Below are 57029 nucleotides of genomic sequence, written 5' to 3' on the forward strand. Positions count from 1 at the left end.
GTGTTAAGCACGCCGCCAGCGTTCGTCCTGAGCCAGGATCAAACTCTCCAACAAAAACTTGTTGAAACAGTCATCCCGACAACAAAAAGTGTTGCCAAAGGAATCCAAACCAGCAAACCCTCCCAAAGGAAGGACCCACCAGTCCGGGGTATAAATCAATTTGGCACTGGCTTATCAAGCACCCTGTTGAGTTCTCAAAGAACAACCACACACCGCCCAGAAACCCCACCAAGTGGAGCCCCCAACCCGGGGTATTTCGTACACAATCCCCGCCGCTCTCGCGCCGGGCACTTTTACTACGTTACCTCACCGTTTTCCCCGTGTCAACCGGTGTGTCCCGGCCTGTCACGCTTCGTACGGGTTGGCGCCGCTGAACACGCACAGCAGCGAACCGCTGCGCTTGGTCATCGGATTCGGCAGGACGGCCGCCGCAGTCTCCCGCGAGCTCGCCCGTTTCCCTGCCGATCGAGAACCTTACCCGGTCGCTTCCGCTCCGCCAAATCCGCCTCGCGGCCGATCCGTCGAGCCCCGCCCGGACCGTGTCGTCGAGGGGCGAACCCCTGTCTGACCCGGCGCCAGTCCGGTTCGGAGCTTCAGGTCTTTCGTCCTGTTTGCCCCGTTCCGCGCTGGCAGAGAGAAAGTTACGCGTCTGCGGGTTTGATCGTCAAATCCGTGGGTGGCGTCCCGCGTCACATCATCACCCATAGCCTATTTCCGCTGGTCAGGGGCGGTCGCGGGCGGGCCGTGGCCCAGGCTCGGGGGCCGAAGGGCCCGCAAACAGGGGAAGCGCAGCCCTCACCGCACGGCCGGTCCGGCATGACGAGCGGGGCGCCGCCTTCAGCAGCGTGGACCGGATGTCCCACATGCCGCCCGGCGGTCAACCGGTCCTCCGACGGCGTCGACCGGGGGAAGCCGGGAGCGTTCGGTCAGGCGGACCGACGACCGGCGCGCCGGCGGGCCGCCAGCCAGCCCCGGACACCGAGCACGCCGACGGTGGAGCCGATGGCCAGCGACGCGGCGATCAGCAGCGCGTGCACCCAGAGGAAGGCGGTGGCGGAGCCCTCGCCGACCGTGCCGGTCGACCAGGCGCGCGGGTCGTTCCAGATGGCCACCGCGAACCGCGGCCAGATCACCCAGGTCCAGACCCCGACCCCGACCAGGAAGAGCGACCAGCCACGTGACAGCACCATGGCTGGTCAGTATGCCAGCGGGGCAGGTCAGGGCCCGACGGCGAGGCCCGTACCGGGGCCGCCCGGCGGGGAACGGTCAGAAGCAGGTGACGATGCCGCCGTGCAGCAGGTAGACGGTGCCGAGCCGCTCCCCGATGTCGGTGTTGCGGATCGGGTCCTGGTCGACCGTCGCGTAACCCAGCCGCCAGGGCTGACCCCCGAGCGGACGACCGGCCGGCTACCGTGGAGCCATGGTCCGGCCGAGCACCAGCGCCCCGGAGACCGTCCACGGTCTCCCGGCGGCTGCCGCTCCGGTTCTCCCGCTCCGCGTCGACGACGGTCGGGAGCAGATCCTCGACGTACTCCGTGCCGGTGGGTTGCGGTACCGCGCCGGCGGGCGATGGCGGTTCGCGCTCTGACGAGCCGACCGCACTGATCCGGGCCCGCCCCGGGTCTCTCCGCGCGCCCGCGCGTCCCTCCACCGTTCTCCTCGGCACGAATGGGGTATCACCATGTCCGCACCACGAATGCTCACCGGCGACCGCCCGACCGGGCGGCTGCACCTCGGCCACTACGTCGGCAGCATTCCCAAACCTGGTGCAGCTGCACCAGCGGTACGAGAGCTTCTTCATCATCGCCGACCTGCACATGCTCACCACGAAGAACACCCGCGGGGACATCGAGCAGGTCACCCGCAACGCCCGCGAGATGGTCACCGACATCCTCGCCGCGGGCGTCGACCCGGACCGGGCCACCTTCTACCTGCAGTCGGCGATCCCCGAGGTCGGCGACCTGAACACCCTCCTCCAGAACCTGGTCACGGTGCCCCGGCTGGAACGGGTCCCGTCGCTGAAGGAGATGGCCCGGGACGCTGGCAAGGAGGAGATGCCGTACGGGCTGCTCGGCTATCCCGTCCTCCAGGCCGCCGACATCCTCTGCGTGAAGGCGCAGGTCGTCCCGGTGGGAAAGGACAACGCGGCGCACGTCGAGGTGACCCGCGAGATCGCCCGTCGGTTCAACCACCTCTACGGCGAGGTCTTCCCGGTGCCCGAGTTGATCATGTCGGAGACGCCCACCCTGGTCGGCACGGACGGCCAGGGCAAGATGAGCAAGAGCAAGGGAAACGCCATCGTGCTCTCCGACGACCCGGCGACGGTCCGCCGCACGGTGATGCGGATGTACACCGACCCGAATCGGGTCCGCGCGGACGTGCCCGGAACGGTGGACGGGAACCCGGTCTTCGCGTACCACGACGTGTTCAACCCGGACCGGGCCCGGGTGGCGGAGCTCAAGGAGCGCTACCGGGCCGGTCGGATCGGTGACGTCCAGGTCAAGGAGGAGCTCGCGGTCGCGCTCAACCGTTTCCTCGACCCGATCCGGGAGCGCCGGGCCCGGTTCGAGGCCGAGCGCGGCCTGGTCGACCAGCTGATCTTCGAGGGCACCGAGCGGACCCAGGCCGAGGTGCGCCGGACCCTGGTCGGGGTCCGCCGGGCGATGGGTCTGACCAGCGCGTACAGCCAGGTGCGACGGCGGGCCGAGCGGTACCGCAAGGCCGCCGCCACGCCGGCCTGACCTTCCGGGTACGCGAACAGCCGGCCCGGGAACGGTCTTGCGCCGGACCCGGGCCGGCCGGTTAGGCTGCTCCCGTGACCAGCTCCCGCACCCTCGCACCGACGTCCTGCGACGTGTCGGTCGGTGCGGCGCGACGCCGGCGATCCGTCGACCGCCTGCGCTGAGCACATCCTTCCTGCGACCGGCGGATCGAGCCGCCGGTCTTCGCCGATCGTCCTCGGTCCGCCCGCATCCCCGTCCGGAGATCCGCGTGAGACGGATCCGAGCAAGATCGGCGTACCCATGGATCTGGAGAAGTTGCTGACCGACCGGCTGGCGCCGGCGTTCTCGGCGGTGGCCGGCGTACCGGTGGACCCGGTGGTGCGGCGCTCCCAGCGCGCGGACTTCCAGTCCGACGCGGCGCTGGCACTGGCCCGCCGGCTCGGCCGGCCGCCGCGGTCGATCGCGACGGAGGTCCTGGAGCGCGCGGAGCTGGCGGACCTCTGCTCGGCGGCGGAGGTCTCCGGACCCGGCTTCATCAACCTGACCGTCGCCGAGCGGACCCTCGGCGGGCTGGTCTCCGCGCTGGCCACCGACCCGCGGCTCGGCGTCCCGGCCAGCGCCGCGCCGGAGACGATCGTGGTCGACTACTCGGCGCCGAACGTGGCGAAGGAGATGCACGTCGGGCACCTGCGCACGACGGTGATCGGCGACGCGGCGGCCCGGCTGCTGGAGTGGCTCGGGCACCGGGTGGTCCGGGCCAACCACCTCGGCGACTGGGGCACGCCGTTCGGGATGCTGATCGAGCACCTGGTCGACCTGGGCGAGGCCGAGGCGACGCAGGAGCTGTCGATGGGCGACCTGGACTCGTTCTACCGGACGGCCCGGGCGAAGTTCGACGCCGACGAGGCGTTCCGGGAGCGGTCCCGACTGCGGGTGGTGGCGTTGCAGGGCGGCGACGAGGGGACGCTGCGGCTCTGGCGGCTCCTCGTCGCGCAGTCCGAACGCTACTTCCTGACCGTCTACGACCTGCTCGACGTGACCCTGACCGACCGGGACTTCCGTGGCGAGAGCAGCTACAACGACCTGCTCGCCCCGGTGGTGGCGGAGCTGAACCGGCTCGGGCTGCTCCGGGAGAGCGCCGGCGCCGCCTGCGTCTTCCCGCCCGGCTCGGTCGGCCGGGACGGGGAACCGCTGCCGCTGATCGTCCGCAAGTCCGACGGCGGGTACGGCTACCCGGCCACCGACCTGGCGGCGGTCCGGCACCGCGCCGGCGAGCTGGGCGCCACCCGGCTGCTCTACGTGGTCGGCCTGCCGCAGCGACGGCACTTCGAGATGGTGTACGCGGTGGCGGAACAGGCCGGCTGGCTGACCCCGCCGGCGCGGGCGGAGCACGTCGGGTTCGGTTCGATCCTGGGGCCGGACGGGCGGATGCTGCGCAGCCGGACCGGCGAGTCGGTGAAGCTGGTCGGCCTGCTCGAGGAGGCGGTGGCCCGGGCCACCGCGCTCACCCGGAGCCGGAACCCGGAGCTGGGCGACGAGGAGGCGGCCGAGGTGGGCCGGGCGGTCGGCATCGGCGCGATCAAGTACGCCGACCTCTCCAGCGACCGGCACCGGGACTACGTGCTGGACTGGGAGCGGATGCTGTCGCTGGACGGCAACACCGCGCCCTACCTGCAGTACGCGTACTCCCGGATCCGGTCGATCTTCCGGCGGGCCGGCGTGGCGGCCCGGCCGGGCGCGGGCGTCTCGCTGGCCGAGCCGGCGGAGCGGGCGCTCGCGTTCGAGCTGGTCGGCTTCGGCGCGGTGGTCGGCCAGGTGGAGCGGAGCCTGGAGTTCCACCAGCTGGCCGGCTACCTGCACCGGCTGGCCACCGCGTTCAGCGCGTTCTACGAACGCTGCCCGGTGCTGCGCGCCGACGAGCCGGTGCGGGAGAGCCGGCTGGTGCTCTGCGACCTGACCGCCCGGGTGCTGGGCCAGGGACTGCACCTGCTCGGCATCCGCACCCCGGAGCGGATGTGACGCTGGCGCGCAGGGTCGCCGGAAAGTCGTCGGCCACCACGCGCGCATGCATCGCCAGGCCGTGACCCTGGCAGGGCCGGTGGCGCCGCGCGGACCGCGCGGATTCAGCCGGACGGACGATCGCCACGGGGCAGCGACGACCCGCGCCCGCCGCTAATCTGAGCTGCCCCGGCGCCCATCGAGCACCGGCACCACGCCCGTTTCTCCGGGCCGTCGGACATCCCCCAAGGAGGGAAATCTTGGCTCCACAGAGGGCCCGCTCCGCCCTGCGCGCTCTGCTCGTGACCCCCCTGGCGGCGGCGCTCGCCGCCGGCAGCCTGACCGGACCGGCCGCCGCCGCGTCCACGCCGCGGATCACCTTCTCCGCGATCTCCTTCTCCGCCGACCAGGTCGACACCACCGCCGGCCCCGGCACGGTCAACCTGACCTGGACGGTGGCCGACACCAGCAGCACCGCCACCCAGGTGCACGGCGTCACCTGGTTGCAGCGCTTCGTCGGCACCACCCCGGTGGGGCCGGAACTGCCGGTGCACTACTCGCTCAGCACCGACGCGACGGCGCTGGTCTACGCGACCAGCGGCACGGCCCGCAGCTCCACCTACTCGTACGAGTTCGTCGTGCCGCAGTACGGCCCGGCCGTCGCCGCCACCTGGCGGGTCACCCGGATCACCGGGCAGGACGACAAGGGCACCACCGGCACCATCTCCGGCAAGGCGCTCGCCAAGTACGACGCCGACCTCGCGGTCACTGAACTGGCCGACTCGACCGCGCCGGAGCTGGACCAGTTCGGCCGGAAGGGGCAGCAGCCCGACGCGGTCTACGACGACGGCTCCGGCGTGAAGCTGCACTACGCACTCGCCGCGACCGACCCGGAGTCCGGGTTCTGGAAGGCCGACGTGGTCCTGGCCGGGCCGGGCGGCGCGCGGGTCACCACCCCCGTGACGCTCACCTACACCGGCGAGTACGCCCCGTACTGCGGGCCCTCGCAGGTCTGGGACATCAACTACTACGTCTTCTGCGAGGACGTCGCCGCGGAGCTGCCGGCCGGCAGCCCGTCGGGCACCTGGATCGTGGACAAGCTGGTGCTCGCCGACCGTGCGGGGAACACCCGTGAGCTCACCGACGTGCCGGAGTCGCCGATCCGGGTCACCCGCAACGATGTGCTCAGCGGCACCGACTTCGCGCTCACCCCGGCCGAGGTGGACAACTGGCGGGAGGAGCGGACGCTGACCCTCAGCGTCCGGCCCGTCGGCGCCCTGGGCGGCGTCGCCTCGCTCACCGCGCAGGCGCAGGGCTGCTTCCCCGCGACGACCACGCCGACCGTCGCGGCCGACGGGACCGCCTCGATCCCGGTGCGGATGCTGACCACCAGCGGCCGCTGCCAGATCACCGGCCTCGTGCTCACCGACGGCGCGGGCAACGCGGCCGTCTACGGCAGCGACTACGCCGCCCCGGCGCTGGACCTCACCGCCACCCGGGTGGCGGACACCACGGGGCCGGTGATCTCGTCGGCCCGGCTGAGCCAGACCACGGCGTCGGCGAGCAACCTGCCGTACGCGATCGGCGTCTACGTGACCGTCACCGACACCACCGGCGCGCCGGTCGACGGCATGTCGGTCACCATGTACGACGCGGAGGGCCGCTCGGTCTCCGGGGGGTACGGCGGTGTCTCGCCGCTCCCGACGGGCGAGTACACCGGAACGATCCGGACGAACGGCCTGGCGCCCGGCACGTACACCGTCGGGGTGACCCTGACCGACGCGGCCGGCAACAGCACCCTGATCGGCTACCCGAACGGGGCCGGCAACCCAGCGCCGAACGGGCCGCTGGTCTTCACCGTCACCGCGGACTGACGTACGACGAGGCCCGGGTCGCCGTGACCCACCTGATGGTGGACACGGCGGCCCGGGCCTCGGGTGTGTCCGGGTTCAGTTGACGATGGACTTCGGGGTGGTCTTCGAGTCCAGCCAGGTGTTGATCAGCTTGGTGAGGTCCCGGCCGGTCTGCTTGTTCACGAAGGCGATGAACGAGGCCCGGTCCTGCTGGGTGTTCTTCTGCTCCTGCACCCAGGCGGTGGCGAGCGCGAAGAACTTCTTGTCACCGATCAGGTTGTGGATCTCCCGCAACATGGCCTCCGGGCAGAGGTAGACGTTGCCTTCGGCAAAGTTCTTCGGGTTGGGCTTGCCGGGCGGGCCCAGCTTCTTGCGCAGCGCGGCGTCGGCCTGGCGCACATACCGGTCCAGGCTGGCCTCGCTGAACTTCATCGTCTCCTGGGTGTAGAGGTCCTGGGCGTAGGTGGCGAAGCCCTCGTTGAGCCACAGGTCGGTCCAGGTGGTCGGGGTGACCGAGTCGCCGAACCACTGGTGGGCGTACTCGTGGAGCAGGTCGATGCCCCAGCGGTCCCGCCGCGCCTTGGTGTTCTCGATCTTCCGGCCCATGGTGATCATCTGCTGGGTCTCCATGCCGGATTCCGAGTCCACCACCACGACCCCGCCGGTCGGGAACGGGTACGGCCCGAACCGCTTCTCCAGCCAGGCGATGTACTGCGGGGACTTCTTCAGGTACGGCAGCAGCTTGTCGTCGGTGCCCTTGCGGTACCAGTACGTCAGCGGGAGGCCGTGCGGGCCCTTGACGGTCAGCTTCTGATACTTCCCGACGGCCAGGGTGGTCAGGTACGCCGCCACCGGGTCGGCGCTGCGGTAGGTGAAGGTGGTGCCGGACTGCGCGGCGGGGGTGCCGCTGGCGATCGCGGACCAACCCGGCGGCACGGTGACCTCGATGTCGTAGAGCGCCTCGTCGGACGGCATGTCGTTCGCCGGGTACCAGGTGAACGCCCCGAACGGCTCCTGCATCGTCCAGAGGCCGCCCTCCTTGGTGACGGTCAGCCCCAAGGCCTCCACATCCTTGCGGTGCGACGGCATCGGGGTGGTCTTCGGCCTGCCGTGGTACTTCACCACCAGGGTGACCGGCTTGTCGGCGGTGACCGGGGCGGCGACGGTCAGCTTCTCCTTCGCCACCGTGCCGGTGACCGACGTGCCGTCCAGCGTCACCCCGTCCACCTGGTACGGCATGAAGTCGAGGACGAGGCTGGGCGCGTCCTTCGTGGGGCGGATCCGCAGGGTGGCGGTGCCGGCGAGGGTCTTCGTCGGTGGCGCCCACTCGAGGGCCAGGCCGTAGTGCAGGACGTCCAGCGCAGTCGTGCCGCGGGCCGGGTAGATCGGGTCGGCCACCGGGGTCGAGTTCCCGGCCCGCCAGGCCGTGTAGTCGACCGCCGGCACGGTCGGGCTCGGGCTGGCCGAGGGGGACGAGGAGTCGACCGCCGGGCCCGCCGGGTCAGACGTGCAGCCGGCGACGAGCAGCGGCGGCAGGAGCAGGGTCAGGAGTACTGGGTGACGCATCAGCGCACCGTACGGGAGAGCGCGCTTTCCGTGGGGGCACGGGCAGCGGTGGCCTCGCGCGCGAGGGCGTCGAGGTGACGTGCGATAGCGGCTTTCAATGAATGGGCGGTGTGGATGTCGGGCCGGATCGCCGCATGCACGGCGAGGCCGTCGAGCAGGGCGTGCAGCCGTCCGGTCTCAACGTCTATGTCGGTCGGCGCCAGACCGGCAGCCGAGAGGTCGGTGAGGATCGCTCGGCAGCCGGCCCGCAACGCGTCGTATCCCTCGTCGCGCAGCTCCCGCAGCGCCGGGTCGACCAGGGCTCGGGAGGTGAAGGCCAGCCAGAGCTCGTTCTCGACGCGCCGTTCGTCATCGAGTGGAAGCAGCTCAGCCAGCACGCGCTCTGCTCTTCGTCTCGGGTCGGGCTCGGGCTCCAACGTGGCGAGGCGGGACTCGATCCGGTCGATGACTGTCCGGAACGCGAACGCCATGAGTTCGGACTGACTCGCGAAGTAGTGGCGTAGCGAGCCCATCGACAGGCCTGCCTCACGGGCGACGTTGCGGACCGAGGCCTGCTCCAGACCGTCGCGGCGGATCACCCGCAGTACCGCTTCGACGAGCTTTCGGCGGCGTTCTATCGCGTCCACAACTTTGGGCACCGGTCTTTTATAGCACAGCCGTGCTAGCCTACCTCGTATTGGCACAGTCGTATTACGAAAGCGCTCGGAGACACAGTGACGCTCATCCAAAACCCTGAAGCGCAGCCACGACCGGCCCGCCGTGGCCTTGCCGCACTGCTCCGCCAACGCAGCGTCCACCTCGCGGCCCTGGGCTGGCTCGCCGCCAACGCGGTGGTCCTCGCCGTGGCGGGAGACGCGCTGCCGTTCGACTGGCCGACCGCTGCGGCACGGACTCCGGTCGACCGACTGGTGGACGCCAACCTGGCCCTCCTCGAGGTGCTCCTACTCACCGCGCTGGCCTACTGGCTCACCCGCAGAAGGACCCTGCCCAACCTCGCCGACCGCGCGCCGGAGCGCTCGGCTGCCGCCCGCGAAACGCTGCTCCTGCTTCTCTACGGGGCTGGCGGACTGGGGCTCGGCTTCGTCCTCGCGCGGCTCGCCGGATGGCACCCATTCGGCCTTCACCTCGCCGGCTCGATCTACGGAACACATGAACACGTCAGCCCCGCCGAGTCCATCGCCTGGGCCGCCTACAACCTCGTCGTCTACGCGGTGGTTCCACTCCTGTTCTTCCGGCGGCGCTACTCCGCCGAGGCGCTCAGCCTTCGCTCGAGCAACCGCCGCGCCGACGCCGTCCTCATCGGCGTGATCCTGGTAATCGAATCAGTCGTCCAGATCGCCGCGCTCGATCCGCAGATCTTCGACCTCACCGCCGGTCAACTCATACTCGGGCTCCCCCTCACCTTGACGCTGTATCTCGCCGGCGCCGTGCTACCCGCCATGATCTTCATCTACGCGATCCTGGTGCCCCGCTTTCTCCGACTCACCGGGTCGACCGCGACCACGGTGATCCTGGGCGGCCTCACGTATACCGCGCTGCATGTCTGGGACGCGTGGACCGTCTTCAACTCGCCCCGCAACGCCGCCCTGTCGATCGTCTTCCTGCTGCTGACCTACTTCGCACCGGGAATGTTCAAGACCGTCCTCACCGTGCGAACCGGCAACGCATGGGTCCACGTCTGGGCCTACCACGCACTAGCGCCACACACCCTCGCCGACACACCACACATGGTCCACGTCTTCCACCTCAGATAGAACGACCGCCCCCGGACGCCGGAGCGTCCGGGGGCGGCCCAGGATGCGGAGATGTCAGACGATGATCTTGTAGATGTTCCAGCCGGCGCTTTTCTGAACCCTTGCGGCGAAGGTGCCGTCGCCGCGGCCCGCGTAGAACCAGAGGACGCCGTTGCCGTCCCGCGCGAGCAGATCGTGCCGACCGTCCTGGTTGAGGTCGCCGATGGGTACGACGGTGTTGTAGATGTTCCACCCGGTGCCGACCTTGACCCGGCCGCCGAGACGGCCCGTGCCATCGCCGTTGTAGCGGTACAGGACTCCGGCGCTGTCGGCGCCGAGGAGGTCGCCGTTGCCGTCGCCGTTGAGGTCGCCGGTCCCGATGACCTTGGGGTAGATCCCCCAGCCCGAGCCGATCTGCACCCTGGCGTTGAAGCCGCCGTTGCCGGGGGCGGTGTAGAGCCAGAGCTTGCCGGTGGTGTCGACGCCGACCAGGTCGTCGCGCCCGTCGCGGTTCAGGTCACCGGGAGCGACCAGCAGCCGGTAGGTCATCCAACCCTTGCCCACAGCGATCGACTTGGTGGTGCTCTTCGGGAACCCGTTGCGACCCGTGCCGAGGTAGGCACGCAGGTTGCCGCTCCCGTCCCGGACCAGCAGATCCGGCAGCCCGTCCCCGCTGAAGTCGCCGAAGGGCACGAGGGCCGAGGTGCCGGCGGTGCCGGTGCAACTCAGGCACCAGGTGTCGGTGGCGCCGACGTCGTAGAGCCGGCCGAGTGGCTCGGCGCTCAGCGCCTCGCCGTACCAGTGGCCCTCGCCGTTGGACTTCACGCCGAGCAGCGCCTGACCCCCGTAGCAGTCCCAGGTGCGGTACTCGAACGTGCCGCACGCGGCGAGCACGGTGCCGGACCCGATGGTGGCCATGGGACCGCCGTCCACTCCGCCGGCGACGGTCCACCGGTAGCCGCCGTTGGCGGCCATCGTGCCGTCCGGGAGCCGGCCGTCCCAGTTCGCGCTGGCGCCCTCGCGAACGGCCCCACCGGACTTGAGGGGGAACGTCCGGCCGGTCGCCTTGTGGGTGATCGTCAGCTGCCAGGACGAGACCGGCCGGGTGAACCGGAGGTACGCGCCCCAAGACACCCCGTTCCGTGCGGCGGCCTCCCGGCCGACCTGGGTGATCCCGAGAGCCGGCGGGGCTGGCGGGACGCCGGTGTCGAGCACGTGCACCGCGTTCGCGCCGTCCACGTACGCCACCCCGGCGCCCAACCGGTCCACGGTCCACGTGATGCCGCGACCGTCGGCCGGGACACCGATGGGCAGGTTCGCCAACTTCACCGTCGGTTGCACGGTGCCGTCGTGGAAGTCCGTGAGCAGCAGGCTCGCGGTGGCGGTGTCGTGCCGTACCAGGAAGCCGTCGCCCAGGATGGCCGGGCCGCTGGGGAGGGAAACGTTCCGGTTGAGCGTCAGGTCGTACGCCCCGGCGCGACCGGTGGTGCCGCAGGCCCAGTACAGCCAGCGGGTGCTGACCTGCACCTCGGTGGGCACGCAGGCGACGCCGGTGGAGATGCTGCGCTCAGCCCCGTTCCCGCCCAGGCCGATCTGCTGGAGCTGCCCGGCGGTCGTGGTCGCCGTCCAGAGGGTGTCGTACCAGAGTCCCGCGCCGGTGATCGGGCCCGTCCGCTCGACCGTCTTCGCACTCGTGTTGACGACGTACTGGAGCGCAGGAGAACCGCCGTTGACGATCGCGTACCGGTGGTCCGCGTCGACGAGCCGGCCGTTGGCGGTCGGCAGCGCGGTCGTCCGGCTGGTCACGGTGTGCGTCGCGACGCTGGTTTCGCCGTTCGGCCCGTAGGTCAGGTACGCCATCCCGCCGTCTGCCCCGTCGAGCATCCGGACACAGGCGACCTGCGGCGTGCAGGGAGCCGTGTTGGTGAGCAGGGCTCCGGCGGAGGGGAAGTGCTGTCGACTGTTGCCGGAACCGTCGTCGGGGGCAAGGGCGTGGTTGAACAGGGCGTACTGAGTGGTCGACGACGTCGGTGCCACCTGCGTCTGGAGGTGGGCGACCACGCCGTGCCGGTAGCTCAGCCCCGCGTTGCCGACCGGGTCGCGTACCGGCAGCACCGGCACGTGGGTCGGCTCGGCGTCCGTCGCGGTGAAGCGGTGCACCGCCCAGTCGCGGGAATCGGTCCCGCCGACGAGCAGCGCGGTGCCGTCCGGCCCCTGGATCACGGAGTCGATGGCCAGGGCTGCCAGTGGCAGGCTACTGCTCTGGGCGCCGCCGCCGAGCGGCACCGTCACCGCCGGGCCCTCCCGTTTGCCGTTGCGCTTGTCCAGGACCGCGAGCACCCGGTCACCCAACACCGCCAGCCGCGACCGGTTATCGCCCGCGGTGACCGCCTTCGCAGCAGTATTCGTACCGTCCAGCAGCCCCTTGCGGGAGTACGCGTGCACTGAGGCGTCGGTCCCCACCCAGGCAACCGCGTCCCCGGAGAGCCTGAAGTCCGCCACCGTCTGGAGGTCGACGTCCGGAATCTCGACCACCCGGCCGGTCGCGACGTCCAGCAACGACCACCAGTACGCCTCCATCGTGGCGGCCTCGATGACCACCGACCGGCCGTCCCCGGCCAACACCTGGTCGCCGAGGTAGATCCCGGCCGGGAAGCCGGTCACGGGTCGGGCGGCGACGACGGTGCCGTCCGCGCCGACCGTCCGCAGTTCCAGCTTTTCGCCCTGCCGGACCAGCATGTCCCGGCCCTGGACGGCGTAGAGGCTCCCGTCGGTCGGCTTCTTCCACTGCTCCCAGCTCTGGTCACTGAGGTCGAGCACGTTGATGGTGCCGTTGGTGGGGTGGGCGGGCACCGGTTCCCAGATCGAGACGCTGTCGCCGCCAGCCGGCTGCAAGGCGGGAGGGCGGACCCCGTCCAGGTCCTCCACCACCACGGTTTCGCCGGTGTCGTACCGGGTCCACAGGTAGGTCTTGGACATGTTGTGCTGGTGCAGGAAGCCGGTCTTCCCGGCGAACGCCAACCCCTCGTGCGGCAGCACGGTCGGCTCGTTCTGCGGGATGACCGTGACCTCACGGGGTGCGGTCGACGTGACGGCGGTCGCCGGGGTAGCCGGCGTGACGAGCAGGGAAAGCGCAAGCGTCGCGGTTCCCACGAGAGCGCCGGCGGTGAGACTGCGGCCCAATACGGGTCCTCCTGAATCAGGGCTACGCGGAGATCTCGGCAGCATAGATCGGGTGGTACCGGCCTCGTGTGCCGCCGAACGGTTGATTCGAGAGAGCCGGGAGCCGGGCTGTCGGCTGGCATCCCGGGCTTCCGACGGCGAAGCGGCATTCGATTTACCTGCACTGGATGAGACAAACGGCGTGGCACCTCGGCGTCGAGCCCGACCTCCTTGAACTGGCGATCTTTAAGACGCGGGGACGCTTTAGCGCGCCCGACGGAGCCGGTGCCGCTCCAACCGATCAGCTCGGTAGCGGTCGAGGGTGAGCGCGGCGTCATCGAGCCGAGGACATCCGCAGTCGGTGCACTTCGTGCACAGGTTCCGCTCGTGGAACTCGATGCAGTACGAGGCGAGGACGACTGCGAACGGGACTCGCGTCAGCAACTCCTCCCCCATCACTCGGCCCGACCCCGAGAGCGGTGCTGCTGGCCCAAAGTTGAGGAGCGGGGAGCGTTGGTACTCCAACGTCGGCTCGATTGCCCAGTAATGCGGACGGCCCGTGTTGCGGTGGGCTTGGACCTCGGAGGCGGCCTGCGGACCGAGGGCTCCGGAACGGTTCGGGTAGGCAGTCGCAGGGCCGGTCCGGTCGACCGGTAGCGGACACCGATTGATCGGCCAGAGCCTCATGAGATCCCCCTCCTGGTTGGGAGTTTGCGGACGCCTCCCGAGGGTAGGCCAACTCGTCCTACTCGTACAGCCCGTTCTAGACGTGCAGCACGTACCCTACGATCTGCTCAGGCTGCGCGTCCATAAGGTCCGGCTCATGGTTGACGAGATGTCCCCGGTGGCGCTCTACATCCAGCTCGCAGACCTCCTCGCCAAGCAGATCGAGGACGGGAAACTCAAGCCGCGCCAGCCAGTCCCGAGCGAGACCCACCTACAGCAGGAGTACGGCGTCAGTCGAGGAACGGTCCGGGCGGCTGTCCGTCTGCTTCGGGAGCGCGGTCTGGTCGTGACGCTGCCGGCTCGCGGTTCTTACGTCGCCGAGCGGAAGCCCTAGCCCTACATCCCGGCTACCGGCGAGAGCGGGCAGGGTCGTAGACGAATGCCCAGCGGTCTGAATGGGGGGTCGGCGCGGCCCGCTTGCGAGCCGCCTTGACAAGTTCAGTGAAGCCCGCCATCCACCGGGCACGGCACGCCTTGATCATCGCGCGGGCGCATCTCGAGTTCGCCCGCGCTGAGGCGGTCCGTGTGTCGCAGCGGGATCGGGTCGCGGACCTGGACGCGGTACGGCGTTCAGCCCATCACCAGAGGCCGCCTTATGGCGACTCTCCGTTACGACGAAGCAGCGTCAGCGTGCGGGCGCGTGCCCATGGGCGCACGAAAAACGCCCCCCTGGTCGACGTTTGTCGATGGCCAGAAGAGCGTTTTCCCTGCTCAACCGCTGTGCGCCCGAAGGGACTCGAACCCCTAACCTTCTGATCCGTAGTCAGATGCTCTATCCATTGAGCTACGGGCGCTTGCTGCTCGGCCAGTTTACACACCCGGCCTTCGCGCGGAGACTCCGGGATTCGAACCCGGGAGGGGCTTTAAAACCCCAACCGCATTAGCAGTGCGGCGCCATAGACCAGACTAGGCGAAGTCTCCCTGGTGGCCCGTAGACCACCGCGCCCGAGGATACAGGTCCCCAGCCACCCGGGGCAAAGCGACTACCCGACCGGCCCCCGACCCTGCGTTTCCGACGTGTGCCAGCTCACCCTCGGGTCTACGCTCCATCGATATGCAGGAGCAGCCGCCGAACGATCCGCCCCGCCCCGAGCCCGCCACCGGTGCCCGGCGGAGCCGCTCCCCGAAGCCGACCTTCGCCGCGCCGCCCACGCCCGAGCCGCCCGTCCCACCGGCCCGCCAACCGGAGCCGGAGAAGTCGCCGCAGTCCCAGGCGCGGCGACCGAAGGCCGCGCCGGCCGTGCTCTTCCAGCCGCCGGACCCCGCCCAGGTCGTTTCCCGCGCCCCGGCCAGGTCGGCCGGCGACGCCGACGGGGGTCACACCCGCCCCGCCGGGACCGCCGCGCCTCGGCCTCGTCCCGGAACCAGGGCCACCCCGTCTCCTACCGCCGAGGGCACGGCGACCCGAGCCACCCGGAGCCCTTCCGCCGACGACACGGCGACGGGTGCCACCGCGGCTCCTGCTCCCGAAGGCACCGCTACCGGGGCCAGCCGGACTCCCGACCGCGAGGACACGCCAACCGGGGCCGGCCCACGAGCGGTCCCGACGGGTCAACGGGCGGAACCGGACGGCCCCGAGCCGGATCCGGTCCAGCGGGAGTCGGCGACAGGCGAGGAGGCCCCGAAGCGGACGCGCCGCCCCCCGGCGAAGAAGGCGGCCCCGGCGAAGACGGCGGTTCCGGGGAAGGCGAGCCCGACGGCGCGCAGGCGCGCCGAGCCCGGCCCGGCGCAGCAGGCCACCGCGCCCGGGGCGGGCGGCCCGCGGGCCGCGCTCCCCACCCGTCCGGGCCCGGCCACGGTCGTCGTACGGGCGGTCGACGCGGCGGAGCCGGCGTCGGGGCGTACCGCCGGGGTGGAGTGGCGGGCGATCACCTCGCGCGTCCTCGACCACCCGGCCTTCGCGCCGGAGCTGCTGGCCCTGGCGGCGGTCGAGGCGCTCGGGCCGCGCGCCCGGGAGTGGGTCGGAGGGCTGCGCGGCGCGTACCCGGATGCGGACGCGGACGGGCTGGCCCGGCTGGCCACCCGGCGGTTCATCCGGGTGGCCGGGACCGGTGGCGCGGTCGCCGCGGGCGCCGGGCTCTTCGCGCCGGTGGCCGAGCTGGCGGCGGTGCTCTGGACGCAGGCCAACCTGGTGCTGCACCTGGCGGCGGCGTACGACCGCGACCCGGCGCATCCGGACCGGGCGGCGGAGCTGCTGGTGCTGACCCAGGTCCACCCGGACGCCGGGACCGCCCGCGCGGCCCTGGACGCGGCCCGGGCGGCCGACGGGCCGGGGGAACGGCCGTGGCCGCGGGCCGCCGAGGCGGCGTGGCGGCTGGCGGCGCCGCTGGCCGTGCAGGCCGGCGGCTGGCTGGGCCTACGGCTGGCGTCGCGGCTGCTGCCGGGGGCGGCGGTGCTCGCCGCGGCGGCGGGTGACGCGGCGGCCGCCGAACGGCTGGCCGCCCGCGCGATCACCGCCTACCGCCCGCCCCGGAAAGCGCGAGCTGCCGCAATCGGACCGGCGCAATCGGTTACAGCCAGCTGAACCAGTCCTTCGGCAGCAACGCGTAGCCGACGAAGGCGACCACGTCGAGCAGGGTGTGCGCCACGATCAGCGGCGCCACCCGGCGGGTACGCAGGAAGAAGAGGCTGAAGACCACACCCATCACCGCGTTGCCGAGGAATGCGCCGAAGCCCTGGTAGAGGTGGTACGAGCCGCGCAGCAGCGCGCTCGCCGCGATCACCGCCGGGAGCCGCCACCGGAGCTGGCGCAGCCGGGTGACCAGGTAGCCGACCACGATCACCTCCTCCAGCACGGAGTTCTGCACGGCGGCGAGGATCAGCACCGGCACCGCCCACCACAGGTGCGGCAGCGCGGCCGGCACCAGCGTGGCGTTGACGCCGAGCTGCGCCGCCGCCCAGAACAACGCCAGCCCGGGCAGGCCGATCAACGCCGCCAGGCCGGCGCCCCGGGCCAGGTCCGACCCGGGCCGCCGCAGGTCCACCCCGAGCGTCCGCGCCGGGTCGCCCGGGTCGCGGGTCAGCAGGTGTACGGCGAGCAGCACCGGCAGCAGCGCGAAGAAGATCCCGACCAACTGGTACGTCAGGTCGAGGTACGGCCGGGCCGACTGCGAGTTGTTCAGCGACGCGGTCTGCTTCGACAGCGGACCGGCGGCGGTCAGCTTGGCGGCCAGCGACACCACCGCGTAGATCGCCGACTGCCCGAGGGAAAGCCCGAGCACCAGGAACGTCTCGGTGCCCAGGGTCCGGCGGGACATCGGGCGGGTGAGCTCGTCAACCGTCACCGGACCACTGTGCCGCACGCCGGGGCCGCTCGGCACGCCCCGGGGGGCGGAATGAGCCGGTCGCACATTCTGTGCGACCGGTGCGCACACTCCGTGGACATTCTATGAGTGCCCGATCCGCCGTCAGGAGAAGGGGCGTGCCCTCGTGGAGAACTTCGCGCGGCTGCTGAAGGAGAGCTGGACCCTGGTCGAGAAGGACCGGGACCGGCTGAGCGCCCACTTCTACGCCCGGCTCTTCCTCCTCGACCCCGAGCTGCGCAAGCTCTTCCCGGTCCAGATGAGCGGGCAGGGTGACCGGATCCTGGAGGCGATCGTCACCGCCACCCAGACCGTCGGCGACCCGGAGAGCTTCGACGAGTACCTGCGCGCGCTGGGCCGGGACCACCGCAAGTACCACGTCGCGGCCACCCATTACGAGACCATGGGCGTCGCCCTGCTCGACGCGCTGCGCAGCACCGCCTGCGACGGCTGGAACCTTGAGTACGACCAGGCCTGGCGGGAGGCGTACGCGAGCATCTGCGAGAAGATGCTGGCCGGGGCGGAGGCGGACGAGAACCCGCCGTTCTGGCACGCCGAGGTGCTCACCCACGAGCGGCACGGGCCGGACACCGCCGTGCTGACCGTGCGTGCCCTGCAGCACCCGCTGCCCTGGAAGGCCGGCCAGTACGTCAGCGTCGAGGCACCCCGGCACCACCCGCGGGTGTGGCGGACCTACTCGGTGGCGAACGCCCCGAACGACGACAACGTGCTGGAGTTCCACATCCGTACGCCGAGTGGCGCGGCGGGCTGGTTGTCCGGGGCGCTGGTCCGCCGGACCAAGCCGGGCGACCTCCTCCGGGTGGCCGCCCCGATGGGGTCGATGACGCTGGACCGGTCGTCGACCCGGGACATCCTCTGCGTCGCCGGCGGGGTCGGGCTGGCCCCGATCAAGGCGCTGGTGGAGGAGCTGGCGAGCGTCAACCGGACCCGCTGGGTGCACGTCTTCTACGGCGCCCGCCGCCCGGAGGAGCTCTACGGCCTGGCCGGCCTGGCGGAGCTGGTGACCGCGCACCCGTGGCTGTCGGTGACACCGGCGTGCAGCGAGTCCCTGGACTTCGACGGCGAGCTGGGCGACATCTCCGAGGTGGTCACCCGGTACGGGCCCTGGACGACGCACGACTGCTACGTCTCCGGCTCGGCCCCGATGGTCCGGGCCACGCTGCGGGCGCTCGCCGCCGACGACGTCCCGCCAGAGCAGATCCGGTACGACACCTTCGGCAACCTGTAGACCTTCCTCCCCCGAGCCGGGTCGCGTGCCCCCGCCCGCTGGGGCACGCGACCCGGCCCCCCCCCGCCGGTGCGCGGGCCGGGCCGGCAAACCGGCCCGCGCACCGGAGCGGTCAGTAGCCCCAGGGGGTGCCGGTCTCGCGGTACTCCTCGACCGGCACCAACGGCACCCCGGGCGCCATCCGGTCGACGTAGAGCCGCCCCTCCAGGTGGTCGATCTCGTGCGCGGCCAGGCGCGCCATCGCGTACTCGAAGGACGTGATGATCCGGCTGCCGTCCCACTGGGCGTGTTCCACGTCGATCCGCAGCGGTCGGGGCACCAGGCCGCGCTGGTCGAAGAAGGAGAGGCAGCCCTCGTACTGCTCGTCGGTGTCCGGGGCCGAGTCGACCATCCGGGGGTTGAGCAGGACGACCGGCTCGGCCGCCCGGCCGGCCGGGCGCACCACGGCGGCGGCCCAGCCGAGCCCGAGCTGCGGGGCCGCGATGCCGACCCCCTTGCTGAACGGGTGCAGCTCGTCGAGACGGGCCAGGGTGGCGCCGAGCCGGTCGACCACGTCCCGGGCGGTGCGTTCCTGGCGGGGCAGGTCGAACTGGCGGGCGGGCTGGCGGAGCAGGTCGTCGCCGCGCTGCACGATGCCGATGCCGCGCATCCGGTCGCTGGCCAGGACCCGCACGCCGGCCACCGGCCCGTCCGGCTCGGCGTCCGGGGGGTGGTTGCGGAAACGCCACTGCAGGCGGTAGCGGGCGTTGAGCGGCGGGTCGTCGGTGGACCAGTCGAAGAGCGACCGGCCGCCCTCGTCGTGCCGCTGGATCTGGGTCCGCAGCGGCCCCTCCGCCGAGGAGAGGGAGGTCTCCACCCCCCAGACCTGCGGGTCCAATTCCACCGGGAGGTCCAGCCGGACGGCCAGGTGCCGGGTGGGCAGGCGGACCGCCCGCTGGAACCAGGGCCCCCACTTCTCCCGTCCCACCTGGTACGCGTACTCGATGGTGACCCGGTCGCCGGGGTAGAGCGGGAAGCGGCCCACCGTGTTCTCGAAGAGCAGCCAGATCTCCTTGAACGCGTCCCGGTCGTGCTTGGCCCGCCAGTGCATCGGCTCGCGCTCGCCGCCGTCGTCCCGGTACGCCCGCAGTTGCAGCTCGGCGAACGTGAGCGGGTGTTCCCGGTGGTGCCGGTTGGAGCGGCCCGGGTCGTTGGGGTAGCGGTCGACGGCGACCCGGACCAGGTAGCGGGTGACCGGCTCGGTCCCGGCGTTGTACAGCTCCCGCCGGATGACGCAGCGGTAGCCGTCGCCGACGTGGGTGAGGGTGGCCAGCTCCCGCTCCACCACCAGGCCGGTGCCCGGGGGCAGCCACTGGCCAGGGAGGGGTGACTCCCGGTGTGCTCCGCCGGCGCGGGCGTGCCGCAGCTCGTCGTACTCCCGGAAGCGTTGCCAGATCGCGCCGCTGGCCTCCAGGACGGCCTCGGCCCGGCGGGCGAAGTCCTCGGTCGGGCGGTGCCGGCGGCCCTCGACGTGGCTGACGTAGGACGGGTCGAAGCCCATCAGGGTGGCGAGCTGTTTCTTGGACAGCCCTCGGTCGCTGCGGTGCCGGGCGAGTTCGGCAGCGAACGAGTCGGCTGCCCGTTCGATGGGTGAGGTCGTCATCGGCTTCCTCGTGACCGGGAGTACCAGTTTCACAATCAGTGGCCGAACGTGCACAGAAACTGGCCCGTATTCGACACTCACCTTGACAATTCAGCCACGTACGTCGATGCTTGCGCCGCCCCTCGACCAGCCCGGCGGCGTTTTCGCCCCCGCCGGTCGGGTAGTACGACGACACGCGCCGACCGGTCGGCGGAGTGACCGGGACCTCCTCATCCGCCCCTCGGCGCCGCTTCCCCCGACCCGGAACATGTGGTTAGGCTAGCCTTAGCTCAGATGGGCCTGCTCATACCGACCGGCGGGGCGACCAGACAGGGGACGGATCAGGTGACAGCGGTGCTGCCGACGCGGGACATCGCCACGCCGCTCGCCCCGGTGACCGCGACCCTGCACGCCATGTTCGGCACGGACGACCTGCCCGGGCTCGCGCCCGGCCTGCTGGTCACCTCCGACGAGGCACGCTGGACCCCGGCGACCCGGTTGGTCGACGGGACGCTGCTGCCCGAGTTCCTGCACGCCGCGACGGCCCGCTGGGGCGGCACCCCGCACGCCTGCGCCGCGCTGGCCTGGAAGTCCTACAGCTACTGGGTGGCGCTGCCGGCGGTGCTCGGCTGGGCCTCGGCCCGGCGGGTGCCGCTGCTCGACCCGGCCGACGTCCTGATCCACTTCGAGGACCACCGCCCGCTGCTCACCCTGGGCCTGCGCCGCTCGACCACGGTCGCGGTGCTGCCGGGCGACCCGCTGGCGCTGACCGGCGCGCCGGACGTCCGGGTGGTCGCCGACGAGGCCGAACTGCTCGGCGCGCTGCGCGCCTCGCTGCTCGACGCGCACCTCGCCCCGATGATCGCGGCCATCCAGGCCGAGGTCCGGATCGGCACGCGTACGCTGCTCGGCTCGGTCGCCTCCGGCATCGCGCACGGCATCCTGCGGGCCGCCGACACGCTGCCCGGGTCGTCGACCCGGAGCATCGAGACGCTGCTCGACGCGCTCGACCTGGCCGACCTGGTCGAGCTGGTGCCCGGACCGGCCGGCGAGCCGACCGTCCAGCGGCGCACCTGCTGCCTGGCCTTCACGCTGCCCCGACCGAAGATCTGCCAGGGCTGCTGCGTCCGACCCTCCTGATCCCGCTCCGCCGTCGGCACCGCCCGGCATCCGGGCTGGTGACGGCCCGGCGCTCAGTCGACCAGCGGGCGGACGTCCCAGAGCCACAGCCCGCCGGTCAGGACCGGATCGATCCCGGTCAGCTCGGTCATCCCCCGGCGCAACGCGTCCGCCTGCTTCTGCCGGGGATCGAGGACCACCGCCCCGGCCCGCCAGTACCGCAGGTCGTCCACGGCCGCCACCCGATCCTGCGGCGTGATCGGCGGCACCGCGTTGGTCCGCCGGATCATGGTGACGAAGGTGCTGGTGGGGCGGGGTGGGGCGGTGAAGAGGGCGACCCGGCCGGCCCCGGGCCGGGTGTCCGGCGCGAGGAAGTAGCCCCGGGCGAGGGGCATCTCCAGCCTGGTCTCGGCGGACCAGCGCAGCGGGTCGGCGTAGGTGGTGTCCGGCAGCGGGAGGGTGACGATGCTGTGCCCGCCGGCCACGTACGGGCGCCAGGCCCCCGAGCGGACGAACTCCGGCGTGGGGTCGAGGCGTACCGAGGGAAGCGGGGTCGGCAGGATCGGCAACAGCGCCATCGCCAGCACGGTGACGGTGACGGACCGGATCTGCGGGCGGGCGTCGGGATGCCGCCGGGCCAGCCGCCGCGCCCGGTCCGCGCCGAGCGCGAGCAGCACCCCGATTAGCGGGGTCAGCGCGAGCGACCAGCGGGTCGGCACGACCGAGTGCAGGATCGGCAGGTTCTCCAGCGGCGCCCACGGCCCGGGGACGCCGGTGTCCCGCCCGGCGAAGCGGATCTCCCGGCCCAGCGAAAAGAGGAATAGGAGCAGGCCGACCCCGGCCAGGCCGAGCACGACGGCGTTGCGTCGCAACCACCAGACCAGCGCGATCACCAGTACGACCAGCGGCCAGCCGAAGAAGGCGTTCTCCTCGGTCGGGTTCTTGGCCAGCCGGGCGGCGCTGCGGGCGTCGCCCGCGACCGACTCGCTCGACCAGGCCACATACGCGGCGAGGTCGGTGCGGTAGCCGCGGATCAGCCGGGACAGTCCCTGGTACGCCCCCGGCCCGAAGAACTGCACGTACAGCGGGTACGCGAGCAGTGCCGCGGCGACGGCGGCGGCCACGCCCAGCCCGGCGGCGAACGGTCGGATCCCCCGACGCAGCTCCGGCCGGCCGAACGCGAGCGCGCCGACGACCACGGCGAGGCCGATCGCGGTCATCAGCAGGATCTCCAGGTTGAGGAAGGCCTGCCAGACGATCAGCAGTCCGAGCAGCACGCCGTTGCGCAGCCAGCGTCCGGGTTCGGCCAGCCGCAGGGTCCGCCAGACGATCAACGGCACCACGAACTGGGAGACGATGTTGGGGTGGGCGTTGGCGTGCGACACCATCGCCGGCGCGAAGGCGCAGAAGCCGGCCCCGAGCCAGGCCGGGCCCCGGGCCCCGATCAGCACTCGGGAAAGGACGAAGTACCAGGCCACGCCGGTGGCGATCATTCCCGCGGTGAGAAAGACCAGGAAAGCCGTACGGGGGCCGAAGAGGACGGTGACGGGCGTCATTGGCAGTGAAATGGATAATACGGACGTATTGGCCATTAGATTGACGCCGTCCGGGACATTCATCCGGTCCGACGCGAATGGATAGGCAAAATCGGTCACCACTCGCGCACCATGCGCCATCATCCACTCGAACTGCGCCTGATCGGAGCGGTTGTCGCGCACCCCGTCGCCGGGATTCACCCAGAACCGGGCGGTCACCCAGAAGGCGAGCAGCACGAAGCTGAGCACGGCGGCGGCATCGGTCCACCGGCCCCGCCCGTCCCGTACGCCCCGGTCGGGCCCAGTCTCGGCGGTGCCGCCGCCCGATTCAGGAGTAGTCATAACAATTCGGAGCGTAGTCAGGGTATGGCACGGACGTGACATGTTTCTGGGTACTGGCGTACTATGTGCCGGGTTCGCCGACCGCCGATCACGTGCCCACCCCGACCGCATTTCGGCCACCCCCGGTGCCCCGATTCCCGCGCCATCCGTCCGGATGGTTGACTCTGTCGGTCCAGGCGCGGGTCAGTCATATCGTGAGGAATCGACGCATGGCAGAAATCACTGGGGATCAGCGCGTCCAGTCGGAGGTGCTCGAAGGCCTGGCGACGGCGGTCAACCACCGCAGGTGGTTCGTCGAGCTGGCGGTGCCCTACCTCGGTGACGACCCGATCGAGATCGGCAGCGGGTTGGGCGACTACGCCCTGGAGTGGTCCGAGCACCTGCCCCGGATCACCGCCACCGAGGCGGACCCGGACCGACTCGTCCAGCTCAAGGAGCGCCTCGCCGGGCACCCGAGCATCGAGGTCCGGCAGATGCTGCTGCCGCACTCGGAGCGCGGCGACTACAGCGCGGCCGTGTCGTACAACGTGCTGGAGCACATCGATGACCACGTGGGTGCGCTGCGCAGCATGCGCGAGCTGGTCCGCCCCGGCGGCGCCGTGGTGATCATCGTGCCGGCGTTCCAGTTCGCGATGAGTCCGGCGGACATCGCCACCGGCCACGTCCGGCGCTACACGAAGAAGACCCTCGCCGCGGCGATGACCGAGGCGGGGCTGACCGTGGAGAAGATCCACTACGCGAATGCGCTCGGCCTGATCGGCTACTTCATGGCCACGAAGGTCTTCCGGCTGATGCCGAAGGAGGGCCCCATGGTCAAGGTCTACGACACCCTGGTCCTCCCGGCGACGAAGGCCGCCGAGCGACGCCTCCGCCCCCCATTCGGCCAGTCCGTCTTCGCGGTGGCCCGCGTTCCCGCCTGAGGTGCGAGGAGGGGTCCCTACTTGACGCCAGGCGTCGACAGGGGCCCCTTCCTCACCCCTGGCTACTCCTTGATCTGGTACGTGGGGCGGATGACGGCGCGGGCGAGGGTGTGGAAGGCGAGGTTGAAGCCGACGAAGGCGGGGCTGGCGCCCTTGCCGACGTCGAGGCGCTCGACGTCGACGGCGTGCACCGCGAAGACGTAGCGGTGCGGGCGGTCGCCCGGCGGCGGGGCGGCGCCGCCGTAGCCGGTGTCGCCGTAGTCGTTGCGGATGCTGAACGCGCCGCCGAGGTCGCTCTCCTTCACCTCGGTGGGCAGCTCGGTCATCGAGGCGGGCACGTCGACCAGCACCCAGTGCCAGAAGCCGCTGCCGGTGGGGGCGTCCGGGTCGAAGCAGGTCACCACGAAGCTCTTGGTCTCGGCGGGAAAACCCGACCAGGCGAGCTGCGGGGAGACGTTCCCGCCACCGGCGCTGCCGTGCGCGTACCGCGCCTCCATCGGCTCGCCGTTGTGCACGTCGTCACTGGTCAGGGCGAACGCCGGCACCGTTGGCAGCAGCTCGTACGGGTCCGGGGCGATCGGTCGTTCCAGGGTCATCGGGACGGTCCTTCCGGTACGCGGATTCCTGTGCCTCTTCATACCCCGCCCACCCGCCGCACCGAACCCTAAGCGCGTCGTGTCCGGCCCCACGGCGTCAAACCAGGTGGCTATGGTCGCGTCCATCGAACCCACAGGTGATCGACACATGCACCCTCACCCCGCGGCCCCGCCGCGACGGCGCCGCCTGGATCCCTGGACCGCCGGAAACCTCGCGGTGCTCATGATCGGCGCGATCGCCGCCGCCCAGCCTTGGTGGCGCGAGGATCAGTTGGCCCGTGGAGGGCCGCCCCACCAACCGGTGGGGAGTCGCTCGCCCACACGGCGAGGATCCACAACACCCACCGCAAACCCGGTGAACGTTAGTGGACACCGCACTAGCCGCTTGCCGCGTTGTGCTTCGCAACCAGGCTCGGGAGTTCGTCCAGCGAATCGATGCGGAACAGGCACTGCTCAGACACGGCTGGCATGTCGAGGATGTAACCCCACGGACCGCGCCGGATCAGGCACGTCTTCATGCCGGCCTCCATGGCCGGGCGTACATCGTTGTCGGGCCGATCGCCGACGTACAGGATCGAAGACGCGTCGCCACCGCCTTCACGAATGACGTGCTCGAAAAAGGCCGGTGACGGCTTCGCCACGCCCCAACCGTGCGACGTGCCGATCACGTCCACGGAGAGGTCGAGAGCGCGGAGGATCGTCTCAGCATGAGCTGGCTGGTTGCCGGCCAAGCCCACGAACAGGCCCTGCTCCTTCAAGGAGGTCAGGCACGGTCGCGCGTCGGGGTAGAGATCCTCTTCGCCGAACGACTCCGGTTTGCCAGCGGCTGCTCGGCGTTCGAGCTCGGCCGCGAGATCGAAACCGGGCCGGAAGACCCGGAACGGTTCCTGCCAGTCCAGACCCCGGGCGATCACCGCACCGAAGACCGCCGAAAACGTATGCCGTGGAACGCCGAACCAGTCCGCCCAGGTCTCGAACTCGCGGGACTCGTCGAGAATCGTCCCGCCGATATCAAAAAAGATCGCGTCGATCACTTGCGTTCCCCCGTCACGGTCGCGCTGCCAGTGGATCATAGGCGGGATCGTCGGGACCCGGCTCATGATCATCACGGGGCGATTGGCGCCTAGTGCGGTGTCCACTAACCGGCATCTCGCCCCCTGACCGGCGTTCGCGCTGGTCAGGGGGCATTTTCGCTGTTCGGGGGCGGAGGGTGTGGGATTCGAACCCACGAAGGACATCGCTGCCCTTACCGGTTTTCAAGACCAGCGCCATCGGCCACTAGGCGAACCCTCCCGGGCCACGCCCCGAGGGGTACGCGACCGGTGCCTAGTCTGCCACGGACACCGCATCGGGCGAGCCGGCGTCCCACCCTCGCTGGCAGGATGGCCGGATGTCGGAGACCCCGGCGGTGGTGCTGGTCACCGGAATCATGGCGGCCGGGAAGTCCACAGTGGCCGAGCTGCTGGCCCGCCGGCTGCCCCGCTCGGTGCACCTGCGCGGTGACCTGTTCCGCCGGATGGTGGTCGGCGGCCGGGCGGAGATGACCGTTCAGCCGTCCGACGAGGCGTGGCGGCAGCTGCGGCTCCGCTACGACCTCGCCGCCACGGTGGCCGACCGCTACGCGGAGGCGGGCTTCACCGTCGTACTGCAGGACGTGGTGCTCGGGGTGGACCTGCCGGCCATGGTCGCGCGGATCCGGCACCGGCCGCTCGCGGTGGTGGTGCTCGCGCCGCGCCCCGAGGTGGTCGCGGCCCGCGAGCGGGACCGGCCGAAGAAGGGGTACGGCGACTGGCCGGTGGCCGACCTGGACGCCGAGTTCCGGTCCGACACCCCCCGGATCGGGCTCTGGCTGGACACCTCCGACCAGACGCCGGAGGAAACGGTGGCGGAGATCCTGGCCCGGGCGTGGACGGACGGCCGGATCGGGTAAGACTGGGCCATGCATGCGATCACGATCCCGGAAGCCGGCGGACCCGAGGCACTCGTCTGGGCCGAGGTGCCCGATCCGGAGCCCGGCCCGGGCGAGGTGATCGTCGACGTGCGGGCCAGCGCGGTGAACCGGGCGGACCTGCTGCAGCGGCAGGGGAGCTACCCGCCGCCGCCGGGCGCGCCCGCGTACCCCGGGTTGGAATGCTCCGGGGTGATCGGCGCGCTCGGTCCCGACGTGACCGGCTGGACGGTGGGCCAGGAGGTCTGCGCGTTGCTGGCCGGCGGCGGGTACGCCGAGCGGGTGGCCGTGCCGACCGGGCAGCTGCTGCCGGTGCCGGCCGGCGTCGACCTGGTCGACGCGGCGGCCCTGCCCGAGGTGGCCTGCACGGTCTGGTCGAACGTCGTCGCGCTGGCCCGGCTGGGGAAGGGCGAGACGCTGCTCGTGCACGGCGGCGGCAGCGGGATCGGCACCTTCGCCATCCAGCTCGGCGTGGCCCTCGGCGCGACGGTGGTGGTGACCGCGCGGGCGGCCAAGCACGAGCGGCTGCGCGCGCTGGGCGCGGCGCACACGATCGACTACCGCGAGCAGGACTTCGTCGAGGAGGTCCGCCGGGTGACCGACGGCCGGGGCGCGGACGTGATCCTCGACATCATCGGCGCCGCCTACCTGCCCCGGAACGTGGCGGCGCTGGCCACCGGCGGCCGGCTGGTGGTGATCGGAATGCAGGGTGGCCGCAAGGGTGAGCTGGACCTGGGCGCGCTGCTCGCCAAGCGGGGCTCGGTGGCGGCGACCGCGCTGCGCTCCCGCCCGCTGGCCGAGAAGGCGGAGATCGTCCAGGGGGTACGCGAGCAGGTGTGGCCGCTGGTCGAGTCCGGTGCGATCCGCCCGATCGTGGACCGCCGACTGCCGATGGCCGACGCGGCCGGGGCGCACCGCCTGGTGGAGACCAGCGATCACCTGGGCAAGGTGCTGCTCACGACCGGGTGACGGCCTCCGGGCGCGGCAGCACCAGCCGGGCGCCCGGCCCCTCCGCGGCCAGCGAGTCCTCCGGGTTGTAGAGGGTGCAGCGCTGCAGCGACAGGCAGCCGCAGCCGATGCAGCCGTCCAGGTCGTCGCGAAGCTTGCCGAGCAGCCGGATCTTCTCGTCCAGCCGGTCCCGCCAGGCCCGGGAGAGGGCGGCCCAGTCGTCCGGCGTCGGGGTACGCGACGACGGCAGCGAGTCCAGCGCCTCCCGGATCTCCTCCAGGGAGACACCGACCTGCTGGGAGATCCGGACGAAGGCCACCCGGCGCAGCTCGGTGCGGGCGTACCGGCGCTGGTTGCCGCCGGTGCGCTCGGCCCGGATCAGGCCGAGCCGCTCGTAGTAGCGCAACGCCGAGGGGGCCACCCCGCTGCGGGCGGAGAGCTGTCCGATGGTGAGTGATTCGTGCATCACACGGCCTTGAGTTGAAGTGAGCTTCAAGTCGGAGGCTAGCCGCATGACGATGACGACCGCCACCGACCCGGCCCCGCCGAGATCCGTCGGCACCCTCCTGGACCGGGTACGCGCCGGCCGCGAGTTCGGCGCGAACGTGTACTCGACGCTGGACGTGCTCCGGGTGCTCTACGACCGGGTGCTACGGATCACCCCGGAGACGGTCGACGACCCTGACCGGGACCGCTTCCTGCTGTCCAAGGGACACGCGGTCGCCGGCTACTACGCGCTGCTCGCCGCGAAGGGGTTCATCCCGGTGGAGTGGCTGGACGACCAGGGCGGCCCGGAGAGCCGCCTCGGCGACCACCCGGACCGGCTGCTGGTGCCAGGGGTGGAGATCGGTTCCGGGTCACTCGGGCACGGGCTCGGGCTCGGCGTGGGCACCGCCCTCGGCCTGCGGGCCCAGGGCCGGCTCACCCCCCGGGTGTACGTCCTGCTCGGCGACGCCGAGCTGGACGAGGGCTCCAACCACGAGGCGATCGCGTACGCCGGGGCGACCGGGTTGGCCGGCCTCACCGCGATCGTGCTGGACAACGGCTCGGCGAGCCACGGCTGGCCGGGGGGCGCCGCGAGTCGGTTCACCGTCAACGGTTGGACCGCCGCGACCGTCGACGGGCGGGACCACGAGGCCCTGCACACCGCCCTCACCGGGCATGACAACCACCGGCCGCACGTCGTCGTCGCGGTCGTCACGGACGGGGAGTGACCGTGCGGGAAGCATTCATCGACACCATGACGGAGCTGCTGGCGGAGGATCCGCGGACAGCGGTGGTGCTGGCGGAGATCTCCCCCGCGTCGTTCGCCCCGGCCGCCGGGCGGCACCCGGACCGGGTGCTCAACGTCGGGATCCGCGAGCAACTGCTGGTCGGCGTCGCGGGCGGGCTCGCGCTGACCGGGCTGCGGCCGGTGGCGCACAGCTACGCGCCGTTCCTCGTCGAGCGGGCGTACGAGCAGATCAAGCTGGACCTGGACCATCAGGGCGTCTCGGCGGTGCTGGTCAGCGTCGGCGCCTCGTACGACCGGGCGGCCGCCGGGCGCACCCACCTCGGGGCCGCCGACGTGGCGCTGCTCGACACCCTGAACGGCTGGACCGTGCACGTGCCGGGCCACCGGGACGAGGTACCCGCCCTGCTCCGCGCGACGGTGGCTGCGGACGGACCGGCGTACCTGCGGCTCTCGACGCAGAGCAACGGGCGGGCCTGGCGCAACGACGGCACGCTGCGGGTGGTCCGGGACGCCGGGCCGGGCGCGCCGCTGCTGGTGGCGGTCGGGCCGCTGCTGGATCCGGCGCTGGCGGCGGTCGCCGAGTTGCCGGTCACCGTGGCGTACACCCACCGGCCGCGGCCGTTCGACACCGCGGGCCTGCGGGCGCTGGCCGGCACCGAGGTGATCCTGGTCGAGCCCTACCTGGCCGGCACGTCCGCCCGGGTGCTCGGCGCCGCCCTGGCCGACCGGCCCCACCGGCTGCTCGCTCTCGGCGTGGGACGCGAGGAACTGCGCCGCTACGGCTCGGCCGAGGATCACACCCGCTGGCACGGCCTGGACGCCGCCGGCCTACGCCGGTCGGTCGACGCGTTCCTCTCCGCGGTCCCGGCACCGGCCTGACCACTCGCCCAGGCCCGGCGGCGGAACGGTCGCCGCGAGGAGCAGCCGGCGGCCGAGACGGGGACGGCGGTGGAAGCAGCGGGACCCCGTCGCCTCGGTCAAGCCGGGCGGCGGGGTCCTGCGGTGGTGCGTGCGGGCGAAGCCCCGAGGTCAGCGGGCGGCGGCCTTGACCGGGCGGCGGCGGGCCCGCTCCCGGGTCAGGATCCAGAGCGCCTCGACGCCGTCCTTCCAGGTGATCTTCTTGCCCTCCTCGCGGCCGCGGGCGCGGTAGCTGATCGGCACCTCGTAGGGGCGGATCCGCTGGCGCAGCAGCTTGCCGGTGACCTCGGCCTCCATGCCGAAGCCACGGGACTTGATCTGGAGCGAGCGGTAGAGCTCGACCGGCATCAGCTTGAAGCAGGTCTCCAGGTCACCGATGTAGGAGTTGTAGAGCACGTTGGCGGCCAGGGTGACGCCCTTGTTGCCCACCACGTACCAGAAGCTGTAGGAGCTGTGGCTGCCGAAGGTCCGATTGCCGTAGACGACGGTGGCCCGCCCGTCGAGGACCGGCTCCAGCAGACGCGGGATGTCCTGCGGGTCGTACTCGAGGTCGGCGTCGAGGATGACCATGTACTCACCATCGGCGTTGTCGACGGCGGTCTTGATGGCCGCGCCCTTGCCGGCGTTGCGCTGGTGGGTGATCACCCGCAGTCGGGCGTCGTCCACCCGGCCGAGGACCTCGGAGGTGCCGTCCCGGCTGCCGTCGTCGACGACGACGAGCTCGATCTCACACGGGTAGTCGACCGCCAATGCCTGCTTGAGGGCATCCGCGATTCGTTCTTCCTCGTTGTAGACCGGCATGAGAATCGAGAGCTTCACGGGAGTTCTCCACGGTGGGGACTGCGAATCGGCCTTAGCCTAGCCTGACTCCTCGTCGCGGCGTAGCCCGCACCTCCCGGGCGGGTGACGGGTGCCGGCCTCCCGGCCGCCCCGATCTGCCGGAAGAGTTCCCTTCGACAACCCTTGGCTGGGCACGCCGCGGCTGCGGCTCGCCACCTGCTCCAGCAGTACCCGTCAGCAGTGGTCCTTCGAGTCGCGGTCGTTCGCCAACCCGGTGGGCTACGGCCACGACGACTTCATCGGCTCGCGGGTCTACTGACCCGACTTCATCGGGTCCCGGGGCTTCCGACCCGACGACCGGGCCCCCTTCCGAAGCGAAGGGGCCCGGCCCGCCGTCAGTTCTGCTTGAACGGGACCACGATCAGACGGGCCACGCCGCTGTCCCCGTCCTTGGCGCCGGCCACGCCGAGCGGCGTGCCGACCTTGACGTCCGTCGACTGGATCGTGGTACGCCGCTCGACCACCCGCAGCTGGTCCCCGAAGGTCCAGGTCATGGTGAAGCCGTCGGTGGACCTGACCGTCATCGATTTCCCGTCGATCGCGGTCACCTGGCCGCGCTGCACGGCGACGGTCTTCGTACCGCCGTCCCTGGTCTGCACCACGACCTCGCCGTGCAGGGTGTTCTTGCGCAGCAGCACCCGGGCCCGGTGCCGCTTGCGCCACTCCTGGCCGCGGTCGCCGCGCTTGTCCTTCGGGCCGGCCGAGGTGGACGGCTCCGGCTCCACGGAGGACGACGGCGCGGGCGCCGCGACCGGGTCCACGTCCAGGTCGGCAGCGTCGAAGCCCATCGCGGTGAGCGCCTGACCGTCCGCGCCCATGGCGGCGGCGACCTCGACCGCCGTCTCCTTCGCCGAGCCCTGGGCCAGCTGGGCCGGGCCGCAGCCGGCGAGGCCGAGCGCGGTCGCCGCGAGCAGCGCGGTGACGCCGGTGACGATTCCCTGACGTGCCATCAGTGTTCCTCTCGTCCGTGGAGCACCAGCATCCCGCACGCGGGCGAGCGGACGGTCAGCCCCGTGTTCGGGTCAGGTAAGGATCACCGGGCAGCCGGACGGTGAACGCCGCCCCGCCCTCCGGCGCGTGCCCGACGGCGATGTCCCCGCCGAGCCGGCGGACCAACCCGGCCGCGAGCGCCAACCCGAGCCCGCTGCCCACCTTGCGCACCCCCCGGTAGCGCTGGTGCAGCGCGCCGCGCTCGAAGGCCACCGCCAGGTCGTCGTCGGTGAAGCCGGGTCCGCCGTCGCGGACCTCGACGATCCCGCCGGCGGCCGGGTCCGCGCCGGCCGGCCGGGCCGCGAGCACCACCGCCGCCCCCGGGGGTACGACCCGCAGCGCGTTCTCCAGCAGCCCGTCGAGCACCTGCCTGATCCGCCCCGGATCGGTGTACGCCGGCACCGGTCCGGCCGGCACCTCCACCCGGAACGCCACCCCGAGCGCCGCGCACCGGTCGGACCAGGTCCGTTCCGCCTCGATCGCCAGCCGGGCCACATCGACCGGGACCGGTTCGAGCGGGAAGTCGGCGGCCTCCAGCCGGGCGAGCGACAGCAGGTCGGTGACCAGCCGGTCCAGGTGCTCGGACTCGGCGAGCATGGTCCGGCCGGTGTCGGGCACCGCGTCCGCCTCGATCACCCCGTCGGCGAGCGCCTCGGCGTAACCCCGGATCGCGGTCAGCGGGGTACGCAGCTCGTGCGAGACCGAGAGCAGGAACTCGCGTTGCCGCCCCTCGCTGGTGGCCAGCGCGGCGGCCAGCCCGTTCAGCGCGTACGCCAAGTCGGCCACCTCGTCCGGCGGCTCGACCGGTACGCGTACCGCCCGGTCCCCGGCGCGCAGCCGGGCGGCGGCGGTGGCCGCGACGCGGATCGGCCGGGCCAGCCGGCGGGCGAGCAGCAGCCCGGCCGCCACGCCGGCGGCGAGCCCGGCCAGCAGTGGCAGCCAGAGGCTGCGCAGCACCTCCCGCCAAGGCCCGTTGCTGGTGGCCCGGGTCAGCACCACGCCGTCGCCGCCGGGCAGCGCCCGCCCCTCGACCAGGGTCCGCTCGCCGTCCACCAGCCGCCGGCCGGAGACGTCCCGGCCCGTCGACACCCGGGTCACCACCTGCCGGGGCAGGCCCGGGCGATCCACCTGACCGGCGCGGACGACGTACACGTCGATGTCCTGCTGGCGGAGCTGACGGATCAGCCGCTCCCCGGCGTTGTCGCGTTGCCGGGCTTGGCGGACCCGCAGCACGTCGGCGGCGAGGCGGGCCTGGGCGGCGAGCGCCTCCTGGTCGCGCCGCTCGACGCCGCGGACCGCGAGGGGGACCGCGACCAGCGCGGTCACCAGCACCGACACCAGCGCCACCGCGCAGGTGACCAGCACCGCGCGGGTGGTCAGCGTGCTGGCGAACCGTCGGCGCGGGGGCGTCGGCGCGGTACGCGGCCCGATCACCGGCAGGGCGACGGTCGGCTGCTGCGGTCGGCCCGGGCCCGTGGACGGCCGCGGGCCGACCGGTGGCTGCGGGCCGGTGGGGTCAGGCATCGGCCGCGTACCCGACGCCGCGGTGGGTGCGGATCACGCTGGCCGGGCCGAGCTTGGCGCGGACCTGCGCCACGTGCACGTCGACGGTCCGGGTGCCGCCGTGCGCGGCGTACCCCCAGACACCGGCGAGCAGCTCCTCCCGGGTGAACACCCGGCCGGGCCGGGCCATCAGGTGGGCGAGCAGGTCGAACTCGGTCGAGGTGAGCTGCACCGGAGCGCCTGCGGCGGTGACCGTCCGGCGAGCCGGGTCGAGGACGACCGGGCCGACCGCCCGGGGTTGCTCCGCCCCGGCCGGCGCCCCGGCGGATCGACGCAGCACCGCCCGGACCCGGGCGACCAGCTCCCGGGGGCTGAACGGCTTGGTCACGTAGTCGTCCGCGCCCAGCTCCAAGCCGACGATCCGGTCGACCTCGTCGTCCCGGGCGGTGAGGAAGATGACCGGCGTCCAGTCGCCGGCCTCGCGGAGCCGCCGGCAGACCTCCGTCCCGGCCAGGCCGGGCAGCGCGATGTCCAGCACGCAGGCCACCGGGCGCAGCCGCCGCGCGGCGGCCAGGCCGTCGGTGCCGTCCCGTTCCAGGTGTACGCCGAACCCGTCCCGACTCAGATAGAGCCGGACCAGGTCGGCGATGGCCGGCTCGTCCTCCACCACCAGGACGAGCCCGCGCTGCGCGGCGTCGACGGTCACCGGCCCATGATTACCGACCGATGGCCGCCCGGGACGTCCGGGGAACGTTCGGGTTGGGTAAGGAGCCGGTCAGCGCACCGGCGCCGGGCGGAACGCGGCCGGTCGGGCGCCGAGCGGCGACTCCCCGATGGTGGCGACCAGCCGCTCCGCGGGCGTCCGGAGGCGGGTGCGGAAGGCGTGGTTGAGCAGCGCGTCGAGCTGCCAGACCTGCTTCGGGTGGTGGGTGCGGATGAGGAACCGTTCGCGGGCCCCGTCGATCGCCGTGGCGGCCAGCTCGACGCTGTGCAGGCGCGGGTCGGGGCTCCAGGTGACGTTGCTCAGCTCCCGCAACTCGGTGTTGAGGTGCAGGCGCAGCCGGTGCAGGACCCGGGTCTGCTGGGTGACCACCAGGCGACGGTGGGTAAGGAGCATCAGGTAGTCGCCGCCGACCGGGTGGTCCGGGCGGCTGCACCGGGTGACCAGGATGGTGGCGTCGCCGGAGCCCACGCACCGGCGGAAGACCGGCATGTGCCGGCTGGCCGTCTGGGTTGCCAGACCGGTCTCGGCGGCGGCCGGAAGGAACGTTCGGGAGAAGACGTCCATGCCTTGTGCAACGACCGCTGACCAGGCGTGATATGGGTCACAGCAAATTTCTGGAACTTCCATCCGTGCAAATCGCACGTGGTGTCCGACATCCGGACCGCCGCCGGCCGGCGTCAGACCGGGCCCGGTCGTTGGATCTGATGCGGGCCACCGAGTCACCGGGGGGCGGCTCACAGGGACACCCCCTGGACCACCTTCACCCGGTCTACGCGGACCAGGGCGAAGCGCTCGCGAATCTCCACCGTTCCGTCGGGGCGGACGTCGTGGCCGCGCAGTCACCCAGCTCGGCCGCTCGTTCGGTGGCGTGCGGCGCGGGAGCGGGATCGACGTCTCGGGCTTGCAGCGCCAGAACCGGAAGGGCACGGCGGGGCCTCCTTCACCACGTTGGAAGGGGCCGCCCCGCCACCCCTGCCGAGGCGGCCCCGCGCAGGTCCCGCCGACGGTTCGGGCCACGTCAGCGGTTCCGCATGTCCACAGTCTCGTGATCGCGGGACTACTCTCGGAAGCGCATTGAGCTTTCACGAGCTTTCAAACAGGGGGCCCGATGGACGACCTCGGCGCGCAGTTGCGGCAGGCTCGTACCGAGGCCGGCGTCACGCTCGCCTGGGTGGCGGCCCGGTCGTGCTACTCGGCTTCGCACCTGAGCAACGTGGAGGCCGGGCGGCGGGCCGCGACCCCGGACATCGTGCTCGCCTACGCGCGGACGCTCGGGGAGGGTGACGTGAACCGTCGACAGGTGCTCGGCCTGACAGCCGGCGTCGTGGGCCCGGTCGTGGCCGGCGAACTCATCCGGGCCGGCTTCAGCGCTGCGCTCGACGGCCGAGGGGCCGAAGAGGACTGGCGCGAGCGGGTCGACCAGTACGGCCGGGACTACATGGCGGTCGGCGCGGCGGTGTTGCAGGCCCGCCTCGCGAGCGACCTCGTGATCCTTCAGCAACAACTCGACACGCCCCGCATGTGGTCGCACGCGGCGCGTGCCCTGGTGACCTACGGCAAGACCACGCCGAACCCCGCCGAGGCAATCCGTTGGTACGACTTGGCCACCACGGCTGCGGACCGATCCGACGACCTCGGCGTCCGGGTCTGGGTCCGGGGGCGCGCGGCAATCGCGCTCGCCTACGAAGGCGCGGCGTTACCCACGGCGCGGCGGTACGCAGACCAGGCGATCGCTCTGTCCGACGGGCCCTCGCTCGGCCGCGTCCAAGCCCTCATGGCGCGTGCGCACGTCGCGGCGGGACGCGGGGACGAGGGCGCCGCGATCACGCTCGACACGGAAGCCCGCCGGGTCTTCGATCACGTCGCCTCGCCCGACGGCGAGGTCTCCGACACCGCCGTCCCGCCGTGGCGCATGGCGACGTTCCGCAGCATGCTCTACGCCCGCCTCGGAATGCCGGGACCCGGCGGCGAGGCACAAGAGGAGGCCGATCGCACTCGGCCGGCGGGGCTCCCGCGCTTCGCGACGCACATCCAGCTACACCGCGGCCTCACCATGGCGAAGGCTGGCGACAAGACCGGCGGCGTCGCCTGCGCCCGGCGAGCCTGGGACGCACTCCCCGCCGAGCGGCGGTCGCAGAGCCTCGCGCTGATGCTCCGCGAGGTCGAGCGGGCGTAGTCGCGCCAGTCAGCGATGGGCACCTGCCACACCAGCGACCAGGGACGGACCCGGGGCTCGACCTGGCCGCTCACCCGGTGGCCCCGCTCGCCCAGCGCGTCGCCGACCCAGGCGAGCGCGTCGTCGCGCCAGCCGCCGGGCGAGGGGGATTACCGGGTCAGAGCAGCTCAACGATGGTGGCGTTGGCCATGCCGCCGCCCTCGCACATGGTCTGCAGGCCGTAGCGGATGCCGTTGTCCCGCATGTGCTGGAGCATGGTCGTCATGATCCGGGCGCCGGACGCCCCGAGCGGGTGCCCCAGGGCGATCGCCCCGCCGCGCGGGTTGAGCCGATCCGGGTCCGCCTCGGTCTCCGCCAGCCAGGCCAGCGGGACCGGGGCGAACGCCTCGTTCACCTCGTACACCCCGATCTCCTCGATGCCCAGCCCCGCGCGGCGCAGCGCCTTCGCGGTGGCCGGGATGGGGGCGGTGAGCATGGCAACCGGGTCGTCGGCGGCGACCACGGCGGTGTGCACCCGGGCCAGCGGGCGCAGCCCGTGCCGGCTGGCCCACTCGCTGGTGGTGACGGCGAGCGCCGCGGCCCCGTCGGAGATCTGGGACGCGGACCCGGCGGTGACCACGCCGTCGGCCTTGAACGGGGTGGCCAGTTCGCCGAGCTTGGCCAGCGAGGTCTCCCGACGGATGCCCTCGTCGGCGGCGAACTTCCCGCCGTCGGCGAGCGCCACCGGGGCCAGCTCCGGGTCGAACGCGCCGGCGTCCTGCGCGGCGGCGGCCTTCTCGTGGCTGGCCAGCGCGAACTCGTCGAGCTGAGCCCGGGAGAAGCGCCAGCGCTCGGCGATCAGCTCGGCGCCGACGCCCTGGTTGAACGGGAGCGGGGAGTCCTGGGCGACGCCCTCGACGCCCCGGTAGCGCTCCAGGATCTGGGCGCTGAACGGCATCCCGCCGACCACGCTGGCGCCCATCGGCACCCGGGTCATCGACTCGACCCCGCCGGCGACCACCAGGTCGGCCTGGCCGGAGAGGACGGTGGCGGCGGCGAAGTGCAGCGCCTGCTGGCTCGAGCCGCACTGCCGGTCGATCGTGGTGCCGGGCACCGACTCCGGCCAACCGGCGGCGAGCACCGAGTTGCGGGCGATGTTCCACGACTGCTCGCCGACCTGGGAGACGCAGCCCCACACCACGTCGTCGACCTGGCCGGGCTCGATGCCGGTCCGCTCGGCGAGGGCCCGCAGCACGTGCGCAGACAGGTCGACCGGATGCACGCCGGCGAGGCTGCCCTTGCGCCGGCCGACCGGGGTCCGCACCGCACCGACGATGACCGCGTCACTCATGTTTACTCCCCGGTAACCTGGCTGCTCCCGATCCTACGTCGTCAACGGCCGGACGTCCTCCCCCGCTCCCACCGCGGTGCCGGGCCGAGCACCCCGCGCGGCTGGCATGCTGGGGCGGTGCACCCACAGTCCTCCCCCGCCCACGAGTGGCGGGTGCCGGTGACCCTGCCGGTCGCCAAGCTGGTCGGTGCGGTCGTCGTGGCCGGGCTCGGGCTGCTCTTCGCCGGCAACGACCGGGTCCAGCCGGTGCTGGCCGGGCTGGCCGCCGCCGCGCTCGCCGGCTGGGGGCTGCGCGACCTGATGGCACCGGTCCGGCTGGCCGCGGACCCCGACGGGATCACCGTGGCCCAGGGCTTCGCCGGGCACCGTCGACTGTCCTGGCCGGAGGTCGAGGCGATCACGGTGGATCGGCGTACCCGGCGCGGGCTGACCGCCGAGACGCTGGAGATCGACGCGGGGGATTCGCTGCACCTCTTCGGCCGGTACGACCTGGACGCGCCGCTGGCCGAGGTGGCCGAGACGCTCAGGGCGGTCCGCCCCGCCGCCCGCTGAGCCGCTCGCGCCGGCGCCGGTACGCCTGACCAGCGGATCAGCCGCCGGTCAGCATCCCGGTGCGGACCAGGACCAGGCCGAGGAGCGCCACCACGACGATCGCGCCGCCGGCGGCCTGGAACAGGGTCCGCCGCATCCGTGGGGCGTACGCCAGGATCAACGCCATCACCGCGCCGGTGACCAGGCCGCCCAGGTGGCCGGCGATGGAAATCCCCGGCACGGTGAACGTGAAGATCAGGTTGATCACCAGGATCGGCACGATCGCCGACGTGTCCCGGCCGAGCCGCCGCATGATCACGAAGATCGCGGCGAAGAGGCCGAAGATGGCTGTCGACGCGCCGACCGCTGTGCTGTTCGGCGCGCTGAAGAGGTAGACCGCGACGTTGCCGCCGAGCCCGGCGATCAGGTAGAGCGCCAGGAAGCGCAGCGGGCCGAGCACCGCCTCCAGCGTCCGACCGAGCACCCAGAGCGCCCACATGTTGAGCAAGAGATGGATCAGGCCGTAGTGCAGGAACATCGCCGTGACCAGGCGGTACCACTCGCCGGCGGCGATGCCGTGGGCCGGGCCGAAGTTGACGTACGAGGCGTAGCCGAGCATCCCACCCCACTGGGTGAGCGGCGTGCCGCCGCCCATCAGACCGCCGAAGCCGGAGCCGCCGGCCGCCGCGTCCCCGCCCCGGTCCGACGCGATGGAGAGGAGCATGACCAGCACGTTCAGGGCGATCAGGACCTTGGTCACGTAGCCCTGGCGGCCGGCGGCACCGCCACCGAAGGCGGTACGCGCCGGCCGCACGCTGCGGCGTCCCTCGTTGACGCACTCCGGGCACTGGTGCCCGACCGAGGCCTCCCGCATGCACTCCGGGCAGATCGGCCGGTCGCACCGGCTGCACCGGACGTACGTCTCCCGGTCGGGGTGGCGGTAGCAGACCGGGGTGGCCGGCACCGACCCGCCGGTCCCGTCACCCGCCTGCCCGGAGCGCTCAGTCATGTGGGCAAAGGTACCCGGGCGGTGCTCAGACCGGCTGGCGCTCGATCTCGACGCGCTCGATGACCACGTCCTGCAGCGGCCGGTCGCTCGGGCCGGTCGGGGTGCTCGCGATCGCGGCCACCACCTTCGCCGACTGCTCGTCGGCCACCTGCCCGAAGATGGTGTGCCGGTTGTTCAGGTGTGGCGTCGGCGAGACCGTGATGAAGAACTGCGAGCCGTTGGTGCCCGGCCCGGCGTTCGCCATCGCGAGCAGGTACGGCCGGTCGAAGCGCAGCTCCGGGTGGAACTCGTCGGCGAACGTGTAGCCCGGGCCACCGCGACCGGTGCCGGTCGGGTCGCCCATCTGAACCATGAAACCGCTGATCACCCGGTGCGAGATGGTGCCGTCGTAGTACCGACCGTTGCCCGGCTGACCGGTACGCGGGTCGGTGAATTCGCGGTTGCCCTCGGCCAGGTCGACGAAGTTGCGAACGGTCTTCGGCGCGTGGTTTGGGAAGAGCTCCAGCCGGATCGGGCCAGCGTTGGTGTGCAAGGTGGCGTAGACAGCCTCGGCCACGGGTACTCCTCACTCGTTGGTCAGTTCCATGCGGATCCTCCCATGTGCCCGATCTGGCAGTGCGGAGGCATCCGAAGGTGGAGGATGACGAAGGAACAACTCCCAGGAGGTGGGACCGTGTTTGGAATCGGGCGGCGAAAGACCCAGGGGCAGCTGGCCAAGGCCGAGCTGAACCAGGGCATCGGTCACCTGAGGCAGGCGGCCACGTACGCGGCGAAGGGCGCCGGCGCCACGGTCGGCCCGCGGGTCGAGGCGGCCCGGGGTGCCGTCGCGCCCACCGCGGTCATCATGCGGGACCGCGCGTCGAGCGGTGTCGCCTCGACGGTCGCGGCGCTCGCGCCGCTGGTCCTGGCCATGCGCAACGCGCAGGCCGGGACCGCGGGAAAGGCCGTCGCCGGTAGGAAGGCCGCCGCCGCCAAGCAGGTCGCGGTGAGCAAGAAGGTGAAGGCGAAGAACATGAAGGCTGGGAAGAAGAAGCAGAAGAAGTCGCGGGGCGGGATGATGACCGGCCTGCTGGCCGCCGGCACCGTCGCCGGCCTGGCCGGCGCGATGGCCATGCGCCGCCGCCGGGAGCAGCAGGAGTGGGCCGAGTACGACCCGACCGGCACGCTGGACCCGATGCGGGAGGACGTGGACACCATCGTGGTGGAGACCCCCGACCCGAGCGCCAAGGTGACCGACGCCTCGACGACGTCGAGCGGCTCGGGCGTGGCCGGTGGCCCGACCGGCGCCGGCAGCTCGGCGGTGGCGGGCGGCGGCAGCGCCTCCACCACCACCCCCGGCACCCAGCCGGTGATCCAGCCCACCGACAAGGTCCCCTCGGTCGCCGAGGGTGCCCGGGACGTCTCCGGCCGGCCGGCCGACGATGTCACCAAGGCCACGAACAACGGGAAGAACGCGGCCAAGGCCAGCGGTCGCCGCTGACCGCGGGGTCACGGAAAGCGCCGGCGTGCGGGGTCAACCCCGCGCGGCCGGCGCTTCCGCGTCCGGCCCGCCGGCCCGGCGCCGCCGGCCGGTCAGAGCCAGCCGTTGCGGCGGAACAGGCGGTACAGCGTGAACGACGACGCCAGCATCAGGGCCCATACGCCGGGATAGCCGTACGTCCACCCCAGCTCGGGCATGGACTTGAAGTTCATGCCGTAGATGCCGGCGATCGCGGTCCACACCGCGCCGATCGCGGCCCACGCGGCGATCTTGCGCATGTCGTTGTTCTGGTCAACGGTGACCTGCGCGAGCCTCGCCTGGAGGATCGAGTTGAGCAGGTCGTCGTAGGAGTTGACCTGCTCGACAGTGCGGCTGAGGTGGTCCTGCACGTCCCGGAAGTAGCGCCGCACCTCCTGCGGCACCTCCCGGTTGACCTGCGAGGTGAGGGTCATCAGCGGACGTTGCAGCGGCATCACCGCCCGCTTGAACTCCACCAGCTCCCGCTTCATCTGGTAGATCCGCTGGATCCGCCCGGTGCCCTGCCGGTCGAAGACGTCCGCCTCCAGCACGTCGAGGTCGTCCTCCAGCTGGTCGGACACCTCCAGGTAGAGGTCCACCACCCGGTCGGTGATCGCGTACGCGACCGCCCACGGCCCGTGCCGCAGCAGGTCCCGCTTCGCCTCCAGGTCGGCCCGGACCGGGGCGAGCCGGCAGGCGTCGCCGTGCCGGACGCTGATCAGGAAGTTCGGCCCGATGAAGAGCATCACCTGACCGGTCTCGACGACCTCGGAGTTCTCGGTCAGCTCCGTGTGCTCGCAGTAGCGGGCGGTCCGCAGCACCAGGAACGCGACCTCGCCGAAACGCTCCAGCTTGGGGCGCTGCTGAGCCTTGACAGCGTCCTCGACCGCCAGCTCGTGCAGCCCGAAGGTGGCGGCGATGGCGGTCATCTCGTCCAGTTCGGGCTCGTGCAACCCCAGCCAGACGAACCCGTCCCGCTCCCGGCGGGCCGCCGCCAGCGCGTCGGCGTAGTTCCACTCCCCGGGCTGGCGCTCGCCGCCGAGGTAGAGGCCGCAGTCCACGACCCCGCTGCGGCCGGGTCCGGCCGATTCGGCGGTACGGGGGGAGCCGTCGGCGTTGAGGATGCGGGTCATGGCGCGTACCGGCGCGGCCCAGGCGCGCGGCCTGAGCGCCCGGCCGCCGTTCTGCGCCGCCGGTCGGCCGCGCTCCACCCGGTCGCTCATTCCCTCGCCCCCTCCCACCAGTGCTGCTGCGGCTTGCAGGCTACGCCGCCGCCGACGATCCGCAGCGCGGGCGAACGGCCCACCGGGCCGGGCCGGTGCCGACGGGTGTGACCCGGGTCACGGCGGAGCCGCCTCCCGGTCCGGTTTCCGGGCACCGAGCCGGCGATCGGCCGGCGTCGGTGGGGGCGCCGGGTGGGCCGGCCGCGTCAGGGGGGTGAGGGGCGACACGGCCCACCCGGCACCTCGGGGGCGGGAGTTGTGCTGCGCGCGTCGGCGGTCCGGGCGGGGCGCAGGTGCCGCTTCCCGGACGTCGGACCGACCACCTGGGGGAGGTGGACGACGCTCGCAGCATTGTGGGCCGCCGGCCGGCCCAGGGGGAGACCCGAGCCGGCCGGTATTGCTCAACTGTCGGGAATCCGACAGAGAATCAGCCGCGAACGGCCCCCACCGCCTCCGCCAGCCGCCGGACGCCCTCGTCGATCCGGTCCGCGGTCACCGCGGAGAAGGCCAGCCGCAGCGCGTGCCGACCACCCTCGAGCACGAAGTCGCTCCCCTTGACCACCGCCACGCCCCGCTCGGCCGCGGCCGGCGCCAGCCGGTCCACCTCGACGTCCTCCGGCAGCTCCACCCAGAGGAAGTAGCCGCCGTCCGGCTCGACGAACCGGGCCTCGGGGATGTGCCGGCGCAGCGACTCGGCGAGCACCCGGGCCCGCTCGCCGAGCGCCGTCGACACCGTCTCGATCGAGCGCTCGATGTCCCCCGAGACGCAGAACTGGTGCACGATCGCCTCGGAGACCATGCCGGGCGAGATGTAGAGGCTGGTGGCCTTCTTGGCGATGGCCGCGATCAGCTCGGCCGGGCCGATCAGATAGCCGACCCGGACGCCCGGGCAGACCGTCTTGGTGAAGCTGGAGGCGTGCACCACCACGCCGCGGGTGTCCATCGAGAGCATCGACGGCAGCGGCTCGCCGCGGAACCGGATGTCCGCGTACGGGTCGTCCTCGAAGATCGTGAACCCGTACTCGGCGGCCAGGTCGAGCAGCTCCCGGCGCTTCTCCAGGGAGAGCGTCACGCCCGCCGGGTTCTGGTAGTTCGGGATGACGTGCGCCAGCCGCGGCCGCACCCCCGACTCCAGCAGCTTGCGCAGCTCGGCGGTGTCCATGCCGTCCGGCTGGATCGACACGCCGTGGATCTCGCCACCCATCTGCTGCAGGTTGAGCAGGGTCCGGTCGTACGTGGGGCGCTCGACCACCACCGCGTCGCCCCGCCGGACCAGGTGGTCGAAGAGGAAGGCGTCGGCCTGGAGCGAGCCGTTGGTGATCAGCACCTGGTCGGCCTCGACACCGTGCTTCTCCGCGATCCACTTGCGCAGGGGCGGGTAGCCGACGGAGGTGCCGTAAGCCGTGATCCCGGCGGGGTCGGCGTCGAAGGCGCGGACGGCGGCGGCCTTGAGCCCCTCGACATCGACGATGTCCAGCGAGGGAGCGCCACGGGCGAAGGAGATCAGCTGCTCGGCGGTCATGCGCACGAGCCTAGGGCCTGGTCCCGTCGCTCCGACCGGCATACACGCGAAGTTCAACATGCGGGCGGTCGATCCGTCCACCTGGGCCACCGGAGATCCGAAAGCGGCTCGCGAGCTGCCGCCCGTCGGACCGTACGCTGGCCCCCGATCGCAGGGCGACCGAGGATTGCAGGTCGCTGTCGGACCAGGACGAGGTGGTGGGGCGCGTGACCCAGGACGGAACCGGTCGGCTCGACGACCAGGCCTTCGCGGAATGGCTGGCCGAGCGGGCGGGCGCGGCGCTGACCGCCCTGCGGGCCCAGCGCGGCTTCGCGGACCCGGCCGCCCTCAAGGACGCCGGTGACCGGGCCTCCCACGAGATGATGACGACCGCGCTGGCCCGGTGGCGACCCGCGGACGCGGTGCTCTCCGAGGAGGAGGCCGACGCCCGACGGGCCTGGACGGCCGGGGAGGGCCCCGCCCGGCTCGCCGCCGACCGGGTCTGGATCATCGACCCGCTCGACGGCACCCGGGAATTCTCCGAGGCCGGCCGGACCGACTGGGCGGTGCACGTCGCCCTCTGGCAGCGGTCGGCCGGCCCGGACGGTGGGCTGGTCGCGGGCGCGGTCGGCATGCCGGCACGGACCACGCTGGACGGTGCGCCACTGATCCTCGGCACCCGCTGCCCGACCCCGCAGGCGGTGGACGGGCCGCTGCGGATCGCGGTGAGCCGCAGCCGCCCGCCGGCCTTCGTCGGTGAACTGGTCGACCTGCTCGACGCCCGCGCCGTGCCGATGGGCTCCGCCGGGGTCAAGGTCTGCGCGGTGGTGACCGGCGAGGTCGACGCGTACGTCCATGCGGGCGGCCAGTACGAGTGGGACTCCGCCGCACCGGTCGCCGTGGCCCTCGGCGCCGGGATGCACGCGTCCCGGATCGACGGCTCACCGCTGCGCTACAACCGGGCCGACCCGCGCCTGCCCGATCTGCTGGTCTGCCGCCCCGAACACGCCGGACGGCTGCTCGACGCGATCGCGCGTACCGGGGTCGAGATGCCCGCGTCGCCCGTCACCGGCAGCACCGTTGAGGCGTTCGGCTGAGTGTCACGGTACCCATGGCCCGGGTGACCGGGGGATAGTGTCGGGCGGAAGCACCGACCTACCGCCCCGTGACGGGCCGCCGCCAGCCAGGGAGGGTCATGCCGGCCGAGCGAGACCAGCACAATGTCGTCGGATCGTCGCAGCGGACCGGCCTCTGGCCGGGCCAGGACATCCCACGCCAGCAGGGAGACCCGGCCGCCGCGCCGGCCCTGCCATGGCCGGACGCCGGCGTCCCGGCGCGGTCGGACACCCTACGGTCGGACGCCGCCCCGTCGGCGCTGCCGTGGCCGGGTGCCGCGGAGCCGACCGGCCCCGTCGCCACGGACGTCCGCCCGGAGCGGGGGTGGCCGGACACCGAGCACCCGTACCCCGCCGACCCGGACCAGGCCTGGCCGGGCGACACCGGGGCGGTCCCGCCGGTGGCGGGCGGCCCGGACAAGCGGTGGCCCGGGGCCGCACCGCCCCCCGCACCGCCCGGCGGCCCCCGACGCCGCTGGCGGCTGGCCGTCGCGGCGGCCGTGACCCTCGCGATGGCGAGCGGCGGGGTGGCCGTGGCGACGCTGCGCCAGCCGGACCCGACGTCGCCGCAGGCCGGCCCGACCCAGCCGAACCCCGCACCGACCGGGGCACCCGCCCCGGGAGCGGGGGGGCCGTCGGCCACCCCGAGCGGGGTGGCGGGGCTCGGTGACCGTCCGGCCAGCGCCTCGCCGTCCGCGTCGACCGCCGGACCTGGCCCGGCGTTCACCGGCACCCGGCAGACCCTGCCCGGCGCGTCGATCGCCGTACAGAGCGGCGAGACGTTCGGCCAGGCACTGTCCCGATCCGACCGGACCTTCGGCAAGCTGCGGATGGCCCGGGTCTTCTACCCCGGCCTACCCCCGGCCTGGAACGGCAGCCGGGCCGACGTCGTCGACCGGACCGTGGTGGTCTCCTTCAAGGCCTCCCCTCAGGAGGTCAACAGCGGGAAGTACGACTCCCGGCTGGCCTCCTGGTTCGCCTCGATCCCCCGCGAGCACAACGTGTACTGGTCGTACTTCCACGAGCCCGAGGACGACGTCGAGGGGGGCGCTTTCACGGCGGCCGCCTACAAGTCGGCGTGGCGCCGGATCGCGGGCCTGGCCGACCGGGCGGACAACCCGAAGCTGATCAACACGATCATCCTGATGTGCTGGACGCTCGACCCGAAGTCCGGGCGGAACTTCGACGCCTTCTACCCCGGCGGCGACCTGGTCGAGACGCTCGGCTGGGACTGCTACAACTGGGGCGCCAAGTGGAAGCGGTACGCGTCCCCGCAGGAGATCTACGGCCGCATGATCAGCAAATCGCGGGAGCTGGGCAAGCCCTGGGGCGTGGCGGAGACCGGCAGCGACCTGGTGCCCGGCGACTCCGGTACCGACCGGGCGACGTGGATCCGCTCGATGGCCGGTTACCTCAACGACCAGCGGCCGGAGTTCGTGGCGTACTACAACCAGGTGGTCAGCCAGGGCGACTTCCGCCTGCAGGACTCGCCCAGCATCCAGGCCTGGCGATCGTTCTGCGTGGCCTGACCCGGTAGGACGAGCGACGGGCGGGCGACCGGCTGGTCGCCCGCCCGTCGTGTCCGGTCAGATGCCCCGGCCGCGCTTGTGCAGCGTGCGCAGCACCCGGTCGGCGTGCACCGCGCGGCTCGCCACCGCCAGCGCCAGGTAGGCGCGCGGCTCCTTCGGGTTGCGGGCCAGCGTGCGCCGGGCCCACCGGACGGCGTCCCGCCGATTGCCCATCGCGGCCTGCGCGAAGGCGATCTGGCCGGCCACCCGGGCCTCGCCGTGCGGCACCGTGGCGAACTCGGGGTAGCGCCGCAGCAGCCACTGCAACGCCGTCGAGATGGTCTCCCACCGCTGCGCGAAGTACGACCGCTTGTGCCACCGGACCAGCACGTACGGGCTGTCCACGTTGACCAGCGGGGCGTACCGGGCGGCTCGGAGCAGAAACTCGTAGTCCTCCGCGTAGCTACCCGGGATCTGCTCGTCGACCAGGCCGATCCCGTCGACCAGAGCGGCCCGCCGGATCAGGAACGTCGATGGGTGCAGCTCGGTGAGCCGGTCGCGCAGCAGCGCCTCCAGCGACACCCGGGGCCGGTCCAGCGACCGGTCCACCGTCCGGTCGTCGTAGCTGACCCGGATGCCGCAGCTCACCAGCGCCCCGTCCGGGTGGACGTCGAGCGCGCCGAGCTGGGCGGCGAGCTTCCCCGGCAGCCACTCGTCGTCGTCGTCGCAGAACGCGACCAGGTCGCCGGTGGCCGCCTCGATCCCGGTGTTCCGCGCTCCGGCCAGCCCGGGCGTACGGGTGTTGGTGATCACCCGTACCCGACGGTCACCCCGGTCGCTCTCCAGCGACCGGTCCGGCTCGGACTGGTCGTAGACCACGACGGCCTCGATCGGACCCGGGTGCGCCTGGCTGAGGATCGCGTCGAGCGCCGCGCGCAGCAGCTCCGGACGGTCCCGCGTCGGCACGACGACCGAGATGCTCGGACCACTCACGGTGTCTCCTCAGAATTCGATCCCCGCTGGCCCAGATAGCCGTAGCGGACTCGGAAGGGCAGGGTGGCCAGGCTGACCACGGCCCGGCTGCGGCGGGGCAGCCGGGTGCGCCACGCCTCGTCCCGGCGCACCTCGAGCGGGCCGCCGCTGAACCGCAGCGGGTTGCCGGCGACGCTGTGCACCCGGACAGGCGACGCCGGCGGCGACGGCTCCAGGTCGCCGCGCGGCGCCAGACGCGCCGAGCTGGAGTCGTCGCCGGTGAGGATGCGCAGCGCCGCCGGGTCGTCCGGCAGGCCGGCGAACTCGCGGAGCCGGCGTACGGTGCCGGCGGGGTCGGCGGTGAAGTCCTCGTAGCGCAGCCGGAGCACCGACGCGCGGGACGCAAGCAGGTGGAACGCCGCGTTCTGCGCGGTCCACAGCTTGCTCACCTCGAACGGCGAGAACGTCGGCATGAAGTCCTCGCCGTCGACCACCTCGGGGCGGCGCACCTGCTTGCCCCAGGAGTACGCCACCGCCCGGCTGTCCCGGACCAGGTGCAGCACCCGCAGGTCGAGCCCCTCGGCCCAGCGCAGCGCGAACGCCAGCGAGGCATGCTTGCTGGAGTCCACCACCACCTGGGCGCCGGTCACCTCGGTCGCCGCCCGGTAGATGCGGGTGTAGAGGTCGGCGTACCGCCGGACGTCGGCGAGCTCCGCCGCGGCGAGCGAGCCCTTGGCCAGCCGGGGGATGTGCCGGGTCCGGTCGACCCGGTCCTTGAGCGCCAGCACCTCGTCCCGGTCGACGGCCGACCAGCCGCCGAAGGCGCGCTCGCCGACCTGCCGCCAGAACGGGCAGACGGTGAATCGTTCGCCGCAGCCGCACCGCTCGTCGGCGCCGAGCGCCCGCTCCCAGAGGTGGACCACCTCACCGACCGCGCAGACGTCCGGGCTCTGCGCGAGGAGGAGTTCCAGCAGGGTGGAGCCGCTGCGGCCGAGGCCGCCGACGAAGAGCACCCGGGGCATGCCGGGCGCCGTACCTTCCGCGTTCACCGTCGCGACCCGCCGGTGCGCTGGCGTACCCGGCGGGCCACCAGGTGGTCGACGACCTGGCCGACCCGGGCGACCGCCTCGGCGCGCGGATCCGGCCGGTCCGGGTCCGCCGCCAGCACGAACCGGGACGGGTCGGTCATCCCCTCGTCGAGGGCGGCGACCAGCTCGGCCTCGGACTCGCAGAGCCGGACCAGGCCGGCCGCACCCAGGCGGCGCGCGAAGAGCTGCTGGTGGTTGTCCACGTGCTCGTCGTGGGTCGGATCCCGGGGCACCACGATCGGCAGGTGACCGGTGCGCCGCGCCTCGGTGATGGTGGCCGGACCGCCGTGGCTCACCACGAGCGTCGCCTCGGCCATCGCCCGCTGGAGTTCCTCGTGGTCGAGGAACGGCGCGGCGCCGGGCAGTCGCGGGGCGCGGCTGTGGCCGTACTGGAGGACGATCCGAACGTCGGCGTGGTCGCCCTGCCAGCGCTCCAGCCAGTCCACCAGGCGGTCGAACCGGTGCACGTCGGTGCCCACCATGGCCAGCACGTACGGCGCCGGGTCGCGGCCGTCGCGCGGCCGGGGGAGGTACGCGGTCACAGCAGGTTCCCCACGACGGTCGCCTCCGGGTACATCCGGCGCTGCTCCTCCCACTGCACGAGCATCGCGGAGAGGAAGGGGCGGCAGAGCCGGGCGGTCAGCGTCGCGCTGTCGATCCGGTCGTACACCTCGATGTAGACGGTCGGGATGCGCCGCAGCCGGGCCGCGACGACGAACGGCAGGGCCACCCCGGCTCCGGTGGTGACCACCGCGTCGACGGGGCGGCGCCGCATCACTCGCAGCGCCAGGAAGGCGTTGCGGATCAGGTTCCGCACGTTCCGGGTGGTGGGGTAATGGGCCCAGACCACGTCCTCGCCGTCGAGCAGCGAGCGAGCGTCCGGGGTGTCGAAGGTGACCCAGGCTCGTTGCCGGTCCCGGTACCACGGCTCCAAAGCCAGCAGTTGGGCGAGATGTCCGCCACTTGAGCCGACGAGCAGGACCTGACCCGCGCTCTCGGTTGACCCGCCTACCAACTTTCCTCCCCGTTCGGTGCGACCGCGCCCGGATTTTGGTGAATGACCCGCGGACGCGCGATGACAACCTATCGGCGCGGGGCGGACAACTGAAGTGGCCCTTGGACCCGATCCGCCGTCACCGGTCGGCCCGCGGTCCGGGACCGCCGCGCCACGACCGGTCGGGAGTGTGTCAGGATTCCGTCACCCGCTCCAGGGCAAGGCGTCGACGTGGACGCCGTGACCGGGACGGGTCGGCGGGGCGTGCGGGCCCCGCCGAATGGTCAGGCGGGGTCGGCCACATCTACGCGGGCCGCCTACACCTGGGCATGCTTACCGGAACGCGAGCAGACTTTCCCTCATCGTTCGGATCGGGGACACTCAAAGTCACGGTCCGGTCCAGCTGCGCCGTGGACTGCCCGGCTCGGTCGAAAGGGAGCGACACACTCTGATGCCCTCACCCCACCTGGCCGAGAGCGATTCCGAAGGACCCGTCCTGATGGCCTACCTGGGCTGGCTCCGCCGTCGCTGGTGGATCCTGCTTCTGGCGGCGGTCCTCGGTACGGCTGGCGGCCTGGCGGTGAGCCAACTGCAGCACGCGCTGTACACGTCGACCACCTCGCTGCTGGTGCGCCCACTGGGGACCGGCTCGGACAGCAACCCGAACGCCAAGGTCAACCTCGACACCGAGGCACAGGTGGTCCAGTCGATCGTCGTCGCCGACCGGGCCCGCACGCTGATGAAGAGCACCACCCCCGCCGACCAGCTGGTCCAGTCGGCGACGGTCACCGTGCCGCCGAACAGCCAGATCCTCCAGGTGGCGTACGAGGCGGACAGCCCCACCCAGGCGCAGGCCGGGTCGCACGCCTTCGCGCAGGCGTACCTGGACCTGCGCAAGGCCACCGCCCAGAAGGGCCTGGACAACGAGAAGGCCGCGCTGAATCAGCAGATCGCGGACGTCAAGAAGCAGCTCAGCGCGGTCGCCGGCAGGATCGCGGCAGCACCGGCCAACTCGGTCCAGCGGGAGCAGGCCGAGGCCGACCGGACCGTGCTGACCAACCAGTCCGCCTCGCTGAACAACCGGCTCAGCCCGTTGCTGTCCGCCGACACCGACCCGGGCGAGATCATCTCCGACGCCCGGCTGCCCGACAGCCCCAGCTCGCCGAACCGGACGTTGAACCTCGCCAGCGGGATGGGCGCCGGCCTGCTGCTCGGCATCGTGCTGGCGCTGATCCTGGACCGGCTCGACACCCGGGTGCGCCGCGGCCGGGACATCTCCGACCGGGTCGGCCTGCCGCTGCTGCTGGAGCTGCCGGGGCGTACCGCGACGCTGGCGGTGCTGCCGGCTGGCCACAAGATCTCCCGGGAGCTGGGCCGGCTGCGCAACGTGCTGCTCTCCGCGGTGCCCGAGCCGGCCCAGGCCGGCCGGGGGCGTCAGATCCTGCTCTGCGACGGCTCAGCCGGCACGGCCGCCGGTTTCGTCGCCGCGAACCTGGCCGCCGCGTACGCCCGTACCGGCCAGCAGGTCGCCCTGGTGACCACCAAGCCGGACTCGGCCCTGACCGCCATCACCGGGGTCGCCGAGGGCCGGCACAACCTGGCCGCGGTGCTCCGCCGGGACGTCCCGGCGCTCAAGGCGCTGGCCCCGGTCCCCGGGCTCGGCCAGCTGCGGGTGCTCGTCCCGGGTGACCTCGACGCGGACGTCGAGCTGCCGGTGGCCGCGCTGCTGGAGATCCTCTCCGAGCTGGCCGCCCGCTTCGACCACGTGCTGATCGAGACCGCCCAGCCGACCCTCGCGGTCGAGGCGCAGGCACTGGGTCGGCACGTCGATGCGGTGATCATGGTGGCCGAGGCGGGTCGTACCCGCAGCGGCGAGCTCACCGCCGCGCTGCGCCAGTTCGAGCAGGTCGACGCCCCGGTCATCGGCGCCGTGCTCGCCCCGCGGCTGCCCGTGCCGGCCGGTGGCGCGGCCAAGCCTGCGATGCCGGCCATCCGTCCCAAGCCGCGGCCGAACCCCGGCTCGCCGTCGGTGGAGTCGACCATGGTGCTGCCCCGGATGAAGCCGTCCGTGTCGGGCGCCTCGGGCGCCACCGCGGGCAAGGGCGGCGCGTCCGGGTCGGTCAAGCCGGCGAAGCCGGCCGGTCCGATGCCGGTGACCGGCAACGGGCACGGCAGCACCTACCGGTCGCGGGGTGACGGCACGGGCACCGACGGCCCGGCCCGCAGCAGCTACGCCCTCGACTCCGGCGAGGACCTGGGGTGAACCGCCGGCAGATGCTCCGCGCCGCCCTCGCCCCGGCCCTCGTGATCGGCTTCGGCACGGCGTGCGGCGAACCCCAGCCCACCGGCAGCACCGGCGTGATCGACCCGGGCGCGGCGGCGACGCCCGCGCCGAGCCCGACCCCGAGCCAGCCACGGGCGCCGCTGACCGGCCTGCCGGTCAGCGGCGCGCCGGTGGCCGCCCGGCAGGCGGTCGCCGTGCCGATCCGGGTCACCCCGTCGACCGCGCCGGCCGGCCTGGGATCGGCCGACCTGGTGTACGTCGAGTTCGCCGAGTCCGACTCCCTGCACGTGACGGCGGTGTTCCAGTCCCGGGACGCCACCAAGGTCGGCCCGGTCACCGAGATCCGGCCGAGCGACATCCGCTCCGTCGGCGTGCTGCGGCCCTTCGTCGGGTACGACGGCGGCCCGACCGGCTTCCTCAGCCAGTTCGAGAAGTCCGGCCTCGCCGGGGTCACCCCGGCCGACGACGGCGACAAGGTCTTCGCCTCCGACTACACCTCCACCGCCGCGCTCTGGAAGGCCGCGCCGAAGGGCGGCCAACCGCCCACGCCGGTCCTCGACTACGCGACCGCCGGCAGCGCCCTGGCCGGGCGGGACCTCACCCCGGCCCGGGAGCTGACCGTCACGGTCTCCGGCGGGCCGCCGATGGTCTGGCGGTACGACGAGCCGAAGTCCCTCTGGGTCGGCAAGGTGGGCACCGCGACGGTCACCGCCGCGTCGGTGATCGTGCTGACCATGGAGTACCGGACGCTGGACGTCCGGCACCCGTCGCTGCGTTCGCTGCCCTCGGCGAACGTGTTCGGCGAGGGCGCGGTCGTCGCGGTCTCCGGCCCGTCCAGCGCGAAGGGCACCTGGCGCAAGCCCGGCCAGGAGATGGTCTGCAACATCGCCGACCCGGCTGGCGACCTGCTGCACCCGCAGCCCGGCAACGCCTGGGTGATCTACGCGCCGAGCACCGCCAAGGTCAGCGTGAAATGAGCACGGTCACCCCGCACCGCCCCGCCCGTGGGTCGGCCCCGGCCGGCGGGGACACCCCCTCGCCCGGCGCGGCCCGGCTCGCGCAGGCACCGGTCCGGCCGCGGGGCTGGTCGCTGCGGTTGCCCACGGCGTGGCCGCTGAGCGCGCTCTTCGTGCTCTACCCGCTCTGGTGGGCCCTCGGCGTGTCGTCGTTCGTCTTCGTCATCTTCGCCGTGCCGATGCTGGTGCAGCTGCACCGCCGCGGTCCGGTCCGGGTGCCGCCCGGGTTCGGGCTCTGGCTCGTGCTGCTGCTCTGGGTGCTGCTCTCCGTGCTGATGCTCGACCTCAACGCGCCGGACACGCTCGCCGCGTCTGGCGCCGGCCGCTACATCGGCTGGGGCATCCGGCTGGCCAACTACCTGTCGATGACCGTGGTCATGCTCTACGTGCTCAACCTGCACGAACGGGAGCTGCCCCAGCGCCGGGTGGTCCGGCACTTCGGCTTCATGGCCGTCGTCGTCGTGATCGGTGGGTACCTCGGCTCGCTCTTCCCGACCTTCAGCTTCGTCGCGCCACTGCACTTCTTGCTGCCGCAATCCATCGCCAGCCAGCCCTTCGTCGCCTCGCTGATGAACGTGGAGTTCGCCCAGGTCCAGCAGGTGCTGGCGGGGGAGGCCAGCTCACCGCGCCCCTCCGCGCCCTTCGAGTACACCAACTCGTGGGGCGAGAACACCGCGATCCTGCTGATCTGGCTGCTGGTCGGCTGGGTGGTGCTGGGCCGGCCGGCGCGCCGGGTGCTCGGCATCGCGATCGCGCTGGCGGCGGTCTTCCCGATCATCTACTCGCTCAACCGGGGGCTCTGGATCGGCCTCGGCATCTCCGCGGTCTACGTGGCGATGCGGCTGGCGCTGCGCGGCCGGATGGCGGTGCTCGGCGGGCTGGCCCTGGCGGTCGGGTTGATCGGCATCCTGATCATCGCCACCCCGCTCGGCCGGACCTTCGACGAACGGCTGCAGAACGGGCACAGCGACGACATCCGGACCACCCTCTCCGAGGGCGCGATCGCCGCCGCGAACCACTCGCCCGTCCTCGGCTACGGCGGCAATCGGGCGCTGATCGGCAGCAACCGGTCGATCGCCATCGGCAAGTCCGACGACTGCAAGCAGTGCGGCAATCGGGAGCTGGGCAGCAACGGCCAGGTCTGGGCCCTGCTGGTCGGCCAGGGCTACGTCGGGGCGTTCTGCTACAGCGCGTTCTTCCTCTACTGCCTCTGGCGGTTCCGGCACGACCACAGCGCGATCGGCGTCGCGGGCAGCCTGGTGCTGATCCTGATGCTCTTCTTCCAGTTCACCTACGGTGCACTGGAAGCCACCCTCGCCTACGGCCTGATCTCGGTCGCCCTGCTCGCCCGCAACGACCGGCTGCGCCGGGCCGTCGCGCCGGCGCCGCCCAGGAGCACCGTGGGTGGGCTGCGGGCCCGAATCGAAGCAGCCGGTGACCGCTGATGGTGTTCCGTGTCCCCCCGGACGGCGACGGCCGGTCCGCGTACCTCGCCGAGCTGGCGGAGCTGATCTGGCCGGCGCCGGCCGAGCCGACGCTGCGCAGGGGCGGCCGGGGCTGGGTGGTGGTGCCGTCGGCGGCCCGGCCGCGGCTGCTGGTGCCCACCGGGTCCCGCCGGGCCGCGGCGAGCGCCGTCCGGCACTCGACCGAGGCGGTCGGCCGTAAGGCGAAGCTGGTCCGGCAGGGGCTGGCCACCGCGTTCCGGCTCGGGCTGGGGCCGCTGGTGTTCCGCGACCGGCTGGTGGTCGACGCCGCCGGCGGCACCCTCGACGCCCACCTGGCCGACGTGCTCGGCACCCGGTCGCTGGTCAGCATGCACATCGGGCCGGCCCGGGCCAACCGCAAGCCGGTGCTGCAGCTGCTCGGCCCAGACGGGCGGGCGCTCGGGTACGCCAAGCTGGGCGTCGACCCGCTCACCCGGACCCTGGTCGACGTCGAGGCGACGGCGCTGCGCCGGCTGGCCGACCTGCCGCTCGGCCCGGTCACCGTGGCCGGGGTGCTGCACCATGGCGAGTGGCACGGCCACGCGCTGCTGGTGCAGGAGGCCCTGCCGGTGCGACTGCCCCGGGCCACCCCGGCCGCCGCCGAGGCGGCCGAGCGGGCGGCGATGGTGGCCGTCGCCGGTTGCCTGGGGGTGCGCCGCCGGTCGTACGCGGGCAGCGAGCACGCGGCCCGACTGGCCGACGCGGTCGACGCGCTCGGCGCGCGACCGGAGGCCGGGCGGCTGCGCGCGGTGCTGAAGAGCGTCGCGGACGCCGACCCGACGGTGGCCTTCGGCGCCTGGCACGGCGACTGGAACGGCGGCAACAGCGCCGTCCTCGCCGACGGCCGGGTGCTGGTCTGGGACTGGGAGCGGTTCGAGGGCGACGTGCCGGCCGGCTACGACGCGCTGCACCGGGTGGTGCAGACCGCCATCGGGCATGACTGCGTGGAGCCGAGGGACGCCGCCCGGGCGTTGATCGAAGGCGCGGCGGGGACGCTGACGCGGTTCGACCAGGACGGGCGGGACGCCGACCTGGTCGCCGTGCTCTACCTGGTGGAGCTGGCGGCGCGCTATCTGCGGGACCGGCAGGCGGAGGCGGGTGCGCGACTGGGGCATGTCGACGCCTGGCTGCTGCCGGCCGTCGAGGAGCACCTGGCCCGCCGGGCCCGGTGAGAGTGAGGAGTGGGGACGTGACGGTTGCCAAGGAGCAGGCGCTCCGTGCGGTGCGGACGGTGAGCCGGACGGTCGGTCGGTTGACCGCCGGATCCCGGATGACGCCCGGATTCCTGATCGTGGGGGCGCAGCGCTGCGGCACGACCTCGCTGTTCAAGACGCTCGCCCAGCACCCGGGGGTGCTGCCGCCGGCGTACCACAAGGGCGTGCACCACTTCGACACCGACTACCAGCGGGGGATGAACTGGTACCTCGGGCACTTCCCCACCACCGCGAAGGCGGAGGCGGTCCGGGAGCAGGTCGGCGTCCGGGGCATCACCGGCGAGTCGAGCCCGTTCTACATGTTCCACCCGCTGGCCGGCGCGCGGATCGCCAAGGACCTGCCCGAGGTGCGGCTGCTGGTGCTGCTGCGCGACCCGGTGGAACGGGCGTACTCGGCGCACTCGCACGAGCTGGCCCGGGGCTATGAGCCCGAGTCGTCGTTCGAGCGGGCGCTGGAGCTGGAGGAGGAGCGGACCGCCGGCGAGCGGGAGCGGATGACCGCCGACCCGACGTACCTGAGCCACCACCTCCAGCACAACGCGTACCTGGCCCGGGGGCGGTACGTCGAGCAGCTGGAGCGGCTGGAATCGCTGGTCGGCCGGGAGCGGCTGCACGTGATCGACAGCGACGACTTCTTCGCCGACCCGCGGCCGGCGTTCGACGCGGTCTGCGACTTCCTCGGCCTGCCCCGGTGGGCGGACATCGCCTTCGGCAAGCACAACTCGCGGTCCCGTTCGCCGATGTCGCCAGAGCTGCGGGCCCGGCTGGAGGAGCACTTCGCCCCGTACGACGAGCGGCTGGCCACCTGGTGGGGACGCGTGCCGTCGTGGCGGCGGTGACCCGGACGGACGCCGGTGACGGCCCGGCGGTGACCGCTGAGGTCGCCGGCCCGGCCACGGCGGCCGGCGCGGGCCTGGGCGGCGCGGCCCGGCAGGGCTTCGCCAACCTGGTCGGGGTCGGCATCGCGGCGGTGGCCGGCTTCGGACTGAACATCGTCATCGCCCGGGGCTGGTCGGTCCGGGACGCGGGCATGTTCTTCGCCGCCACGAGCGCGTTCATGATCGCCGTGTCGGCGGCCCGGCTGGGCACCGACGTCGGCACCGTGTACTTCGTCAGCCGGCAGCGCACCCTGGGCCAGCGGGACCGGATCCGGGGCACCATCCTGGCCGGGTTGCTGCCGGTGCTGGTCGTCGGGGCGCTGCTGGCCGTGGTCGGCTGGCTGGTCGCGCCGGCGCTCGCCCGGTTGACCATGCCCGAGGCCGGTCCGGGCGCGGTGACCGCGCTGCGCGTCCTGCTGGCCTTCGTGCCGCTGGCGGCGCTCACCGACTACGCCCTCGCCGCCTGCCGGGGCTTCGGCCAGATGCGTCCGCTGCTCACCGTGGAACGGCTCGGCCGCACCCTGGTGCAGTTCGTCGCGGTCGCCGTGGCCGCCTGGCTCGGCCTCTCCGCCACCCGGGCGCTGCCGCTGGCCTGGGCGGTCCCCTACCTGTTGGCCGCCGCCGTCGCGCTGGTCTGGCTCGGCCGGCTGGTCCGGCGCGCCGAACGCGAGGTCACCCGGCCGGTGCCGGCGGGCGAGCTGGCCGGACCGTTCTGGCGGTTCACCGGGCCGCGGGCGCTGAGCAGCCTGGCCGCCATCATCGTGCAGCGGCTCGACATCGTGCTGCTCAGCGCGCTGCGCGGGCCGGTCGACGCCGCGGTCTACACCGCCGCGACGCGGTTCCTCGCGCTGGGCCAACTCTCCAGCGTGGCGCTGGCCGGCTCGGTGCAGCACCGGATGGCCGCCGCGTTCGCCCGCGAGGACCGGGCCGAGGCGCGGCAGCTCTACCAGGCCGCGACCGGCTGGTTGGTGCTGCTCTCCTGGCCGGCGTACCTGGTCTTCGCCGCCTTCGCCGAGCCGATGCTGGCGCTCTTCGGCACCGGCTACGACATGGGCCGCCGGGTGGTGGTGCTGCTCGCGCTGACCATGCTGGTGGCGACCGGCTGCGGCATGGTCGACATGGTGCTCAACATGGCCGGGCGGACCGCCTGGACCTTCTACAACGCGATGGCCGGCACCGCGGTCAACGTGCTCACCAACGTCGCGCTCATCCCGGTGTACGGAATCGTCGGCGCCGCCCTGGCCTGGACCGCGTCCATCCTGGTCACCAACCTGGTGCCGCTGGCCCAGCTCTGGTGGTCGCTGCGGCTGCACCCGTTCGGGCGCGGCACCCGCACCGCGATGGCCCTGGCCGTCGTCTGTTTCGGCCTCCCGCTGGGACTGGCCAGCCTGCTCGGCGCCTCGGCGCCGGCGCTCGCCCTGGTGACGGCGGTCGGCGCGGCGGCGTACCTGGCCGGTGCCTGGCGCTGGCGGACCACCCTGCACCTCGACGCGCTCCGCGCGCTGCGCCGCGGCAGGAACCGCTCCGGCCGGACGCGGGCCGCACAGTCGTGACCTGCCCCTGCGTACCGATGGGACACCGATGACCAGCAGCACGCCCCTCGCCCCGCACGCCGGCCTCTCCGCCGTGAAGGCCGCGAAACTCGCCGCGGTCGGCCT

Annotated in this window: 50 protein-coding genes, 3 tRNA genes and 1 pseudogene (1 of these 54 running past the window's edge); 27 read left to right on the plus strand and 27 right to left on the minus strand. The window is 72.6% G+C overall.

Going from position 1 to position 57029, the window contains the following annotated elements; translation table 11 throughout:
• Positions 1-926 precede the first annotated feature (926 nt).
• Positions 927-1190: an SCO4848 family membrane protein gene (locus tag SLP03_RS04030; protein WP_319459139.1), complete on the minus strand. Its 264-nt coding sequence runs from the start codon at positions 1188-1190 to the stop codon at positions 927-929.
• Between the two features lie 230 nt (positions 1191-1420).
• On the opposite strand from SLP03_RS04030, the gene SLP03_RS04035 reads away from it, so the two are divergent.
• The 4 genes and pseudogenes from SLP03_RS04035 (at position 1421) to SLP03_RS04050 (ending at position 6595) form a co-directional block, all read left to right on the plus strand.
• Positions 1421-1588, plus strand: a complete 168-nt coding sequence (locus SLP03_RS04035) for a hypothetical protein (protein ID WP_319459140.1) — start codon at positions 1421-1423, stop codon at positions 1586-1588.
• 93 nt (positions 1589-1681) lie between these two features.
• A pseudogene (trpS, locus tag SLP03_RS04040) lies at positions 1682-2741 on the plus strand (tryptophan--tRNA ligase).
• A 282-nt stretch (positions 2742-3023) separates the two neighbouring features.
• On the plus strand, positions 3024-4742 hold the full coding sequence (argS, locus tag SLP03_RS04045; protein WP_319459141.1) for an arginine--tRNA ligase: 1719 nt from the start codon (positions 3024-3026) through the stop codon (positions 4740-4742).
• 239 nt (positions 4743-4981) lie between these two features.
• On the plus strand, positions 4982-6595 hold the full coding sequence (locus SLP03_RS04050) for a hypothetical protein (RefSeq protein WP_319459142.1): 1614 nt from the start codon (positions 4982-4984) through the stop codon (positions 6593-6595).
• Between the two features lie 75 nt (positions 6596-6670).
• Here the strand turns inward: SLP03_RS04050 and SLP03_RS04055 are convergent, their stop codons facing one another.
• A complete protein-coding gene (locus tag SLP03_RS04055; protein WP_319459143.1) occupies positions 6671-8140 on the minus strand; it encodes a M1 family metallopeptidase in 1470 nt (489 codons plus the stop codon).
• Positions 8140-8778, minus strand: coding sequence for a TetR/AcrR family transcriptional regulator (locus SLP03_RS04060; RefSeq protein ID WP_319459144.1), 639 nt, complete (start codon positions 8776-8778; stop codon positions 8140-8142). The genes SLP03_RS04055 and SLP03_RS04060 overlap by 1 nt, the downstream gene beginning before the upstream one ends.
• 204 nt (positions 8779-8982) lie before the next feature.
• Here SLP03_RS04060 and SLP03_RS04065 point away from each other — a divergent pair, with 204 nt between their 5' ends.
• Entirely contained in the window at positions 8983-9894 is a 912-nt protein-coding gene (locus SLP03_RS04065) for a hypothetical protein (RefSeq protein ID WP_319459145.1), read from the plus strand.
• Positions 9895-9948: 54 nt separating this feature from the next.
• Here the strand turns inward: SLP03_RS04065 and SLP03_RS04070 are convergent, their stop codons facing one another.
• Positions 9949-13056 (minus strand): VCBS repeat-containing protein, encoded by a 3108-nt coding sequence (locus SLP03_RS04070; RefSeq protein ID WP_319459146.1) that lies wholly within the window; start codon positions 13054-13056, stop codon positions 9949-9951.
• 802 nt (positions 13057-13858) lie between these two features.
• On the opposite strand from SLP03_RS04070, the gene SLP03_RS04075 reads away from it, so the two are divergent.
• Positions 13859-14095 carry a GntR family transcriptional regulator gene (locus SLP03_RS04075; RefSeq protein WP_319459147.1) on the plus strand — a complete coding sequence of 79 codons (237 nt, stop codon included), beginning with the start codon at positions 13859-13861 and terminating at the stop codon, positions 14093-14095.
• Between the two features lie 387 nt (positions 14096-14482).
• Here SLP03_RS04075 and SLP03_RS04080 read toward each other — a convergent pair.
• Positions 14483-14555: transfer RNA gene (locus tag SLP03_RS04080), tRNA-Arg, on the minus strand.
• 36 nt (positions 14556-14591) lie between these two features.
• A tRNA-Ser gene (locus tag SLP03_RS04085) sits at positions 14592-14682 on the minus strand.
• 133 nt (positions 14683-14815) lie between these two features.
• Between SLP03_RS04085 and SLP03_RS04090 the strand changes: the two genes are divergently transcribed.
• Positions 14816-16285: a hypothetical protein gene (locus SLP03_RS04090; RefSeq protein ID WP_319459148.1), complete on the plus strand. Its 1470-nt coding sequence runs from the start codon at positions 14816-14818 to the stop codon at positions 16283-16285.
• On the opposite strand, the gene SLP03_RS04095 is transcribed toward SLP03_RS04090, so the two are convergent.
• Positions 16272-17045, minus strand: coding sequence for a CPBP family intramembrane glutamic endopeptidase (locus SLP03_RS04095; protein WP_319459149.1), 774 nt, complete (start codon positions 17043-17045; stop codon positions 16272-16274). The two genes, SLP03_RS04090 and SLP03_RS04095, sit on opposite strands and share 14 nt — an antisense overlap.
• A gap of 145 nt (positions 17046-17190) precedes the next feature.
• On the opposite strand from SLP03_RS04095, the gene SLP03_RS04100 reads away from it, so the two are divergent.
• Positions 17191-18312 carry a globin domain-containing protein gene (locus SLP03_RS04100; protein WP_319459150.1) on the plus strand — a complete coding sequence of 374 codons (1122 nt, stop codon included), beginning with the start codon at positions 17191-17193 and terminating at the stop codon, positions 18310-18312.
• Positions 18313-18424: 112 nt separating this feature from the next.
• Here SLP03_RS04100 and SLP03_RS04105 read toward each other — a convergent pair whose 3' ends face one another.
• Complete coding sequence (locus SLP03_RS04105) at positions 18425-19954, minus strand: peptide deformylase (RefSeq protein WP_319459151.1); 1530 nt, start codon at positions 19952-19954, stop codon at positions 18425-18427.
• 393 nt (positions 19955-20347) lie between these two features.
• Here SLP03_RS04105 and SLP03_RS04110 point away from each other — a divergent pair, with 393 nt between their 5' ends.
• A complete protein-coding gene (locus SLP03_RS04110; protein WP_413644365.1) occupies positions 20348-21073 on the plus strand; it encodes an IucA/IucC family C-terminal-domain containing protein in 726 nt (241 codons plus the stop codon).
• A 53-nt stretch (positions 21074-21126) separates the two neighbouring features.
• Here the strand turns inward: SLP03_RS04110 and SLP03_RS04115 are convergent, their stop codons facing one another.
• Entirely contained in the window at positions 21127-22929 is a 1803-nt protein-coding gene (locus SLP03_RS04115; protein WP_319459152.1) for a hypothetical protein, read from the minus strand.
• A 209-nt stretch (positions 22930-23138) separates the two neighbouring features.
• Here SLP03_RS04115 and SLP03_RS04120 point away from each other — a divergent pair, with 209 nt between their 5' ends.
• Positions 23139-23849, plus strand: a complete 711-nt coding sequence (locus SLP03_RS04120) for a class I SAM-dependent methyltransferase (protein ID WP_319459153.1) — start codon at positions 23139-23141, stop codon at positions 23847-23849.
• 62 nt (positions 23850-23911) lie between these two features.
• On the opposite strand, the gene SLP03_RS04125 is transcribed toward SLP03_RS04120, so the two are convergent.
• The 3 genes from SLP03_RS04125 to SLP03_RS04135 all read right to left on the minus strand — a co-directional run bounded on the left by SLP03_RS04125 (position 23912) and on the right by SLP03_RS04135 (position 25738).
• Positions 23912-24445: a YbhB/YbcL family Raf kinase inhibitor-like protein gene (locus tag SLP03_RS04125; RefSeq protein ID WP_319459154.1), complete on the minus strand. Its 534-nt coding sequence runs from the start codon at positions 24443-24445 to the stop codon at positions 23912-23914.
• A 377-nt stretch (positions 24446-24822) separates the two neighbouring features.
• Positions 24823-25479 (minus strand): HAD family hydrolase, encoded by a 657-nt coding sequence (locus tag SLP03_RS04130; protein WP_319459274.1) that lies wholly within the window; start codon positions 25477-25479, stop codon positions 24823-24825.
• A 170-nt stretch (positions 25480-25649) separates the two neighbouring features.
• Positions 25650-25738: transfer RNA gene (locus tag SLP03_RS04135), tRNA-Ser, on the minus strand.
• A gap of 97 nt (positions 25739-25835) precedes the next feature.
• On the opposite strand from SLP03_RS04135, the gene SLP03_RS04140 reads away from it, so the two are divergent.
• Both SLP03_RS04140 and SLP03_RS04145 read left to right on the plus strand, forming a co-directional pair.
• The gene (locus SLP03_RS04140; protein WP_319459155.1) at positions 25836-26375 is read left to right on the plus strand and encodes an AAA family ATPase; all 540 of its coding nucleotides are present in this window, start codon (positions 25836-25838) and stop codon (positions 26373-26375) included.
• Between the two features lie 9 nt (positions 26376-26384).
• Positions 26385-27362, plus strand: a complete 978-nt coding sequence (locus SLP03_RS04145; RefSeq protein WP_319459156.1) for an NAD(P)H-quinone oxidoreductase — start codon at positions 26385-26387, stop codon at positions 27360-27362.
• On the opposite strand, the gene soxR is transcribed toward SLP03_RS04145, so the two are convergent.
• On the minus strand, positions 27349-27807 hold the full coding sequence (gene soxR, locus SLP03_RS04150; protein WP_319459157.1) for a redox-sensitive transcriptional activator SoxR: 459 nt from the start codon (positions 27805-27807) through the stop codon (positions 27349-27351). The genes SLP03_RS04145 and soxR overlap by 14 nt on opposite strands.
• Before the next feature lie 46 nt (positions 27808-27853).
• Here soxR and SLP03_RS04155 point away from each other — a divergent pair, with 46 nt between their 5' ends.
• Together SLP03_RS04155 and SLP03_RS04160 are read left to right on the plus strand one after the other, a co-directional pair.
• Positions 27854-28555, plus strand: coding sequence for a transketolase (locus SLP03_RS04155; protein ID WP_319459158.1), 702 nt, complete (start codon positions 27854-27856; stop codon positions 28553-28555).
• A gap of 2 nt (positions 28556-28557) precedes the next feature.
• On the plus strand, positions 28558-29454 hold the full coding sequence (locus tag SLP03_RS04160) for a transketolase (protein ID WP_319459159.1): 897 nt from the start codon (positions 28558-28560) through the stop codon (positions 29452-29454).
• 150 nt (positions 29455-29604) lie between these two features.
• Here SLP03_RS04160 and SLP03_RS04165 read toward each other — a convergent pair whose 3' ends face one another.
• Positions 29605-30312, minus strand: coding sequence for a glycosyltransferase family 2 protein (locus tag SLP03_RS04165; protein ID WP_319459160.1), 708 nt, complete (start codon positions 30310-30312; stop codon positions 29605-29607).
• 91 nt (positions 30313-30403) lie between these two features.
• Between SLP03_RS04165 and SLP03_RS04170 the strand changes: the two genes are divergently transcribed.
• The gene (locus tag SLP03_RS04170; protein ID WP_319459161.1) at positions 30404-30592 is read left to right on the plus strand and encodes a hypothetical protein; all 189 of its coding nucleotides are present in this window, start codon (positions 30404-30406) and stop codon (positions 30590-30592) included.
• 76 nt (positions 30593-30668) lie between these two features.
• On the opposite strand, the gene SLP03_RS04175 is transcribed toward SLP03_RS04170, so the two are convergent.
• The 4 genes from SLP03_RS04175 to SLP03_RS04190 all read right to left on the minus strand — a co-directional run bounded on the left by SLP03_RS04175 (position 30669) and on the right by SLP03_RS04190 (position 34114).
• Positions 30669-31283, minus strand: a complete 615-nt coding sequence (locus tag SLP03_RS04175; protein WP_319459162.1) for a hypothetical protein — start codon at positions 31281-31283, stop codon at positions 30669-30671.
• A 55-nt stretch (positions 31284-31338) separates the two neighbouring features.
• A complete protein-coding gene (locus SLP03_RS04180; protein WP_319459163.1) occupies positions 31339-32847 on the minus strand; it encodes a HAMP domain-containing sensor histidine kinase in 1509 nt (502 codons plus the stop codon).
• Entirely contained in the window at positions 32840-33532 is a 693-nt protein-coding gene (locus SLP03_RS04185) for a response regulator transcription factor (protein WP_319459164.1), read from the minus strand. Before SLP03_RS04185 ends, SLP03_RS04180 begins: the two co-directional genes overlap by 8 nt.
• Before the next feature lie 69 nt (positions 33533-33601).
• Complete coding sequence (locus tag SLP03_RS04190) at positions 33602-34114, minus strand: hypothetical protein (protein ID WP_319459165.1); 513 nt, start codon at positions 34112-34114, stop codon at positions 33602-33604.
• Positions 34115-34658: 544 nt separating this feature from the next.
• Here SLP03_RS04190 and SLP03_RS04195 point away from each other — a divergent pair.
• Positions 34659-35726: a helix-turn-helix transcriptional regulator gene (locus SLP03_RS04195; RefSeq protein ID WP_319459166.1), complete on the plus strand. Its 1068-nt coding sequence runs from the start codon at positions 34659-34661 to the stop codon at positions 35724-35726.
• A gap of 157 nt (positions 35727-35883) precedes the next feature.
• Here the strand turns inward: SLP03_RS04195 and SLP03_RS04200 are convergent, their stop codons facing one another.
• On the minus strand, positions 35884-37056 hold the full coding sequence (locus SLP03_RS04200) for an acetyl-CoA C-acyltransferase (RefSeq protein WP_319459167.1): 1173 nt from the start codon (positions 37054-37056) through the stop codon (positions 35884-35886).
• Between the two features lie 117 nt (positions 37057-37173).
• Here SLP03_RS04200 and SLP03_RS04205 point away from each other — a divergent pair, with 117 nt between their 5' ends.
• Positions 37174-37608: a PH domain-containing protein gene (locus SLP03_RS04205; RefSeq protein ID WP_413644332.1), complete on the plus strand. Its 435-nt coding sequence runs from the start codon at positions 37174-37176 to the stop codon at positions 37606-37608.
• Positions 37609-37645: 37 nt separating this feature from the next.
• Here SLP03_RS04205 and SLP03_RS04210 read toward each other — a convergent pair whose 3' ends face one another.
• Entirely contained in the window at positions 37646-38596 is a 951-nt protein-coding gene (locus SLP03_RS04210) for a rhomboid family intramembrane serine protease (protein WP_319459168.1), read from the minus strand.
• Positions 38597-38621: 25 nt separating this feature from the next.
• Positions 38622-39152 carry a peptidylprolyl isomerase gene (locus SLP03_RS04215; protein WP_319459169.1) on the minus strand — a complete coding sequence of 177 codons (531 nt, stop codon included), beginning with the start codon at positions 39150-39152 and terminating at the stop codon, positions 38622-38624.
• An 84-nt stretch (positions 39153-39236) separates the two neighbouring features.
• Here SLP03_RS04215 and SLP03_RS04220 point away from each other — a divergent pair, with 84 nt between their 5' ends.
• Positions 39237-40076 (plus strand): hypothetical protein, encoded by an 840-nt coding sequence (locus tag SLP03_RS04220; protein WP_319459170.1) that lies wholly within the window; start codon positions 39237-39239, stop codon positions 40074-40076.
• A gap of 92 nt (positions 40077-40168) precedes the next feature.
• Here the strand turns inward: SLP03_RS04220 and corA are convergent, their stop codons facing one another.
• Together corA and SLP03_RS04230 are read right to left on the minus strand one after the other, a co-directional pair.
• Positions 40169-41317, minus strand: a complete 1149-nt coding sequence (corA, locus tag SLP03_RS04225) for a magnesium/cobalt transporter CorA (RefSeq protein ID WP_319459171.1) — start codon at positions 41315-41317, stop codon at positions 40169-40171.
• 427 nt (positions 41318-41744) lie between these two features.
• Positions 41745-42839: a PLP-dependent aminotransferase family protein gene (locus tag SLP03_RS04230; RefSeq protein ID WP_319459172.1), complete on the minus strand. Its 1095-nt coding sequence runs from the start codon at positions 42837-42839 to the stop codon at positions 41745-41747.
• Between the two features lie 197 nt (positions 42840-43036).
• Between SLP03_RS04230 and SLP03_RS04235 the strand changes: the two genes are divergently transcribed.
• Positions 43037-43915, plus strand: a complete 879-nt coding sequence (locus SLP03_RS04235; RefSeq protein WP_319459173.1) for a 3'(2'),5'-bisphosphate nucleotidase CysQ — start codon at positions 43037-43039, stop codon at positions 43913-43915.
• A gap of 98 nt (positions 43916-44013) precedes the next feature.
• Positions 44014-45462 (plus strand): hypothetical protein, encoded by a 1449-nt coding sequence (locus tag SLP03_RS04240; protein ID WP_319459174.1) that lies wholly within the window; start codon positions 44014-44016, stop codon positions 45460-45462.
• A gap of 57 nt (positions 45463-45519) precedes the next feature.
• Here the strand turns inward: SLP03_RS04240 and SLP03_RS04245 are convergent, their stop codons facing one another.
• From SLP03_RS04245 to SLP03_RS04260, 4 genes are read right to left on the minus strand one after another with little or no spacing between them, the layout of a single operon-like run.
• Positions 45520-46434 (minus strand): glycosyltransferase family 2 protein, encoded by a 915-nt coding sequence (locus SLP03_RS04245; protein ID WP_319459175.1) that lies wholly within the window; start codon positions 46432-46434, stop codon positions 45520-45522.
• Positions 46431-47435 carry a sulfotransferase gene (locus tag SLP03_RS04250; protein WP_319459176.1) on the minus strand — a complete coding sequence of 335 codons (1005 nt, stop codon included), beginning with the start codon at positions 47433-47435 and terminating at the stop codon, positions 46431-46433. The genes SLP03_RS04245 and SLP03_RS04250 overlap by 4 nt, the downstream gene beginning before the upstream one ends.
• A 23-nt stretch (positions 47436-47458) precedes the next feature.
• On the minus strand, positions 47459-47983 hold the full coding sequence (locus SLP03_RS04255) for a glycosyltransferase (protein ID WP_319459276.1): 525 nt from the start codon (positions 47981-47983) through the stop codon (positions 47459-47461).
• 56 nt (positions 47984-48039) lie between these two features.
• Positions 48040-48516 carry a UDP-N-acetylglucosamine--LPS N-acetylglucosamine transferase gene (locus SLP03_RS04260; protein WP_319459177.1) on the minus strand — a complete coding sequence of 159 codons (477 nt, stop codon included), beginning with the start codon at positions 48514-48516 and terminating at the stop codon, positions 48040-48042.
• A gap of 478 nt (positions 48517-48994) precedes the next feature.
• Between SLP03_RS04260 and SLP03_RS04265 the strand changes: the two genes are divergently transcribed.
• The 7 genes in view from SLP03_RS04265 to SLP03_RS04295 are tightly spaced (at most 28 nt apart) and all read left to right on the plus strand, a layout consistent with a single transcriptional unit that may run on beyond the window.
• Positions 48995-50758: a Wzz/FepE/Etk N-terminal domain-containing protein gene (locus SLP03_RS04265; protein WP_319459178.1), complete on the plus strand. Its 1764-nt coding sequence runs from the start codon at positions 48995-48997 to the stop codon at positions 50756-50758.
• The gene (locus tag SLP03_RS04270; protein WP_319459179.1) at positions 50755-51756 is read left to right on the plus strand and encodes a DUF3048 domain-containing protein; all 1002 of its coding nucleotides are present in this window, start codon (positions 50755-50757) and stop codon (positions 51754-51756) included. The genes SLP03_RS04265 and SLP03_RS04270 overlap by 4 nt, the downstream gene beginning before the upstream one ends.
• Complete coding sequence (locus SLP03_RS04275; RefSeq protein WP_319459180.1) at positions 51753-53240, plus strand: O-antigen ligase family protein; 1488 nt, start codon at positions 51753-51755, stop codon at positions 53238-53240. Before SLP03_RS04270 ends, SLP03_RS04275 begins: the two co-directional genes overlap by 4 nt.
• Positions 53240-54451 carry a hypothetical protein gene (locus SLP03_RS04280; RefSeq protein ID WP_319459181.1) on the plus strand — a complete coding sequence of 404 codons (1212 nt, stop codon included), beginning with the start codon at positions 53240-53242 and terminating at the stop codon, positions 54449-54451. Before SLP03_RS04275 ends, SLP03_RS04280 begins: the two co-directional genes overlap by 1 nt.
• A gap of 17 nt (positions 54452-54468) precedes the next feature.
• Positions 54469-55332, plus strand: a complete 864-nt coding sequence (locus SLP03_RS04285) for a sulfotransferase family protein (protein ID WP_319459182.1) — start codon at positions 54469-54471, stop codon at positions 55330-55332.
• A complete protein-coding gene (locus SLP03_RS04290) occupies positions 55329-56924 on the plus strand; it encodes a polysaccharide biosynthesis C-terminal domain-containing protein (protein ID WP_319459183.1) in 1596 nt (531 codons plus the stop codon). The genes SLP03_RS04285 and SLP03_RS04290 overlap by 4 nt, the downstream gene beginning before the upstream one ends.
• Positions 56925-56952: 28 nt before the next feature.
• On the plus strand, positions 56953-57029 hold the 5' portion of the coding sequence (locus tag SLP03_RS04295; RefSeq protein WP_319459184.1) for a sulfotransferase. 856 nt of this gene lie beyond the right edge of the window; the window shows 77 of its 933 coding nt (coding positions 1-77); its start codon is at positions 56953-56955; its stop codon lies off the right edge, out of view.

The sequence above is a fragment of the Micromonospora sp. RTP1Z1 genome, assembly GCF_033804685.1.
Classification (GTDB): domain Bacteria; phylum Actinomycetota; class Actinomycetes; order Mycobacteriales; family Micromonosporaceae; genus Micromonospora.

Coding starts and splice junctions, on each gene's coding strand:
- SLP03_RS04035 (WP_319459140.1), top strand. CDS start 1,421: ATGGTCCGGCCGAGCACCAGCGCCCCGGAGACCGTCCACGGTCTCCCG.
- SLP03_RS04190 (WP_319459165.1), bottom strand. CDS start 34,114: ATGGACGTCTTCTCCCGAACGTTCCTTCCGGCCGCCGCCGAGACCGGT.
- SLP03_RS04140 (WP_319459155.1), top strand. CDS start 25,836: ATGTCGGAGACCCCGGCGGTGGTGCTGGTCACCGGAATCATGGCGGCC.
- corA (WP_319459171.1), bottom strand. CDS start 41,317: ATGAGCGACCGGGTGGAGCGCGGCCGACCGGCGGCGCAGAACGGCGGC.
- SLP03_RS04180 (WP_319459163.1), bottom strand. CDS start 32,847: ATGCCTGACCCCACCGGCCCGCAGCCACCGGTCGGCCCGCGGCCGTCC.
- SLP03_RS04055 (WP_319459143.1), bottom strand. CDS start 8,140: ATGCGTCACCCAGTACTCCTGACCCTGCTCCTGCCGCCGCTGCTCGTC.
- SLP03_RS04030 (WP_319459139.1), bottom strand. CDS start 1,190: ATGGTGCTGTCACGTGGCTGGTCGCTCTTCCTGGTCGGGGTCGGGGTC.
- SLP03_RS04255 (WP_319459276.1), bottom strand. CDS start 47,983: ATGGTGGGCACCGACGTGCACCGGTTCGACCGCCTGGTGGACTGGCTG.
- SLP03_RS04105 (WP_319459151.1), bottom strand. CDS start 19,954: ATGACGACCTCACCCATCGAACGGGCAGCCGACTCGTTCGCTGCCGAA.
- SLP03_RS04115 (WP_319459152.1), bottom strand. CDS start 22,929: ATGACTACTCCTGAATCGGGCGGCGGCACCGCCGAGACTGGGCCCGAC.
- soxR (WP_319459157.1), bottom strand. CDS start 27,807: ATGCACGAATCACTCACCATCGGACAGCTCTCCGCCCGCAGCGGGGTG.
- SLP03_RS04145 (WP_319459156.1), top strand. CDS start 26,385: ATGCATGCGATCACGATCCCGGAAGCCGGCGGACCCGAGGCACTCGTC.
- SLP03_RS04220 (WP_319459170.1), top strand. CDS start 39,237: ATGACGAAGGAACAACTCCCAGGAGGTGGGACCGTGTTTGGAATCGGG.
- SLP03_RS04275 (WP_319459180.1), top strand. CDS start 51,753: ATGAGCACGGTCACCCCGCACCGCCCCGCCCGTGGGTCGGCCCCGGCC.
- SLP03_RS04075 (WP_319459147.1), top strand. CDS start 13,859: ATGGTTGACGAGATGTCCCCGGTGGCGCTCTACATCCAGCTCGCAGAC.
- SLP03_RS04240 (WP_319459174.1), top strand. CDS start 44,014: ATGCCGGCCGAGCGAGACCAGCACAATGTCGTCGGATCGTCGCAGCGG.
- SLP03_RS04195 (WP_319459166.1), top strand. CDS start 34,659: ATGGACGACCTCGGCGCGCAGTTGCGGCAGGCTCGTACCGAGGCCGGC.
- argS (WP_319459141.1), top strand. CDS start 3,024: ATGGATCTGGAGAAGTTGCTGACCGACCGGCTGGCGCCGGCGTTCTCG.
- SLP03_RS04175 (WP_319459162.1), bottom strand. CDS start 31,283: ATGGCACGTCAGGGAATCGTCACCGGCGTCACCGCGCTGCTCGCGGCG.
- SLP03_RS04110 (WP_413644365.1), top strand. CDS start 20,348: ATGTTCGGCACGGACGACCTGCCCGGGCTCGCGCCCGGCCTGCTGGTC.
- SLP03_RS04280 (WP_319459181.1), top strand. CDS start 53,240: ATGGTGTTCCGTGTCCCCCCGGACGGCGACGGCCGGTCCGCGTACCTC.
- SLP03_RS04230 (WP_319459172.1), bottom strand. CDS start 42,839: ATGACCGCCGAGCAGCTGATCTCCTTCGCCCGTGGCGCTCCCTCGCTG.
- SLP03_RS04200 (WP_319459167.1), bottom strand. CDS start 37,056: ATGAGTGACGCGGTCATCGTCGGTGCGGTGCGGACCCCGGTCGGCCGG.
- SLP03_RS04250 (WP_319459176.1), bottom strand. CDS start 47,435: ATGCCCCGGGTGCTCTTCGTCGGCGGCCTCGGCCGCAGCGGCTCCACC.
- SLP03_RS04265 (WP_319459178.1), top strand. CDS start 48,995: ATGGCCTACCTGGGCTGGCTCCGCCGTCGCTGGTGGATCCTGCTTCTG.
- SLP03_RS04155 (WP_319459158.1), top strand. CDS start 27,854: ATGACGATGACGACCGCCACCGACCCGGCCCCGCCGAGATCCGTCGGC.
- SLP03_RS04125 (WP_319459154.1), bottom strand. CDS start 24,445: ATGACCCTGGAACGACCGATCGCCCCGGACCCGTACGAGCTGCTGCCA.
- SLP03_RS04210 (WP_319459168.1), bottom strand. CDS start 38,596: ATGACTGAGCGCTCCGGGCAGGCGGGTGACGGGACCGGCGGGTCGGTG.
- SLP03_RS04120 (WP_319459153.1), top strand. CDS start 23,139: ATGGCAGAAATCACTGGGGATCAGCGCGTCCAGTCGGAGGTGCTCGAA.
- SLP03_RS04090 (WP_319459148.1), top strand. CDS start 14,816: ATGCAGGAGCAGCCGCCGAACGATCCGCCCCGCCCCGAGCCCGCCACC.